45 protein-coding genes and 1 pseudogene (2 of these 46 running past the window's edge) are annotated in these 57,671 nt (G+C 44.9%); 27 read left to right on the top strand and 19 right to left on the bottom strand.

Going from position 1 to position 57,671, the window contains the following annotated elements; all coding sequences use genetic code 11:
- Positions 1 to 262 carry the 5' portion of a catabolite repressor/activator gene (gene cra, locus AB4351_RS11530; RefSeq protein ID WP_017067037.1) on the bottom strand. 743 nt of this gene lie to the left of the window's left edge, so the window shows 262 of its 1,005 coding nt (coding positions 1–262); it begins with the start codon at positions 260 to 262; the stop codon falls past the left edge of the window.
- A gap of 373 nt (positions 263 to 635) precedes the next feature.
- On the opposite strand from cra, the gene fruB reads away from it, so the two are divergent.
- Genes fruB through fruA form a run of 3 tightly spaced genes read left to right on the top strand, consistent with a single transcriptional unit; the run spans position 636 to position 4,514 of the window.
- Positions 636 to 1,769 (top strand): fused PTS fructose transporter subunit IIA/HPr protein, encoded by a 1,134-nt coding sequence (fruB, locus tag AB4351_RS11525; RefSeq protein ID WP_372126046.1) that lies wholly within the window; start codon positions 636 to 638, stop codon positions 1,767 to 1,769.
- A 9-nt stretch (positions 1,770 to 1,778) separates the two neighbouring features.
- The gene (gene pfkB, locus AB4351_RS11520; RefSeq protein WP_372126044.1) at positions 1,779 to 2,756 is read left to right on the top strand and encodes a 1-phosphofructokinase; all 978 of its coding nucleotides are present in this window, start codon (positions 1,779 to 1,781) and stop codon (positions 2,754 to 2,756) included.
- 15 nt (positions 2,757 to 2,771) lie between these two features.
- Positions 2,772 to 4,514 carry a PTS fructose transporter subunit IIBC gene (gene fruA / locus AB4351_RS11515; protein ID WP_017060872.1) on the top strand — a complete coding sequence of 581 codons (1,743 nt, stop codon included), beginning with the start codon at positions 2,772 to 2,774 and terminating at the stop codon, positions 4,512 to 4,514.
- A gap of 165 nt (positions 4,515 to 4,679) precedes the next feature.
- Here the strand turns inward: fruA and AB4351_RS11510 are convergent, their stop codons facing one another.
- From AB4351_RS11510 to yghU, 3 genes are all read right to left on the bottom strand, one after another.
- Positions 4,680 to 5,003 (bottom strand): DOPA 4,5-dioxygenase family protein, encoded by a 324-nt coding sequence (locus tag AB4351_RS11510; RefSeq protein ID WP_017060873.1) that lies wholly within the window; start codon positions 5,001 to 5,003, stop codon positions 4,680 to 4,682.
- Positions 5,004 to 5,207: 204 nt separating this feature from the next.
- Positions 5,208 to 9,695, bottom strand: coding sequence for an SslE/AcfD family lipoprotein zinc metalloprotease (locus tag AB4351_RS11505; RefSeq protein ID WP_372126041.1), 4,488 nt, complete (start codon positions 9,693 to 9,695; stop codon positions 5,208 to 5,210).
- 276 nt (positions 9,696 to 9,971) lie between these two features.
- A complete protein-coding gene (gene yghU, locus AB4351_RS11500) occupies positions 9,972 to 10,829 on the bottom strand; it encodes a glutathione-dependent disulfide-bond oxidoreductase (protein WP_017064768.1) in 858 nt (285 codons plus the stop codon).
- Positions 10,830 to 11,113: 284 nt separating this feature from the next.
- Between yghU and AB4351_RS11495 the strand changes: the two genes are divergently transcribed.
- The gene (locus AB4351_RS11495) at positions 11,114 to 11,458 is read left to right on the top strand and encodes a YajD family HNH nuclease (protein WP_017060876.1); all 345 of its coding nucleotides are present in this window, start codon (positions 11,114 to 11,116) and stop codon (positions 11,456 to 11,458) included.
- A gap of 180 nt (positions 11,459 to 11,638) precedes the next feature.
- On the opposite strand, the gene AB4351_RS11490 is transcribed toward AB4351_RS11495, so the two are convergent.
- Positions 11,639 to 12,019 carry a hypothetical protein gene (locus AB4351_RS11490; protein ID WP_017064770.1) on the bottom strand — a complete coding sequence of 127 codons (381 nt, stop codon included), beginning with the start codon at positions 12,017 to 12,019 and terminating at the stop codon, positions 11,639 to 11,641.
- A gap of 594 nt (positions 12,020 to 12,613) precedes the next feature.
- Here AB4351_RS11490 and AB4351_RS11485 point away from each other — a divergent pair.
- The 3 genes from AB4351_RS11485 (at position 12,614) to AB4351_RS11475 (ending at position 18,158) form a co-directional block, all read left to right on the top strand.
- Positions 12,614 to 13,852, top strand: coding sequence for an OFA family MFS transporter (locus AB4351_RS11485; protein ID WP_372126039.1), 1,239 nt, complete (start codon positions 12,614 to 12,616; stop codon positions 13,850 to 13,852).
- Positions 13,853 to 13,909: 57 nt separating this feature from the next.
- The gene (locus tag AB4351_RS11480) at positions 13,910 to 15,574 is read left to right on the top strand and encodes a VRR-NUC domain-containing protein (protein WP_372126037.1); all 1,665 of its coding nucleotides are present in this window, start codon (positions 13,910 to 13,912) and stop codon (positions 15,572 to 15,574) included.
- Between the two features lie 229 nt (positions 15,575 to 15,803).
- Complete coding sequence (locus AB4351_RS11475) at positions 15,804 to 18,158, top strand: fatty acid cis/trans isomerase (protein ID WP_372123144.1); 2,355 nt, start codon at positions 15,804 to 15,806, stop codon at positions 18,156 to 18,158.
- 101 nt (positions 18,159 to 18,259) lie between these two features.
- Here AB4351_RS11475 and AB4351_RS11470 read toward each other — a convergent pair whose 3' ends face one another.
- A complete protein-coding gene (locus AB4351_RS11470) occupies positions 18,260 to 19,198 on the bottom strand; it encodes a LysR family transcriptional regulator (RefSeq protein ID WP_372103235.1) in 939 nt (312 codons plus the stop codon).
- 93 nt (positions 19,199 to 19,291) lie between these two features.
- On the opposite strand from AB4351_RS11470, the gene AB4351_RS11465 reads away from it, so the two are divergent.
- The 3 genes from AB4351_RS11465 to AB4351_RS11455 are packed head-to-tail and all read left to right on the top strand — an operon-like array spanning position 19,292 to position 23,332.
- Positions 19,292 to 20,617: a cytosine permease gene (locus tag AB4351_RS11465; RefSeq protein ID WP_017064775.1), complete on the top strand. Its 1,326-nt coding sequence runs from the start codon at positions 19,292 to 19,294 to the stop codon at positions 20,615 to 20,617.
- 5 nt (positions 20,618 to 20,622) lie between these two features.
- Positions 20,623 to 21,747, top strand: coding sequence for a DUF917 domain-containing protein (locus AB4351_RS11460; protein WP_229647755.1), 1,125 nt, complete (start codon positions 20,623 to 20,625; stop codon positions 21,745 to 21,747).
- A 4-nt stretch (positions 21,748 to 21,751) separates the two neighbouring features.
- Positions 21,752 to 23,332, top strand: a complete 1,581-nt coding sequence (locus AB4351_RS11455; protein ID WP_372126034.1) for a hydantoinase/oxoprolinase N-terminal domain-containing protein — start codon at positions 21,752 to 21,754, stop codon at positions 23,330 to 23,332.
- Between the two features lie 135 nt (positions 23,333 to 23,467).
- Here the strand turns inward: AB4351_RS11455 and torS are convergent, their stop codons facing one another.
- Positions 23,468 to 26,473: a TMAO reductase system sensor histidine kinase/response regulator TorS gene (gene torS, locus AB4351_RS11450; protein WP_372126033.1), complete on the bottom strand. Its 3,006-nt coding sequence runs from the start codon at positions 26,471 to 26,473 to the stop codon at positions 23,468 to 23,470.
- Between the two features lie 92 nt (positions 26,474 to 26,565).
- On the opposite strand from torS, the gene torT reads away from it, so the two are divergent.
- Both torT and AB4351_RS11440 read left to right on the top strand, forming a co-directional pair.
- On the top strand, positions 26,566 to 27,594 hold the full coding sequence (torT, locus tag AB4351_RS11445; RefSeq protein ID WP_372126031.1) for a TMAO reductase system periplasmic protein TorT: 1,029 nt from the start codon (positions 26,566 to 26,568) through the stop codon (positions 27,592 to 27,594).
- Between the two features lie 60 nt (positions 27,595 to 27,654).
- Positions 27,655 to 28,110, top strand: a complete 456-nt coding sequence (locus AB4351_RS11440; protein ID WP_017060888.1) for a methylglyoxal synthase — start codon at positions 27,655 to 27,657, stop codon at positions 28,108 to 28,110.
- Between the two features lie 120 nt (positions 28,111 to 28,230).
- Here the strand turns inward: AB4351_RS11440 and AB4351_RS11435 are convergent, their stop codons facing one another.
- Together AB4351_RS11435 and helD are read right to left on the bottom strand one after the other, a co-directional pair.
- Complete coding sequence (locus AB4351_RS11435) at positions 28,231 to 28,581, bottom strand: VOC family protein (RefSeq protein WP_017071128.1); 351 nt, start codon at positions 28,579 to 28,581, stop codon at positions 28,231 to 28,233.
- An 87-nt stretch (positions 28,582 to 28,668) separates the two neighbouring features.
- Positions 28,669 to 30,744: a DNA helicase IV gene (helD, locus tag AB4351_RS11430; protein WP_017064779.1), complete on the bottom strand. Its 2,076-nt coding sequence runs from the start codon at positions 30,742 to 30,744 to the stop codon at positions 28,669 to 28,671.
- Positions 30,745 to 30,921: 177 nt separating this feature from the next.
- Here helD and yccS point away from each other — a divergent pair, with 177 nt between their 5' ends.
- The 5 genes from yccS (at position 30,922) to AB4351_RS11405 (ending at position 36,476) form a co-directional block, all read left to right on the top strand.
- The gene (gene yccS / locus AB4351_RS11425) at positions 30,922 to 33,105 is read left to right on the top strand and encodes a YccS family putative transporter (RefSeq protein WP_372083793.1); all 2,184 of its coding nucleotides are present in this window, start codon (positions 30,922 to 30,924) and stop codon (positions 33,103 to 33,105) included.
- Between the two features lie 332 nt (positions 33,106 to 33,437).
- Positions 33,438 to 33,623 carry a hypothetical protein gene (locus tag AB4351_RS11420; protein ID WP_372126062.1) on the top strand — a complete coding sequence of 62 codons (186 nt, stop codon included), beginning with the start codon at positions 33,438 to 33,440 and terminating at the stop codon, positions 33,621 to 33,623.
- Positions 33,624 to 33,744: 121 nt separating this feature from the next.
- On the top strand, positions 33,745 to 34,065 hold the full coding sequence (locus AB4351_RS11415) for a hypothetical protein (protein WP_017060893.1): 321 nt from the start codon (positions 33,745 to 33,747) through the stop codon (positions 34,063 to 34,065).
- 161 nt (positions 34,066 to 34,226) lie between these two features.
- Complete coding sequence (locus tag AB4351_RS11410; RefSeq protein ID WP_029235254.1) at positions 34,227 to 35,489, top strand: hydroxymethylglutaryl-CoA reductase; 1,263 nt, start codon at positions 34,227 to 34,229, stop codon at positions 35,487 to 35,489.
- A 75-nt stretch (positions 35,490 to 35,564) separates the two neighbouring features.
- Complete coding sequence (locus AB4351_RS11405) at positions 35,565 to 36,476, top strand: LysR family transcriptional regulator (protein WP_017060895.1); 912 nt, start codon at positions 35,565 to 35,567, stop codon at positions 36,474 to 36,476.
- 75 nt (positions 36,477 to 36,551) lie between these two features.
- On the opposite strand, the gene AB4351_RS11400 is transcribed toward AB4351_RS11405, so the two are convergent.
- The 3 genes from AB4351_RS11400 to AB4351_RS11390 all read right to left on the bottom strand — a co-directional run bounded on the left by AB4351_RS11400 (position 36,552) and on the right by AB4351_RS11390 (position 40,018).
- Entirely contained in the window at positions 36,552 to 37,466 is a 915-nt protein-coding gene (locus tag AB4351_RS11400; protein ID WP_372126029.1) for a YjjW family glycine radical enzyme activase, read from the bottom strand.
- 56 nt (positions 37,467 to 37,522) lie between these two features.
- A complete protein-coding gene (locus AB4351_RS11395; protein WP_372126026.1) occupies positions 37,523 to 39,088 on the bottom strand; it encodes a YjjI family glycine radical enzyme in 1,566 nt (521 codons plus the stop codon).
- A 330-nt stretch (positions 39,089 to 39,418) separates the two neighbouring features.
- The gene (locus AB4351_RS11390; protein WP_017064785.1) at positions 39,419 to 40,018 is read right to left on the bottom strand and encodes a class I SAM-dependent methyltransferase; all 600 of its coding nucleotides are present in this window, start codon (positions 40,016 to 40,018) and stop codon (positions 39,419 to 39,421) included.
- A gap of 161 nt (positions 40,019 to 40,179) precedes the next feature.
- Between AB4351_RS11390 and AB4351_RS11385 the strand changes: the two genes are divergently transcribed.
- Positions 40,180 to 41,058 carry a LysR family transcriptional regulator gene (locus AB4351_RS11385; RefSeq protein WP_016797108.1) on the top strand — a complete coding sequence of 293 codons (879 nt, stop codon included), beginning with the start codon at positions 40,180 to 40,182 and terminating at the stop codon, positions 41,056 to 41,058.
- A 57-nt stretch (positions 41,059 to 41,115) separates the two neighbouring features.
- Here the strand turns inward: AB4351_RS11385 and AB4351_RS11380 are convergent, their stop codons facing one another.
- Complete coding sequence (locus AB4351_RS11380) at positions 41,116 to 41,466, bottom strand: hypothetical protein (RefSeq protein ID WP_017060899.1); 351 nt, start codon at positions 41,464 to 41,466, stop codon at positions 41,116 to 41,118.
- 300 nt (positions 41,467 to 41,766) lie between these two features.
- Between AB4351_RS11380 and AB4351_RS11375 the strand changes: the two genes are divergently transcribed.
- Positions 41,767 to 42,663 (top strand): cation diffusion facilitator family transporter, encoded by an 897-nt coding sequence (locus AB4351_RS11375; protein WP_017064786.1) that lies wholly within the window; start codon positions 41,767 to 41,769, stop codon positions 42,661 to 42,663.
- 47 nt (positions 42,664 to 42,710) lie between these two features.
- On the opposite strand, the gene yddG is transcribed toward AB4351_RS11375, so the two are convergent.
- Together yddG and yjjG are read right to left on the bottom strand one after the other, a co-directional pair.
- Complete coding sequence (yddG, locus tag AB4351_RS11370; RefSeq protein ID WP_102319833.1) at positions 42,711 to 43,643, bottom strand: aromatic amino acid DMT transporter YddG; 933 nt, start codon at positions 43,641 to 43,643, stop codon at positions 42,711 to 42,713.
- 159 nt (positions 43,644 to 43,802) lie between these two features.
- Positions 43,803 to 44,477 carry a pyrimidine 5'-nucleotidase gene (gene yjjG / locus AB4351_RS11365; protein ID WP_065584585.1) on the bottom strand — a complete coding sequence of 225 codons (675 nt, stop codon included), beginning with the start codon at positions 44,475 to 44,477 and terminating at the stop codon, positions 43,803 to 43,805.
- A 235-nt stretch (positions 44,478 to 44,712) separates the two neighbouring features.
- On the opposite strand from yjjG, the gene AB4351_RS11360 reads away from it, so the two are divergent.
- From AB4351_RS11360 to AB4351_RS11350, 3 genes and pseudogenes are all read left to right on the top strand, one after another.
- A complete protein-coding gene (locus tag AB4351_RS11360; protein ID WP_165905187.1) occupies positions 44,713 to 44,889 on the top strand; it encodes a hypothetical protein in 177 nt (58 codons plus the stop codon).
- Between the two features lie 237 nt (positions 44,890 to 45,126).
- Positions 45,127 to 46,275 carry an L-threonine dehydrogenase gene (gene yiaY / locus AB4351_RS11355; protein ID WP_017066575.1) on the top strand — a complete coding sequence of 383 codons (1,149 nt, stop codon included), beginning with the start codon at positions 45,127 to 45,129 and terminating at the stop codon, positions 46,273 to 46,275.
- A 195-nt stretch (positions 46,276 to 46,470) separates the two neighbouring features.
- Positions 46,471 to 47,393, top strand: a pseudogene (locus AB4351_RS11350) (hypothetical protein).
- A gap of 102 nt (positions 47,394 to 47,495) precedes the next feature.
- On the opposite strand, the gene AB4351_RS11345 reads toward AB4351_RS11350, so the two are convergent.
- A complete protein-coding gene (locus AB4351_RS11345) occupies positions 47,496 to 47,930 on the bottom strand; it encodes a YccF domain-containing protein (protein ID WP_004730224.1) in 435 nt (144 codons plus the stop codon).
- Between the two features lie 247 nt (positions 47,931 to 48,177).
- Here AB4351_RS11345 and AB4351_RS11340 point away from each other — a divergent pair, with 247 nt between their 5' ends.
- Positions 48,178 to 48,303 (top strand): hypothetical protein, encoded by a 126-nt coding sequence (locus AB4351_RS11340; RefSeq protein ID WP_017075772.1) that lies wholly within the window; start codon positions 48,178 to 48,180, stop codon positions 48,301 to 48,303.
- 136 nt (positions 48,304 to 48,439) lie between these two features.
- Here the strand turns inward: AB4351_RS11340 and AB4351_RS11335 are convergent, their stop codons facing one another.
- Positions 48,440 to 49,516, bottom strand: a complete 1,077-nt coding sequence (locus AB4351_RS11335; protein ID WP_372123129.1) for a low specificity L-threonine aldolase — start codon at positions 49,514 to 49,516, stop codon at positions 48,440 to 48,442.
- 303 nt (positions 49,517 to 49,819) lie between these two features.
- Between AB4351_RS11335 and AB4351_RS11330 the strand changes: the two genes are divergently transcribed.
- From AB4351_RS11330 to AB4351_RS11320, 3 genes are all read left to right on the top strand, one after another.
- On the top strand, positions 49,820 to 50,437 hold the full coding sequence (locus AB4351_RS11330; RefSeq protein ID WP_046223961.1) for an NAD(P)H-dependent oxidoreductase: 618 nt from the start codon (positions 49,820 to 49,822) through the stop codon (positions 50,435 to 50,437).
- Entirely contained in the window at positions 50,437 to 52,362 is a 1,926-nt protein-coding gene (locus AB4351_RS11325; protein WP_048608770.1) for a monovalent cation:proton antiporter-2 (CPA2) family protein, read from the top strand. The genes AB4351_RS11330 and AB4351_RS11325 overlap by 1 nt, the downstream gene beginning before the upstream one ends.
- A gap of 541 nt (positions 52,363 to 52,903) precedes the next feature.
- On the top strand, positions 52,904 to 54,130 hold the full coding sequence (locus AB4351_RS11320; protein WP_102397919.1) for a DUF819 domain-containing protein: 1,227 nt from the start codon (positions 52,904 to 52,906) through the stop codon (positions 54,128 to 54,130).
- Between the two features lie 128 nt (positions 54,131 to 54,258).
- Here AB4351_RS11320 and tdh read toward each other — a convergent pair whose 3' ends face one another.
- Positions 54,259 to 55,290, bottom strand: a complete 1,032-nt coding sequence (gene tdh / locus AB4351_RS11315; RefSeq protein ID WP_017059546.1) for an L-threonine 3-dehydrogenase — start codon at positions 55,288 to 55,290, stop codon at positions 54,259 to 54,261.
- Positions 55,291 to 55,400: 110 nt separating this feature from the next.
- Complete coding sequence (locus tag AB4351_RS11310) at positions 55,401 to 56,594, bottom strand: glycine C-acetyltransferase (RefSeq protein ID WP_372126023.1); 1,194 nt, start codon at positions 56,592 to 56,594, stop codon at positions 55,401 to 55,403.
- 455 nt (positions 56,595 to 57,049) lie between these two features.
- Between AB4351_RS11310 and AB4351_RS11305 the strand changes: the two genes are divergently transcribed.
- A protein-coding gene (locus AB4351_RS11305; RefSeq protein ID WP_065584581.1) for a LysR family transcriptional regulator crosses the window boundary here: on the top strand, positions 57,050 to 57,671 show its 5' portion. It continues 311 nt past the right edge of the window; only the first 622 of its 933 coding nucleotides appear in the window; it begins with the start codon at positions 57,050 to 57,052; the stop codon falls past the right edge of the window.

Raw genomic sequence — 57,671 nt, 5'->3', positions numbered from 1 at the left:
GTGAGTTCTGCTCTATCAGTTTTGCTAAACGCGCATAACTGCTGTTTTCCAGATCAGGAATAATCAAACCAAATGAACGGCTATTACCAGCACGCAGCGACGAAGCAGCATGGTCTGGTCGGTAGTTATACTCTTCCACAACCGCCATGACTTTCTGCTGAGTCTTTTCACTGATTCTGTATTTCTGCGCCTTGCCGTTGATGACATAACTGGCCGTGGTTTTCGATACTCCAGCCAATTTAGCAATTTCATCAAGTGTCATATGGGTGACCTGTATTTTGTGCGTAGGATCATATAACCAATGATCTGATCCTCGGATTAGTTGAATTATATGCTGAATCGATTCAGTATAAAAGCTGAAAGGATTCAGCAAAATCTGAAAAGTGACTTCAATCATCCTTTTGTATGGATTGAGCGTCATTTGTTGTGATTCAGCTTCTTGTTGTTAACGAAACTGAAATTACGACACGCAGCAAAACTATTTTGAAAACCAAAATTGGCTTTGCTGAATTTTTTTACACTGAATGCTGAACCGATTCAGCAAGCATAAGACAAAGAGTTAAGCTCCATAAATCTTGCTCTAGACTGAATCGTAGCGATACACAAATTCTCAAGCGATACGCTAAAGAGGCACCATGCTTAAATTATCAAAATCTGACATCACTCTAGGCCAAACTGCCGAAGACAAATTCAAAGCTATCCAAAACATTGCTGGCGACCTAACCGCGAAAGGCTTAGTTGACTCTGGTTACGTTGAAGGAATGTTGAACCGTGAAAACCAGAACTCTACGTTCCTAGGTAACGGCATCGCGATTCCTCACGGCACAACGGACACGCGTGGCCTAGTAAAAGAGACAGGCGTTGCGGTACACCACTTCCCTGAAGGTATTGATTGGGCAGACGGCAACCGTGTTTACGTAGCAATTGGTATTGCAGCGAAATCTGACGAGCATTTAGGCATTCTTAAGCAGCTAACGAAAGTGCTAGCGGCTGACGGCGTTGAAGAGAAATTAAAGCAAGCGAAATCAGAAGACGAAATCATCGCCCTACTTAACGGCGAAGTTCAGCTAGAAGCAGACCTAGACGCTTCTTTAGTTCAGCTACTATTCCCTGCGAGCGACATGGTTCAAATGTCTGCAGTTGCGGGCGGCCTACTTAAAAACACAGGTTGCACAGACAACGCATTCGTTGCTGACCTGGTAACGAAAACACCAACTCACCTAGGCCAAGGCCTGTGGTTGTTGGGCAGCGACAAAGGTGTAACTCGCACTGGCGTATCTTTCGTTTCAACAGCGAACCATTGTGAATACGAAGGCACACCAGTTAAAGCATTGGTAGCATTCGCCGCTTGTAACAGCGCGCACCAATCTATTCTGGCAAACCTAAGCAAGATGGTTTTTGAAGGTAAACAGCAACAACTGCTAGCCGCTGACGCAGCGCAAGTGATTGGCCTTCTGAAAGGTGAAGCGGTTTCTACAGCCTCTCAAGACGATGACAACTGCGCAGTATTCAAAATCAAAAACGCACACGGCCTACACGCTCGTCCGGGTGCAATGCTAGTTGCTGAAGCGAAGAAGTTTGAATCAACGATCCGCGTTTCAAACCTAGATGGCGACGGAAAAGAAGTGAACGCGAAGAGCTTGATGAAAGTCATCGCACTTGGCGTTAAACACGGCCACCATCTTCAGTTTGTTGCTGAAGGTGACGATGCAGCACAAGCACTTGAATCGATTGGCAAAGCTATCGCTTCAGGCCTTGGCGAAGGTTAAGGAGTCGATATGTCTGATAAACAAATCAAAGCCGTTACTGTAACGCTTAACCCTGCTCTAGACCTGACAGGCGCTATCGACGCACTAAATGTAGGTTCAGTTAGCCTAGTAAACAAAGGCTCTCTGCATGCAGCGGGCAAAGGCGTAAACGTCGCAAAAGTGCTTTCAGAGCTTGGCGCGAAAGTGACCGTAACAGGTTTCCTTGGTCGCAATAACGAAGAAGCGTTCTGCCAACTGTTTGAACAGATGGGCGCAACTGACCGCTTCATCCGTGTTGATGGCGCAACTCGCATCAACGTAAAACTGGTTGAAAACTCAGGCCAAGTAAGCGACATCAACTTCCCAGGTGTTCCTGTTGATGCTGACGCGATTAAAGCGTTCGAAGAAACCCTATTAGAACTTGCTGAAACGCACGATTACTTCGTGATTGCAGGCAGCTTGCCACAAGGTATCTCTCCTGAGCTTTGCGCTTCTTGGGTTCAACGCTTACACGATTTAGGCAAGAAGGTGCTATTTGATAGCAGCCGTGACGCACTTAAAGCCGGTATCAATGCACAGCCTTGGTTGATCAAACCAAACGATGAAGAGCTGTCTCAGCTGTTCAACGCTGAACTCACTACACGTGACCAATGCCAACACGCGGGCCAAGCCCTAAATGAAAAAGGTATTGAGAACATCGTGGTGTCACTTGGCGCAGAAGGCGTGATGTGGCTTAACCAAGGTGAATGGTTACATGCTCAACCGCCGCGTATGCAAGTAGTGAGCACAGTAGGTGCAGGCGACACCTTAGTTGCTGGCCTATGTTGGGGTCACATGCAACAGATGCCAAAACCAGAACTTATTAAATTCGCAACCGCCCTATCTGCTCTAGCAGTTTCACAGGTAGGCGTGGGCATCACCAGCCAACAAGAGCTGGATTCAGTACTACAAAATATCCAATTACAGTCGCTTAGTGCTCCAACTAGCCAGTTAGACACAAGCAAATAGGACAAAAGGTTTATTATGAATATTACCATTATCACAGCTTGCCCAAGTGGCGTAGCAAACAGCATCATCGCCGCGGGCTTGTTAGAGCAAGCGACAAAAGCACTAGGTTGGAACGCTGCTATTGAATGTCAATCAAGCGTGTTACCTGATTCAACTGTATCGCAAGACGCTATCGACAGCAGCGACGTTGTAGTTATCGCAACTAACAAAAATGTTGATAAAGCACGTTTTGTTGGTAAGAAAGTGTACCAAGCGGCTATCTCTGAATGCACTGCAGATGCAAAAGCGTTTCTAGAGAAAGCGGTAGCAGAAGCAACGGTATTAGACGCTTCTCAAGCTGAAAGCACTGTTGAAGTGACCGGTACGTCACCTGCTACAGGTAGCAAAAAAATCGTAGCGATTACCGCTTGCCCAACTGGTGTTGCACACACCTTTATGGCAGCTGAAGCGCTTGAAGCAGAAGGCAAACGCCTAGGTCACCAAATCAAAGTGGAAACTCGCGGCTCTGTAGGTGCGAAAAACCAACTGACAGACCAAGAAATCGCAGACGCTGATCTAGTTATCATCGCAGCAGACATCGACGTTCCTCTGGATCGTTTTAACGGCAAAGCGCTGTACAAAACTACAACAAGCCCTGCTTTGAAGAAAACAAAGCAAGAGATGGAAAAAGCATTCGCAGAAGCTAAACCATACCAACACACAGCGTCTTCAAATTCAGCGCCTGCTGACGAGAAGAAAGGCGTGTACAAGCACCTAATGACAGGTGTTTCACACATGCTTCCTGTGGTTGTTGCGGGTGGTTTGATCATCGCACTCTCTTTCGTATTCGGTATCGAAGCGTTTAAAGAAGAAGGCACACTGGCAGCAGCACTGATGACTATCGGTGGTGGTTCTGCATTCGCACTGATGATTCCTGTTCTTGCTGGTTTCATTGCATTCTCGATTGCCGACCGTCCGGGTCTGGCTCCAGGTCTAATTGGCGGTATGCTGGCTAGCTCAACGGGCGCAGGTTTCCTAGGTGGTATCGCGGCAGGTTTCATTGCAGGTTACTCTGCAAAACTCATTGCCGACAAGGTTCAACTTCCACAGTCAATGGAAGCCCTCAAGCCTATCCTGATCATTCCGTTTATCGCGAGTTTGTTCACTGGTCTTGTGATGGTTTACATCGTAGGTGGTCCTGTTTCTGGCGTGATGAGCGCGATGACAACTTTCCTAAACAACATGGGTACGTCTAATGCGATTCTTCTAGGTGTGATTCTAGGCGCAATGATGTGTTTCGACCTTGGTGGTCCGGTAAACAAAGCCGCTTACACATTCGGTGTTGGTCTACTGGCTTCGCAAACTTACGCACCAATGGCGGCTATCATGGCAGCAGGTATGGTTCCAGCTCTAGGTATGGGCCTTGCGACTTTCCTAGTGAAAGACAAGTTTGAAGCAGGCGAGCGTGAAGCAGGTAAAGCATCATTCGTTCTTGGCCTATGTTTCATCTCTGAAGGTGCAATCCCATTCGCAGCGAAAGATCCAATGCGTGTTATCCCAGCTTGTATGGCAGGTGGTGCACTAACAGGTGCTCTATCAATGATGTTTGGTGCACAGCTAATGGCTCCACACGGCGGTCTATTCGTACTACTGATTCCTGGCGCTATCTCTCCAGTACTTATGTACCTAGTAGCGATTGCAGCAGGTACGCTAGTAACAGGCTTTGGCTACGCAGCACTTAAAAAGATGAGCGGCTCTAAAGTAACTGCAGAGGCTTAATCCCCCTACTCTGGTTAACGGTTCAGCCCGATAACCAGAGGCTCTTGATAACCGGTTTCTTGGTAAAACGGCTCCTTAAAACAAAGGCTCCTCATTTGAGGAGCCTTTTTATTGTTCATGTATTTTCCGGTCGGAATGAGTTAAGTGCAATATTGGTATATTTGATTAGCTAGTAAGCGTTTCTTCAAAGACACCCAATTCACGACCAAGCCAGATCGCTCGTACTGTGTGATCCAAAGTTTCTTCACCGCCAGTTACAGGGTGAATAAGCACTGACATATCACCGCGTTCTTGCTCAAGCCATTCAACAATGCCCGACTCTTTGTTCGCAAAGTGAATCTCAAACATTGGCATCTTATGTGGACCAACCAAACGCTGTATTAATGGGAAAACCTCTAATACATCTTTACGTTCCGCTAAAATTTTCTGACGCAGTGTTTCTGCTTGCTCTGCAAATCGCAGAGGGAAATAGATATGACCGTGGTACATGGCACCATCCTTTAGAATTATGATGCGAACAGTTTAACCTGCTTTCTCTAGCAAGGACAGTCAACCAATGGCAGCCGAAGTATTAAACATCATGTAGAAGACTGATCTAGCTGAAATTTCTAGAGCATTCCAACAAAAACGCCACACGTAGTTTCAGTGTGGCGTTTGTTTTTAAGCTATAAAATGCTTTAGCAATAATTAGCGTTAGTAAATTGAATCAACATTCAAAGGACTGTTGTTTGGTTTCTCTAGTTTTAATTGTTCAACCGCACTAAGACCTTTAGAGCTAATTCCGCCACTATAAGACTTCGTGCCATCAGCATTAGTCATGGACGTTTCGCCCACGTTCCAAACTTCAAAGAAGTCACTTAAGTCATAGTTTGAAACATAAGAAGCGCACACCATCATTAGGTCTCCACCAGAAAGCCCAGTCTCGCTAGCACTACAATAGTTCGTATTCGAGTCGCCTTCTCTATCACCTCGAGCTTTACGGTGCATAAGTTTGAACATGTTCCAGCCTTCATCTTCACCATACACATCAGATTGGCTTGCGCCGCGTGTATACCAATCATCAATTGCAAAGTTCGATTTTGCCCAGATTTTTAGCTGACCAAACATAACTAATCGTAAACCTGCATCACCATGTGACCACGCATGTTCATTATTAAGCTCTAGCCATTTAGGTGCTTTCTTAATATCCGATTTAATACGATCCATTTCAGGGTTTGCATTGCGCCCCTCTAACTCCTGCATATACAACGCAAGAAGGTTATTGGTCACTTCTGTACTACCAGCCGCTAGGAAAGGAGCTGATGCTAAGTTATGACCCACCTCATGCCACAACAACCAGTCGTTCACTGGGTTGGTTGGAATGTATGTCCGATTTGCGTTAAAGCTTGAATTCATCACTGGGTAACCAGAGTGAGCAGCACCAATCGAAATCTGCACGTCATTCACAAAACGATGGCGGAACGCCTTCAGTTCTGGGTAAGTGAACCTACGATGTAAACCCGTGCTTTGTTTCTCATCACGCCCGTAGAAGTCACTTGCCGCTTCGGCGAATCGATTCATATCAGTTGCGAATTGGTTCAAATCAGCGGATTCTAGATTCCTGATTGGTGTAGTGTAAATAAATGAACCCGTATCGATTTCTGCAATTGGAGCCTCTGCCGATTGAATAGAGTTAATCCACTCCCCCTCTTTCCACCAAGCCGCTTTTAACGCGCCATTAATGCTAAACGAAACTTCACCAAGCTCTTTTACTTTCGGTTGAATATAAATCAGGCCGCCATAAGGGGCTTTGAAATTTAAGCTCGAACCATTGTAATCGTAGCTGGTTTGCATACGTGGAGGACGTTTCAAGCTCGTTTCGTGATTCGGCTTACCTGTAAGATCATCCGCCATCATCACGGTAATCGTAGCTGCCACTCCGTCTTCAATGGTTACTTCTTGTAATTGAGGAGCCCACAGACCTGTCGATTGATTGTTTCCTGCCGAATACGTCACCGCTTTACCGTTGGTCTGAACCATTACCGTACTTGACGAAGATGCTCCCGAAGTTCGACCAGGATACATTGTCGTGTCGACAACAATATTATGATCCCAGAAAGAGCGTCCCAACATGATACGAGTCAGTGGCTTTTCCATATAGTTCAACGGATAACTAGGGTTTAACTGCCCCACTAAATCGCCTTCACCATAGATCATGTTATTGGCTACCAAAGAAGCTTTAAGATCAACAGGACATTGTGCTTCTTCTGTATCTGTTTGATGTTGGCCGTCTGTATAACAATTTAAGAATTGAACAGCTTGCTTAAAGCCTAACTCATCTTGGATCTCGCTTTCAAAGCGGTAAGCGTTGTCGTTCCACATCCAAACAGATAAGTTGTCGAAAGTTTGATTCAATTCGCTGTTAGACAGACGCTTGCCTTGAGTACCTTTCGTGCGATAGTAAATCTCATGCTCATAAAGCGCCGTAAAGTTACCGCCTAAGTTCGCCGCTTTAACCATACTACCAACAACAGCTTCACTCACTTCATAGCGATCAAAATCTGCACGATGATAAGCACCACGAACTGTAATTCCGTCTCCAGAACGAGTCTCAATACAGTTAAATTCGTATTCATAATCGTTTGTACAAAGATCAGTTCCATCAAATGCAGATTGCAGTTCTTTGATCGCCGCTTCACGCTCTTCTGCCGATTCAACAAAGATACGTGCGGATTTTGTCTCCATTACGGTTACACCAGACGCATCAAGCACTGGCTTCCCTTCAGCGTCTAACTTAGTAACCTCATAAGTCGGGATTTCAAATTTGATTTTGGATTCATCTTCAATCCACTCAACCGTACCATCTTGATTTACCGTGAATGGAGGCTCCCCTTGGTTATCTTGAAAACGCTCAAGAACTACCATTTCCTTTTGGCTCTTCACGTGAAGATTTGGATACGGTGCTTGGCAGTAATAAGAGCTACTGCAGAAAGCTTGGTTTGTCGGCGTAACGTTTTCACCGCCAAGAGATACACCTACGGCATCTGCCAAGCGCCCTATAGGTTCAGGGTTAGTCGTTTGAATCGCATCCATAAACAAGATATTGCCACCGTCATTAACATAGTTAATAAGAGCCGTAATATCGTCTTGGCTTAAATTCGGGTTATCCAAGTCAGCGACAAACTGGTTAGTCATGCCATCTTGAACCAACTTAGGTGGGTATGCCTGAAGGATCAAAATCGGCGTAGTGCTCGCATTCAAACCATCAAAGTCACCTGAACCACGCTTTTCTACTGATGCAAAACCATACTGAGGACTAACAAAAAACGTGTACTGCTTACCCATTGTGGAGTGGTGATAAGCCGAATAAGCTTGGTCAATATTGGTGACTGTATTCATCCCAGCAATAGGCAAACCATTATTGAACCACTCAAACAAGTTCGAGAAAAACAGCCTCATGCTGCCTTGGTCATCATGCAGTAAGTTTTCAAACGTCGAAACAGTGCACTGTTGTTTGTTGCTGTCGATATGTAATGTGCGATTAGCCCAATAATTCTCTGGGCATGACAGAATACTTGGATATAAGCCATTACCCATGAACACGACCTTGCCTTTGCCTATCTCGCCTGCAGTAACGAATGGGAAACCATAAGTCGCGTTGTCTTCAGAGACTAAAGGAATCGGAGGCATCGAGATGCTTGGGTGTTGTGCGATGTAAGGCTTACCTTCACGAGTCCAAGCCTGTTGCTCACCAAAGTAAAGCTCACGGTTTTTATCAGTTCTTGGCATCACCACAGGGAATGCTCTGTTCGATATGTTTAGAGCTCGCATACCACGGGTATACCCAGTCGCACCGTAAAAGCTACCATTGTCATTGAAGACATGGAATGTGGTGACGTTGTGGAAGATTTGCTGCAGAGACTCTGTAACATACTGACCAGAATCCATAGATAAAACGGCAGGTTGACGAACATAATCCATAAACTGAGGCGTTTGGCGCAGCTGCTCATCAATGACTGACGTTAACCCTTGGCTAAACTGACCAACAAACTCATTAGGAAGTTCGAAGTCTGTACCCTCTATCAGCCCCCCATTTGGCAGAGTTAGGTTGATCAACTCATTTATAACGTTAGGGTACTTTGAAAAGGTATCTTGGACTTCTTCAGATATCTCATAATAACTTACATGATCAACCGCGTAGCGCTCTAGTAATGACTGGATATTCGCTTTCTCAACCACATTATTGGTCACATCAGACAATTTATAAGCAATCTGATTACCCGTAATGGAGCCAAACTCAAACGTATCAATACCAAAAACGATTCTGTCGCCCCACAGGTACTCAAAGATTCCCTCTTCATCCGTCACGCCCGTTGCGTTAGCCGAAAAGAAACTGATCCCAGAAATCGGCGTACCATTAGCATCTGTAAGCTTACTGCGAGTTAACACCTTGCCTTCAACACTTGGCTTATAAGCATAGGTAGACTCCGCGTCTGCAGAAACAAAACCAGCGTTAAGGTTATTGTCCGCATTAGGGTCAACCGCAGGAACAACAGTTGTGTCTACGTGTGAACTAGGAGCCTTACCTACTTCATCTGTAGATTCTTCTTCTTTCGAAGAAAAGTACGCATCGACAGCATCTTGATCATCAAGCTGCGAGAACACATCCTCAATATCAAAAGCATCCAGTTCTTTTAAACAGATAGCACTTTCAGTCTCACAAACATCAATTGATTCGAGTACCTTAGTAACGTTGTCTCCATGTAATTCTGTCAACTCAAATGCCGCATGAAGCGTGTCATTTGAAATCGTGCTTTCTGTGACTTCGGGGAAAGGAGCCGTGAAATCACCTAAAGTAAGGTGACCCAAGGTACAACTAAAACTCACGCCTTGTTTTACACTGAACGTTCCGTTTTCAAGATGAATGCCGTCACAGTACACATCTCCAGAAACAAACGCCCCGCTCGACAACAGTGAACCGATGTAAGTTGTTGGGGGAATAATATCTATTGGTGGAATAATGTCAGTCGGCGGAAGAATATCCGTTGGTGGAACAATATCTGTCGGAGGAAGAATGTCCGTTGGTGGTACAATATCTGTTGGAGGAGCCGTATCAGGGCCACCACTATAGCTTAGTGAGTCGTGATTACACCCTAAAAGAGCCGTGGATATGATAGCCAACGCAATTAAGTTTTTTTTCATTGAGCGAAGTTAGTCGTAATTTAAAGTGGACCGTTATCTTATAGATTTACTCCACCTCGATGACTATTGTTTTTTGTCTTAACCACAAAGACCATTACTCATAAGCGATTGAATAAGAAAAACAAAATGATAATTGAGACTCTCATTCCAATTACAAAACCTCTCCCTACCTTAAAACGGAAAAACGCCATATCTCGATTGAGATATGGCGTTTCAATTAGCCATTAACATTAAGACCGATAGGGTATATCTGCCAAAAACACGTTCAAAAAAGAACTAAGGCTTAAGCTTTAAAACTCGGTCAATGTCTTCTGCAGAGTGGCGCTCTGGTACTTGCTCCCACTCTTCGCCAAATGAACGGTTAACCACTCGGCCGCGTTGGAAGCCTTCGCGCGCTTCTAGTTGCTTCGCCCAGCGCACAACGTTGGTGTATGACTCAACTTGTAGAAACTCGGCCGCATCGTAAATTTTGCCTAGCACAAGGTTGCCATACCAAGGCCAAATCGCGATATCAGCGATGCTTAACTCGTCACCCGCCACAAATGTGTTATTTGCGAGCTGTTTGTCTAACACATCTAGTTGACGCTTAGCTTCCATTGCGAAGCGGTTAATTGGGTACTCTTGCTTTTCATCCGCGTAAGCGTAGAAGTGGCCGAAACCACCGCCTAGGAATGGTGCCGAGCCTTGTGCCCAGAACAACCAGTTAATGGTTTGCGTTCTTGCTGCCCCTTCTTTTGGTAAGAAGTGACCAAATTTTTCTGCTAGATGCATCAAGATAGATGCCGATTCGAATACATTCACGTCTTCGTCACCAGACTTGTCGACAAGTGCTGGTATTTTGGAGTTTGGATTCACGCCAACAAAGCCAGAAGAGAACTGATCAGCCTCACCGATGTTGATCAAGTACGCATCATATTCAGCTTCTTTAACACCCGCCGCTAACAACTCTTCCAGCAAGATAGTGACTTTTTGACCGTTAGGTGTGCCAAGAGAATACAATTGAAAAGCATGGTCACCAACAGGAAGCTCTTTATCAAAGCGAGCTCCAGATTCAGGACTATTGATGTTTGCCCACTTGTTACCACCAGCAGTATCGTTAACCCAAACTTTTGGCGGAGTGTATTGTTCTGACATGATATTTCCTTATTAATATAGGGTCTCACAAACTGATATTAGGTCACATGCCTGCGGTTAAAACCCCTGAATACGATTTATTTTCAAACTGTTAAGCATGGCTTATTCCAGAAAGACATAACCCGCTTAAGCGTTAGTGTGTAGAAGGTAAGTCTGTATTCAAACTTCAATCTAATATCGATAAGTCCACTGCATCATTTAGCAATGATTTTACGAACGACATACCGACAGCTTCAAGAAAGCTGTGATAAAATCGGGATATTACAATTGATAAGGATTTGGCAATGTCTTCTGATTTCACAGGTTCGAGTGCAGCGTATGCTCGCCAAGAGAAAGGCTACCGCGAAAAAGCACTAAAACTGTACCCTTGGGTTTGTGGTAAATGTGCGCGCGAATTTGTTTACTCAAACCTCCGAGAGCTTACCGTTCACCACGTGGATCACGACCATACAAACAACCCTGAAGATGGCAGCAACTGGGAGCTACTGTGCCTGTACTGTCACGATCATGAGCATTCAAAATACACTGACCATGAGCGTTATGGTGTGGATGCAAAAGCGAGTTTAGATGATCATCAGTCAGCGACACACAACCCGTTCGCCGATCTCGCTAAGATGATGAAGAAATAACACACCTTCAGAGTAGTCTTTGGTAGATGGTAACTGCTAGATAATAGATACATAACAAGTAACCCCAGTATGTCACCATACTGGGGTTTCTTTTATCTGCCGTCATAACCAAATAATAGAGTTCAGGTAGGCAGGATCAAAAAAGCCTTCCGAAGAAGGCTTTTTAAGAATCAAATCGAATTATGCTGCCGCTTGCTTGCGAGACTCTTCTACCTTCTTAGCGCGTTGTTTTAGCGTCAATTTATCGCGGTATGCAAACCAAACGTAAGACACAACCACTAAGAAGAACAGGTATGACAATGAGAAAATGAACGGCGATTGAATGATATCGTTCGAGATACCCCAAGAAACACCGATAACAGTCACTGCAATTTTCGCAAAAAAGCCACACATCAATAGCACTAATGCCAACTGTGGGAAACGCGTACTGCGAAATGCAAGCCAGTAGCAACTACCAACTGCTAGAGCCGCAACATAGAAGCCGAATAGGAAAGAGTGAATATGGTCAGCTGCCGCTACACCACCAGAAATTGACATCAATAAAATTAAAAACAGTTTCATAATACTCGCCTCACCATAAGTTGGAAACGCATCCTTTCAAATTTGGAATCTCAGTTTGCATACTATTTTCCCACTTTTTACGGACAACACAACCCCTCCAATCGAACAAAATGCAAGCAAAAGTACTAACAAAAATCACCCTTAACAATTGCTTAACATTCTGTTTTTAATAAAACTCCGTTACTCCTTGTCTCATATGAACAAAGCGCTGTTACGATTTATTTTGTTACACAAATTTAACCTTGGAAATTAATTAAAATTATTTGTAACTCTGTGATATCCGCACGCAATACGCGTCTATTCAAAAACCATCACCTCAAAATCCCTGAAATAATAAGAAGACAGAGCGAAAAAGAACAAAATAGAGAGGTGTTAAAAACATTTCAAAAACCAATAAAAAACAACTTATTAACAAATTGAATTTAATTTACCAAAAATGGAAAAAGAGATTCCAATCACATTTTAATTGGTTATAATCCGCGCTCTTTTGCGCTATCTGTTGATAAACGCAAACTAATTTTGAAGAAACAATCACAATAACCCGTCTTTAGTTAAGTGGCTCTCCACTAACCGATGACAAAACTGAGAATAAAAATGAGCAAGATTGATAAAGCAACACGTATCCTGCTAGCAGGCTTCTGTATCAACCTTTGTCTTGGCATCCTGTATGCTTGGAGTGTATTTAACAAAGCGCTAGTAACTGAAGCTGGTTGGAGTGCTGCTGAAGCATCTTCACCTTACGCTATTGCAACTATCACATTCTCTGTTTGTCTTCTTGTTGCGGGCATCCTACAAGACCGTATGGGTCCACGTAAGATCCTTATCCTAGGTACAGCGCTTACAGGCCTAGGTATGATTGCTTCTGGTTTCGCTACAACGCCTATGATGCTGAACATCACGTTCGGTATTATAACAGGTGCAGGTATCGGCTTCGGTTACGCATGTCTGTCTCCATCAGCAATGAAGTGGTTCCACTCTTCTAAGAAAGGTATGGTTAACGGTCTTATCGCAGCAGGCTTCGGTCTTGCGGCTATTTACCTAGCACCAGTAACTTCTGCGCTAATCGACAGCATGGGTATCCAAACTAGCTTTATGATTCTTGGTGTTGGTGTACTTGCAATCGCAGTACCTCTAGCAGCAACAATCAACAACCCACCAACGGATTACACGCCAGCTGAGCCTAAAGTAAAAGCAGGCCAAGCTCCTAAAGCGGTTAAGAAGACTGAAGACCTAACTTGGAAAGTAATGCTGAAGACTCCTCAGTTCTACTCTCTATGGATCATGTACGCATTCGCTGCATCTGTTGGTCTAATGATCATCGGTAACATCACTACAATTGCTAGCGTTCAAGCTAACCTGCCAAACGCAGTTTACCTAGCGTCTATCCTTGCAGTATTCAACTCAGGCGGCCGTGTTGCTGCGGGTATGCTTGCAGATAAAATCGGTGGCGTACGTACTCTACTTCTAGCGTTCATCCTTCAAGGCGCGAACATGGCTCTATTCGCTACGTTCAACTCTGAATTCACGCTAATCATTGGTACGGCTATCGCAGCGGTTGGTTACGGTACGCTTCTAGCAGTATTCCCAACACTAACTGCTGAGTTCTACGGCCTGAAAAACTACGGTACTAACTACGGCGTGCTTTACACTGCATGGGGTATCGGCGGCGCTATCGGTGCAGCAGTTGTTGGCTTCTCAATGTCAAACGGCGAAGGTTACGGCCTAGCTTACACAATCTCTGCAGTTATGATGGCAGTGTGTATTGTTCTAGCAATCATCACTAAACCAATCTCTGAAGCTAAAGTTGCTGAACTAAAAGCATCACAAGCTTAATCAACAGAAAAGATTGAATTTGTTACTGAAGAGCTTAACCTTAGGGTTAGGCTCTTTTTGTATCAAGCGACTTCTCCATTGACGACCGAAACCACTCTTCAGCTCTCCCCCACTTATTATCTCGACAACTTCAATCGACTGGTTGAACACGCTCAAACGCTCTACCCCGATCTTCTGAGTGATGATGAATGTCGTTGGTTGTCCGCATACAAACGTCTTTCTGTTTCAAGCCAATGCCTAATGGTTCGTTTGCTTTCTCGTAAAGGCCGTTGGTTTCGCAGCGATAAACTCAACTATGTTGAGATCCCAGATCTAAAGACCGTACTGCAAGAGCTAAACAGCTCAGGCTTCATTGGGTTGAGTCATCCCGAAGAACAGCATGACCTCGCCATTAGTGAGGTCGAGCTCGGGTTTCACTTGCTCACCAAACCAGAGCTGTTGAGTGTATTCCCCGCCCTTAAGAGCCATAGAAATGCCAAGAAAGACGAGCTGTTGTTACGGCTTGATCAGCAACCTTTTGATCAATTTCAAAACCTCTCTTTCGACTGTATTTACGTCATCGAATCTCAAGTGATTGATGTATTACTGTTGCTGTTCTTTGCCAACACCTATCAAGACTTAAGTCAGTTCGTGTTAAGCGACCTTGGGCTAAACACCTTTGAGAACTACCCATTAAGCAAGCAACACCGCTTCTTCACCTCTAGGGATCAGCTCAATCAATTAATCCAGATGCGCGATATTCAACGCTTGTATTCAGAAGGTGACCGCAAAGATGGCGAGTTTCTGGAACTGCTTTTAAATGCGATTCCTGAAGAATCAGAACACAGAAGTATTGCCAGAAAACGATCGCGTTTGATCAATGATATTGCTCGCGATCTTGAAAGGCTTAATCTAAACGACCAAGCTATCTTTTGGTTCAGACAATCTACACTTCCTCCGAGCAGAGAACGACTTGCACGCATCTATGATAAGCAAGGTACGCTAGACTTAATGTGTGACATTGTCACGCAAATGAAAGCTACTCCATCGGATGTGTCAGAGTTGGAAATCGCTATTAAGCTTGAAGACCGGCTGCTACGGAAACAGGGGCACAAAGTTTCACGAACCATAAAGCCGAGCTGCAAAGAGTTAAAACTGGAATTAGACCTCAGCCAAACTCGAGTCGAGCTTGCGGTAAAGCAGCATTTTGAGAACCAAGGTTGGGACGTCTACTTTTCAGAAAACAGTTTTCTGTGTGGCTTGTTTGGTTTGGCTTTCTGGGATGTCATTTTCGCAGACGTTGAAGGCGCCTTTATCAATCGTTACCAACATCGACCATTGGATCTGTACCATTCAGATTTCGTAGACAAGCGAGCCGAACAGATTGAAGCCGTGTTTCAAACGATATCCAAACATGGGCTGAACCATTTTCTTGATACTTACGATGAAAAGCAAGGTATCGCGAACCCCTTTGTTCATTGGAATTATTTTCCTAAAGCACTCATCGAACACGGCATGGCTTCAATTCCAAATGCCTTGGTTGTAGACCTCTTCAAAGTGATATTGAGTGACTTAAAGCTATTTAGTACTGGGATGCCGGATTTGATTGCGTTCAAGGGCGATGAGTTTCATTGGATTGAAGTCAAAGGCCCTGGCGATAAACTTCAAGACAACCAGTGGCGCTGGATCAAAGAGTTTGAGCGATTGTCTGTCCCCTTCTCTGTTTGTTACGTCAATCAATGAGTCTTAGCTCTTAACTCTTAACTCTTAACTCTTAACTCTTAACTGCTAGCTTTTAGCTCTTGGGACTTAAATCTAGCTAAGTCTAAACTCCAATTTCTGATCACAAGCGAGTAACGCGCATCGACAAGTCACTCGCCCCATCAAGATCTTGTCTACAAAATTGTTAGAACATGAGCATTTTCAATCATTTTCGATATAATTATAGAAAATGCCTAATATTTAAATACGTATGAATTTAAAAAAACTCTTCATTTTAGCTTTTGTTAGCGTCTTCTCAGGTTGTGCCGTCTACGCGGGTTTAAACTTCGACGAACTGTTTGGTGAACAACAAGTACGCGATCGCCAAGCACCTATTCTTTCGGCTCAAGCACAGCACTTCATTGACGAAATAAAGCCCATCATTGATAACCGATGCGTGGTTTGCCACGCTTGTTATGATGCCCCTTGCCAACTCAAAATGTCTTCAGTGGAAGGTATAGACCGAGGCGCGAGCAAGGCACTCGTTTATCAAGGCACCCGCTTAACGGCATCAGCCCCTACTCGCTTGTTTGAAGATGCTTTAACCACGCAAGAGTGGCGCGATGCGGATTTTCATCCTGTCCTCAATGAGCGCATGCAAAACTCAACGGCTAACCTCGATGCTGGTCTTGTTTCTCGTATGTTGATCCAGAAAGAGAATCACCCTCTGCCCGATCAAACCCAGCTTGAAGGTTTCGACTTTTCAATCGATCGCGACCAACAGTGCCCAACCATTGAAGAATACGCTCAATACGAGAGAGATTACCCAACTTGGGGAATGCCTTATGGGATGCCAAACTTAGACAAAACCGAATACGCGACTTTAATGAGTTGGTTGGAAAATGGCGCGTTAATGAACGACCACATTCCATTGACTGATGCAGAACAAGAGCTCGTTAATGTCTACGAAAGCTTTTTAAACAAGAGTGACAATAAGAGTCAACTTTCAGCACGTTACATCTACGAGCACCTGTTTTTATCTCATGTCTATTTTTCTGATTTAGCTCAGCCAACACGCTTCTTCACTGTTGTTCGCTCTGCAACACCACCAGGTGAAGCGGTACAGCGCATCACGACTCGTCGCCCTTATGACGATCCAAAAGTAGACCGTGTTTACTACCGTCTGATTCCAGAACAAGGCACTATCGTCGACAAAACGCACATGCCTTTCGCACTTAATAAAGAGCGTCTACAAAAGTGGAATACCTGGTTTGTCGACGTAAATTACGAAGTAAAACAACTACCTAGTTACGACATCGATGTTTCAGCTAACCCAATGACTTCGTTTGAAGCACTGCCAGTAAACTCGCGCTTCAACTTCATGTTAGATAACGCGCAAAACACCATCATGGCCTATATCAAAGGACCTGTGTGTCGTGGTCAACTTGCCTTGAACGTAATTAACGACCGTTTTTGGGTTTTCTTCATCGACCCAGAGAAAGCCGATGTTCCGGAAATCAACGCCTTCTACGCAAGTCAAAAGAAAAATTTAAAGTTACCTAGCGAACTAAAAAGTAACACCGTACCTGTGACCAACTGGGTAAGATACGCAAAGCAACAAGCGCAATACCTAAACGCGAAATCAGACTTCACTAACCAATGGTTCGAGAGTGGCGTCCACCTAGACACTGGCATCATTTGGGATGGCGATGGCATCAACCCGAATGCTGCTCTCACCGTCTTTAGGCACTTCGATAGCGCCTCTGTTGTACAAGGGTTAGTTGGCACGCAACCTAAGACTGCGTGGATTCTTGATTATGCTCTTCTAGAGCGTATTCATTATCTTCTCGTTGCAGGCTTCGATGTTTACGGCAACTTTGGCCACCAGCTGATTACACGCATGTTCATGGACTTCTTGCGTCTTGAAGGTGAGAGTAACTTCTTAAGCCTTCTTCCTAAAGACGTTCGTCACATTGAACACTCTAGTTGGTACCAGAACCAAAGCGCACAACTGAGTGACTATTTGCAGCGAAACATTGCACCTTTTGATCAGCCGACCAGCGTGGTTTACAAAACGGCGGATCCGAAACACGAACTGCTTGATATGATCAAAGATAAGCTCGCACCTGTTCTCGATAATCGCTTTGAGATTGTTGAAACAGGTTTTGGTAGGAAGAATGAAGCACTGCTTAACCAAGTGAATTTGATAAAGGGCGAAGGCCTGCGTCATGTGCCTCAATTAGTGATGATCATGATTGAAGGCGAAAACGGCGAAGAGCAACTGTTCACCATGATTCACAATAACGCGCACAGCAACATTTCTAGCTTGTTTAATGAAGAAGGTAACCGTGATTACGCCAATGATGACCTAACCCTCGTAAGAGGCGTTGTCGGTAGCTACCCTGCGGCTTACCTATCATTAACCGAGAGCGAGATTCCTACTCTGGTTAAAACGCTGCAAAACTTAAGCACAGAAGAAGACTACGTGGCGCTGCTGGATAAGTTTGCGGTACGACGCAGTTCTAGCGAGTTCTGGCCATTCAGTGATCGCGTGCATCGTTGGTATCAACAAGACCAACCGATCGAGTTCGGATTGTTGGATTACAACCGCTTCGAGAACCGTTAGTTTTCACTCATAAAGCATAAAAGCAAAAATCCTCTGTCTTGGCAGAGGATTTTTTGTATATGAGAAAGTATCTTAAGTGCTATTGAGAAGCGACGAGTTCTCTATATTGAATCCGATGCTTCCGGTTGGTGTAGCTCATCAAAAAACGCACGCGCGGCGGGGGAAAGGGAATCTACAGGTTGCTTCAACACCACATAAAACTGACTCTTAAGGCTCCACTTCTCGGGCTGAAGCGGAATCAAGGCTTGGTCATAATGGCCACGGTCGATTAAATGAGACGGTAAAAAACTCAGGTGTGTGCCCGCCAAGGTTAAAATTACACCCGACTCGACATGCCAGCCATCAAAAGGCTTTACGGAATCGTACTGCTCAATATTCAGTAATCGGAACATCTCATCTTTGGCATAGCCGCCCATGTTGATACGACAGCCATTCAATGAGAAACCCCTGTCCATGATCTTCTCGGCCAGATCTTTGCGCGCATACAGATAACTGTGCTCTTCAAACAGTGGGTATTTATGTTGAAACGCTGATTTTTGATGTGACCCTAGAACCACTATCATCATATCAATCTGGTTCTTTGCTAGCTTCTCATTCAACTGGGTGAAATCGCCGACATCAACACTCACCTCTACACTGTTACTGCGTTGATAAAACGTCTCGATCGCTTTGGGAAGTGGGTTATAAGGCAAAGTGACGGTGTTATCCAAACATCCAATTCGCACATGCCCAGAGAGTTCCGTCTGTACACCTCGTAACTTATAAGCGAAGTCGGTTAAGGTCGATTTTAGTTGGTTCGCATATTTATACACTTGCTCACCTTCATGAGTCAGCTTAAAACCACGTCGACCACGTTGGCATAATGTTAATTCTAAGCTTTTTTCCAAGGCAATAAGCTGATTACTCAGCACTGGTTGACTAATCCCAGTGCTTGCGACCGCCTGATTGATGCCTCCTTGTTCAACAATTTCACAAAAAAGCTCTAATCTACGTAGGTCTCTTTTATCTAACTTATTGTTTGGATTCACTTTGCCACTCACATTTGTTTTTTGTTATGTTTACATCTGATTATATTCATTTATTAACAATAAATACATCAGTATGCTTTATTCACACTTATGGAATAACAATGCATGGATGGCACTATGGCGGCAGAAGCTTACGTGAATAAACCCGAAGCAACACACAGCCACAAAAAGATAGATGACTTCGAGTTGGAACCCGTTCCCGAGAAGGCCAAACGATCTTGGTGGGTCATCAGCCTTATTTGGTTGGCAATCGGCATCGACATTTCGGGACTGTTTCTCGGCTCGATTCTAAGCAGCGGTATTGGTTTTGAAGACGCACTGCTTGCCACGTTTATTGGTTCAGGCTTATTGGCGATCATCGCGATGCTGTGTGCCAACATTGGCTTTCAAGCTGGCGTGTCTACCCCGCTGGTGAGCAGCGCGGTATTTGGCCGTAACGGCGGTAAAATTCTTGGCTTCATCAACGGCATCTCATTAGTCGGCTGGTTCGCATTCCAGGCTGATTTCTTCGCTTTCATCATGGTCGATGCACTGGCGAAATACGACATCATAATTTCACACCTCACCGCTCTTATTGGCGGCAGTGTGTTAATGATGATGACGGCTATCTATGGCGTTCGTGCTTTAGGCAAACTCAGTACCTATTCTGTTCCATTGATGGTGACGTTGATTACCATCGGTTTGTTTATGGCTGCTGATTATCAAGGTGGCGCAGCGCCATCGATTGAAGATCCTTTGACGCTTGGCCAAGCCATCTCTTTTGTTATGTCTATCTGGATTCTAGCTGCGGTTGCTGCACCTGATATTGCTCGCTACGCCAAAACACGCCGTGATGCGATTTTAGGAGCGGGTATCGGTTTCCTCGTCGGCAACAGTGCCATCATTCTTATCGCATTGATCTTGACCAAAATGACAGGCACCGACGACCTAGTCGAAGTCTTCTTCACCCTAGGTTTAGGCATGGCGGCCATTATAGTACTGGTATTCGCACAATGGACCACCAACAGTAGCAACCTAACCTCTGGCGGCTTATGCATGTCGATGGTTCTACCTAAGATTCCGCGCCCTGTTCTGGTTGTGATCATGACCATCGTCGGCATTGGTATCGCTCAACTCGGCATGGTGAACAAGTTTACCGACTTCTTAATGCTACTCAGCGTAACCATTGCGCCTGCTGCGGGTGTCTACATCGTTCAATATTATGTTTTAGATTCGACAAAAATGAGCTTTGAGAACATCCAACAAGTTCCAGCTTGGATGTTTAAAGGCTTGGCTTCTTGGGCATTTGGTACTGCATTCAGCGCTTGTACTGCACCAGAGTTTTTCAACCTGTTTTCGTTCACCAGCATCTCGGCGTTAGACGGCATTCTTGCCGCTGGTGTGATTTACCTCGCCCTAATGAAGCTTTCTCCTTCAAGTGATAAGGAATAGTAGTTGTGATTATTACTGAACAAATGATTGATGATATCGCGCTGGGTGCGACGGTATTAGGTACTGGCGGCGGCGGTGACCCATACAGCGGTGCCTTGATGGCGAAAGTAGCCATTGCAACGGCAAAGCACCCTGTACGCATGATTCCTTTAGAAGACGTGCAAGACGATTGGATGACAGTGCCCTCTTCAATGATTGGCGCACCAACAGTCGCAGTAGAGAAACTCAATTCGAAAGATCAAATGTTGATTGCTTTCGAAGCGATGGAAAAAGCGCTCGGCACTGAAGTGGCGGCAACGTTTCCTATCGAAGTAGGCGGCTTCAATTCATTGATTCCAATTCTCGTTGCAGCACAAAAGAACATTCCTGTGATCGATTGTGATGCGATGGGACGTGCGTTCCCAGAAGCTCAGATGGTGACCTTCTTTCTTGATGGTCTCCCTTCGGCACCGAACACATTGGCCGATGAGCGTGGCAATATCGTCACGCTTTATCCGATTGACGGTATTTGGTCTGAAAAGTTTGCGAGGCCAATTACCGAGCAGATGGGCGGCTCTGCAGCAATGTGCGATTACCCAATGAACGGTAAGAACCTAAAACGCAGCGCACTGCCTGCAACACTGACCCAAGCAATGAAGATTGGTGAAGCGATTAGACTGGCGAACGACAACAATAAAAGTGGCACACAGGCCGTATTAGACATTGTCGGCGGCCATACCATCATCAGTGGCAAGATTGTTGATATTCAACGTGAAACCGATGGTGGTTTTGCAACAGGTGGTGTCGTGATTGAAAAGCTGGCTCAGTTTGAAGATACCGGCGTCGATAACGTGTTTGTGCAGTTCCAAAACGAATTACTTCTCGCGCACAAAGGTACAAGCCGCGCAGACATGAGCCAAGATAACCTGCTGGCATCAACACCGGATCTTATTTCGATCTTGGATCATGAAACCGGCAAGCCAATCACAACCGAACAACTTCGTTACGGGCAGCGCATCGACCTTATCGCCTACCCTTGCGACCCCAAATGGCGCACTGACAAAGGTATTGAAGTCGCGGGCCCGGGTTACTTTGGCTACACCGTCGAGTATCAAACCATTGAACAACTAAAGTCTGCATTGAAGAGGTAGTCGCATGACAAACATTACGCTTGATTACTGCCGTTTGGGCATTGACGTAGGTGGCACCAATACCGACGGTGTGCTGCTCGACGCAGACTTAAATGTGATTGCCAAAGTAAAAACCGCAACCACACATGATGTTTCAACAGGGATCGACAACGCGATTTCTGCGCTATTAAACCAAGCAAACATTGATGGTCAGCAAGTGAAACACGCGATGCTTGGCACGACTCAATGCACCAACGCAATCGTTGAACGAAAAGGTTTAGACAGAGTCGGCATGATTCGCTTAGCGCTTCCCAGTGGTGATAGCGTCCCACCCCTTTGTGGTTGGAGTGAAGCGTGGCAAAACCTGCTTGGTCAGCACTTCTACCAAGCACACGGCGGCTATGAATATGACGGCCAGTTGATTGCCGACATTCAAGAGTCTGAGATCCGCGAGCTTTGCCAGAAAATGAAAGGCCAAGTGGATTCCATTGCTATCTGCGGAGTGTTCTCTCCCGTCAACGGCGACCAGGAGCTTCAAGCAGCAGAGTGGATTCAACAAGAACTTCCGGGCGTGAACCTATCGTTATCCCATAAAGTCGGCAGTTTAGGGCTTTTAGAGCGTGAGAACGCCACTATCCTCAATGCGGCTCTGCAAGGGACAGCAAAACGATTCGTTGACGGCTTTTGCAGTGCACTCATCAATCATGAAATCCACACCACGCCTTATTTCGGTCAGAACGACGGAACACTGATGTCACAGCAGTTCGCATTGATGTACCCGATTCTTACCGTGGCTTGTGGGCCAACAAACTCGATTCGTGGAGCGAGTCACTTAACTAAGTTAAAAGACGCGATTGTGGTCGATGTGGGCGGCACTACGTCTGATATCGGCGTACTGACTCACGGCTACCCAAGAGAATCGAGCTTAGCAGTAGAAATCGGTGAAGTGAGAACCAACTTCCGTATGCCTGATATTTTGGCGTTAGCCATTGGTGGTGGTACCAAGGTTCGCTTTGAACAGCAGCGTATAGAGCTAGGCCCAGAAAGTGTTGGCCATACCTTGACGCAAACGGCGCGTAGCTTTGGTGGTGATGAACTTACGCTCACCGATATTGCACTCAAAACAGGACAAATGCAGTGGCAGGCAGAACATCAACTGAGTGATGAGATTGGTGTTTCAGCCGAACAAGCAAACAAGGTTTATCAACAAATGGTCACGGATGTTGAAGAAGGCATCGATAAGATGAAGACCTCTGCAGCGAGTGTACCCGTAATCATGGTTGGTGGTGGTAGTGCCCTATTCCCAGATCATTTTGAAGGTGTGAGCCAAGTGGTTCGTCCTGAGCACTTTGAAGTGGCTAATGCGATTGGTGTTGCGTTGGGTGAAATATCAGGTCAATTCGATAAGATCGTACCGATTGACCCAGCATCACGTGAAGAGACCTTAAAGGGCTTGGAAGCGCAATCAAAGCAACTGGCGATTGAAGCTGGCGCATGCAGCGATAATGTCGCGATCATTGAACGCAGCGAGATTCCATTAAGCTACCTACAAGGCAATATGGTTCACGTTAAGATCAAAGCTGCTGGACATATCAAGATGGCTTAGAGCCGTTCCTTGAAAGCCTTACTTAGATTCTTATTCGACAATAAAAAAGCAGGTCACTTCTTCATATTAAAACGGAGAAATAGCCTGCTTTTTGTTTTCTGTTCTTATTTTGGGGCTTTCCGCCCAATAGCCACTCTATAGTTGCTCTCGGAGCGCTGCTAACGAGTCTTTCACCAATTCAGGTAATGAGTCTGCATTATCGCGATATTGAAGTAATGGATCCTCGCTCGCTTCAATGCTCTGGCATAAAGCAAACAGTGCAGATAATCCTAGGCTGCCGGCAGACCCTTTCAGTTTATGAGCTAAAGACTTAATTTCACGAGCGTTGTCAGCGGCACTTGCCACAATCAGTTCATCGAGAGTGACTTGGCTGCTTTGGTCAAACAACCCAACAATCTGCACTATTTTTTCTCGACCGAGAATGGCCAAGTCGTCTTTGATAATCTTAGGGTTAATCATCTGCACAATCGGTTCTCCTTGATTATGTTCCGCGTCTTGGTTTGCTCGTTGTGTCGAGCTTGCAAATGCCAATGCTGATAAGTCTAGCTCGGTTTCCTGAGGTTTAGAGTTTAGCTGACAGCAAACAGCATCTGACGGATCCGGCTGAGGCAGCAACAGCGTGTGACCGTCCAACTGCTCAACAATCAATTCCGATAATGCTTCCTTCTCTAACGGCTTAGGTAAGAATCCATCAAAGCCAGACGACAAATAGCTTTCCACTTCTTCGTTAAACACATGAGCCGATACTGCGATCATTGGGGGTACTTTTCGAATTACGTCTTCTTCACTTTTATGCTGAAGCGCATCGTCTTTGAGTTGTTGAATTAACTCGACGCCATCGCAGTCGGGTAAGTTAATGTCCACCAGCGCAATATCGAACTCTTGCTCACTGAATATGGCTCTCGCTTCTTGTCCGGTTGTCGCAATCACAACCTCGTGCCCCAAGTTATGCAAGAAGCCTTCAGCAACGATGCAGTTTACGGGGTTATCTTCAATCAGAAGTACTTTAGCTCGAATACACGCTTCAATGACCGGTACTTTCGTTTCTATCTTCTCACCGGCTTCAAGTGGCAGTGAGAACCAAAACTGGCTACCCTCGCCTTCTTCAGAATGAACGCCAATATCCCCGTTCATTGCCAACATGATGCTTTTACTGATCGCTAATCCAAGCCCTGTGCCGCCGGTTTTGTTGCGACCGCTATCGGTTTGGGTAAAGGCATCAAACAGACAAGCTTGTTCGCTAGCATCAATACCGACACCTGTATCTGACACTTCAAACATCACTCGATTTTCATCTTCGATATCTAAGCTGATAAAGATATCGACCGAGCCACTTTCCGTAAACTTAATCGCGTTACCGACCAAATTATTCAAGATTTGGCTGATTCGCGTTACGTCACCACGCCAATAGCGTTGCACATCACTTTCAATATGGAAATCAAAGTTCAGCTTCTTCTCAGCGGCACGCCCTTCCATCAATTGGTAGGTATCTTGAACCATCTGATGAAGATCAAACGAAGCAGTGCGGATTTCTAAATGCCCTGCTTCAATCTTTGAGTAATCCAACACGTCATTCAAAATCGCGAGTAGGTTCTTACCGCTGCGGTTAATGATGTCTGCATAGCCGGATTGCAGCGGGTCTAACCCGGTATCTTTGAGCAATCTTGCAGTACCTAATACACCGTTCATCGGCGTTCGTATTTCATGACTCATCGTCGCAAGGAAAGCGGATTTTGCGCGGCTTGCTTGTTCTGCGGCGTTACGAGCCTTAGCGTGGTTCCCTACCTCGATGTTCAGCTTCTCATTGGTCTTTTGCAGCTGGTAGGTTCGGTCTGTGACCAACTCTTCTAAGTGTTCTTTGTGCTCTTCAAGTTCGCGTTTCGCCTTTGCTTCACCCACCGCAACCACTTGTAGCGCCTGCGCGGTGTTTCTGGCAGTGATGATCGCCTCGCCCATATGAGCCAGCTCATCATTACCCTTTACCGAGATATCAATATTCAGGCGACCTTGTGCGATAGACATCAAGGCCGATGAGTATTCAGTAAGACGTTTAACAACCGAGATATACACCACTCGCCACACGATAAATGCAACGATAACCAAACCAATAACCGAAATCACAGACAGTGACCATTGAGCCAAATTCAACGTGCTGGTCAGCTCATCAACCGCTTTTTTGGTACTGCGGTTTGAATCATCAACCAGTTGGTTAACCGTTGTATTCAGCTGAGAGAACAGCTCCAACGTATTTTGCATCAGAAACTCTGACTTTTTGGTGTTCTCATATTGTTCTAATGAAATATCGAACACGACTTGGCGTTTTCTGAGCTCTTCTAGAAGCTGAGACATCTGCGCTGAACGAGTAGGATCTTCGACCGCTTTAACGCGGCGCGCCATGATTCTTAGGTTGGATTCAAATTCTGATTGGATTTGATGAATACGCTCTACGTTGGTAACGGTTTGCGTTTCTTCAATTTGGTTAAGCATTTTGAACGCCAGCAAATGCAATTCGTGTAGGCGCTCAGACAAATCAAGGTCAACCTCTACAAGCGCATCTAAGGCTTGGTAGGCTTTATCCGTTTCTTTGGTTTCTAGCAGGTCATAGATATGCGTGACGTTAGCAACCGCAATGGTAGCCGTGTTCAAAACTTGGGTTCGCGTCAACTGCTCTAGCTCTTCGGCCAATAGGCGCATCTCTTCGACACGAGACGACAACTCTTTGCTTAACCAAAGCTTACGCTCAACCGACACACCCAAGTCAGCCAGTGTGTTAATAACGCTTTGAACATTGTTTTCGAGTTTATTGAGGAGCTGAGAATCGAAACTGTCGACACCAAGCTCTTTGATATGTTGAAGAAGCGACTCAAGTTGGTCAAACAGTACGGTGCCAGCCTCTTTTCTTTCGGCCTCGTTTCTCGCATTAGAAAGTGTTTGTACTGACGAAATAATACGGTTACTCAACTCAGAAACCTGACGAGCTTCGATCATGGCAGGAAGCGCCGAATCAACGACGTTTCTTTCCGTTTTGGCTACAAAGCTAAAACCAGAAACACCGATCAATGCAGACAATAGAACCAACAGTGCCATCACTAAGAATGAGGCCAGCAGCTTGCGTCCAATACTCGCTGAAGCTAACAACATAAACTCTAAACCTTAAAACGTTCTTCTTTACCCATGCAGAATACGCTATATTTTGCAGTGTTTCTTATCTAAAACCAATAAAACGGCAATTCATGCTATCTAGACCTTTCGCTTCAATAATTCTTCTCTCACTACTGGCCTCAGTGACTACTGTCGCAGGTGCTAGTGAGCCTTTGAGCCCAATAAAACCCGCCAATGCCACATCACAAAAAGAGAAAATCTGTGCCATTTATCCGCACCTCAAAGACTCATACTGGTTGTCTGTGAACTATGGAATGATCTCTGAAGCAGAAAAGCAGCAAGTTGAGCTAAGAGTATTGGAAGCTGGCGGTTACCCCAACGTGGCCAAACAAGCCTCGCAACTGGTGCTTTGCACGCAATGGGGAGCCGATGCCATTATTTTAGGTACGGTTTCACCCGATGCGTATCATGACAATCTCAGCGATTGGGTTGGCTCGACGCCTGTGTTTGCTACGGTAAATGAGTTAACCGTCAATGAAGAACAACAGAAGGTATTAAAAGGTACGGTCGGTGTCGATTGGTACCAAATGGGATACCAAGTCGGAGATTTTTTGTCGAAACGACACCCGAAAGGATCAGGCGAAACACCTATCGCCCTGTTACTTGGCCCGCAAGCGAGTGGCGGCACTAAGCCTGTAGCACTGGGGTTTTATGATGCGATCAAGTCGAGTGATATCAAAATCGCGATCAGCTGTTGGGCAGATAACGATAAAGAACTGCAAAGAAACCTAGTACAACAGGTGATCGAGGAGCCGGATATCCAATATATAGTCGGAAGTGCCGTCGCGATTGAAGCAGCGATCAGTGAGCTACGAGCGGCCGATAAAACCGAAGAGATTGGGTTAATTTCGAGTTACTTAAGTCACGGAACCTACCGTGGTTTACTTCGTAACAAGGTACTTTTTGCGCCAACCGATAAAATGGTTGAGCAAGGTCGCTTGTCGGTAAAACAAGCCACGAGTTACTTACGCGGTCAACCTTACGAGCAACACAGCGCACCGATTATCGAAGCGCTGACACCTGCAACTCTCAAAGATCAAATTATCGCCGACTCATTGTCACCTTCTGAGTTTCGTCCGGTATTCAGTGTGAATCCTTAGTGCTATATTGGCTGAAGAACTCAAAACAATAAAAACGAAACAACAATTTAGGGAACATTCATGCAAAAAACGACGCGTACTATGCCAACACATAAGCATATCGCTTTGGTCGCTCATGACCACTTCAAACCTGAGCTACTAAGATGGGTCAAAGAGAACAAAGAAAAACTACAAAAGCACTTCCTTTACGCAACGGGCACGACTGGTTCTTTACTAAGTAAAGAGACAGACTTAGCAATCAAGAGCATGATCAGCGGCCCTATGGGCGGTGACCAACAACTTGGCGCGCTTATCTCTGAAGGCAAGATCGATATGCTGATTTTCTTCTGGGATCCACTTAATGCTGTACCACATGACCCAGACGTAAAAGCACTGCTTCGTATCGCAAGTGTTTGGAACATTCCTGTGGCCACTAACCGCGCTACCGCTAATTTCTTGTTTAACTCTTCACTGCTTGAAGAAGAAGTAATCATCGAGATCCCAGACTACGAAGCGTACCTAGCTGAGCGCACGTAATCGCACGTTAAATGTGCTCTCTACTGAACAGACTAAAAAGCCTGCATTTTATCGCAGGCTTTTTTATGTCTCGTTTTCAGACATTAAACAGTTCAATCATAAAACAGTGCGAGAGTCTCTCTATTTATCGCTCCACACTGCCATCTCGTTGCCACTTGGCTCTCTGAAATGGAAACGTCTGCCGCCGGGAAAGCTAAAGATCTCACGGTTTATCTGACCACCAGCATCAATTACATCGCGCTCGGTTTGCTCAAGATCTTGGCTATAAAAAACCATCAGCGCCGCGCCATTATCCGTATTCGACGCCAGATCCGCCAAATAGAAGCCGCCCATTAAGCCTTTGCCTTCAAACGCAGAATACTCAGGGCCATAGTCTTCAAAGCTCCAACCAAACACTTGACTGAAAAATGCCTTAGTTGCGGCGATGTCTTTCGCAGCAAATTCAATGTAGTTAATAGAGCCGTGTTCCATAGCAAATTCCTTATGCTTTATGCGTCTGCCTTGTGATATTAGGGCAGGGATTGAAGATCTAATCTTAGACAATCAAGTCAAGTAACATCACTTTTTACGAACAACTGGGTAATCAGAACCATGCAGCTCCTGCACAAAGCCAGAGCCGTCGCCACTGTGCGTGATCCATACTTTCTCTTTTGCCCGCGTCATTGCTACATAGAATAAACGACGCTCTTCAGCATAAGGGAACGCGTCTGATGATTCAGTCAATGCGCCATCAATATGCAGCTGTTTCTTCTTGGTCGGGAACTGTCCTTCGTCAACACAAAGAATAATGACAAAGTCCGCCTCTTTACCTTTACTGCCGTGGCAAGTCATGAACTTGATATCAATGGAAGTGAAGATCTTCTTCCAATCTTCCAACAACTCTGGCTTGTGGTAATGATTACGTCCAAGTAGCAGCACCGATTTATTGGTTTTGCCTTTGGATTGACGGTTCAGTTGATCAAGAATCTTCTCAACTTCTTTACTTGGCGCACTGTACACCGCCTTCTGCTTCTGTTGCTTGAAGCTGTTCAGTTCTTTCGGAATCTGAATTGGGTTTTCTTGTACAAAGCGATTAGCCACCGCACCTAACTGATTGTTAAAGCGGTAAGTGGTATCTAGGTGATGAATGGTCGAGCTTTCAAAACGATCCTTAAAGCCCGTGGTCAAATCCACATCCGCACCTGCAAACTGGTAAATCGACTGCCAGTCATCGCCTACTGCAAAAATAGAGGCTTGATGCTCGGCTTTAGACTGATTACACAGTGCTTCAACCAAGGCAAGACGATCAGGTGAGATATCTTGGTATTCATCGATCATGATGAACTTCCAAGGTGAGATAAACTTGCCCTTCTCGACATACTGAGTCGCTCGGCTGATCATGATTGAGAAGTCGATATGATTCTGTTCTTTCAACTCCTTTTGCCACGCGGTTACACATGGCCAACACAGTGAAAGCTCGCTGTTGAGGCGCGTATAGTCTCGGTGATCAATCAGCTGTTGCTGTACTTCTTTTTTGGTTAAACCCGACGCATTCAACTGTTCTAGCTGCTTTTCAAGCCAACCGATCAATTTGAGGTTTGAAACGTGGCTACCAAGCTCATCGTCACCGGTTAAATAAGCGATTGGCCATTTAGACAAATGCTTTTGCCAACGTTTAAAGTTGGTCGGTGTCATCCAGTGCTTCTTCAACCAATCAATGCACCATGCTTGGCGTTGGTTGTCATCGAGCGCTAAAGGAGAAATAACCACACGTTCGGGTTCAACTTGATTCAGTATCTTTAAACCCAACTGGTGGAAAGTGCTGACTTGCACCTTCTCTGCTGATAAACCAATTTTGCTGTCGAGACGTTGCTTCATCTCTTCTGCCGCTTCACGACCAAAAGCGAGCAATAGCAACTCTTCAGCTTGAGCTTGATGGCTTTGCAGTAAATACGCGACGCGAGCCGTTAGAACACTGGTTTTACCCGAGCCTGCACCCGCTAAAATAAGGTTGTGATCATCATTCATCAACACCGCATATTGCTGCGATAAGTTCAGTGGTGACGACTCACATTGCGCAAACAACACTTCCCAGTTTTTTCGCTCGGTCTCTAGCCATTGCTGGTTTCTTTCAGCTTGCTTGATTTCCGTTTCAGATAACCATGGCTGCATTCTTGCGATGCGGTTTGGCATGCGTTGTGCGGCCTCTTCTAGCGTCATTGTCATACTCTCTAAGCCTGAGTTGACCATATCAACCCAAGTGTTGACCTTAGAATGCGGTAGAAAGGCTGGTAATTGCTCAAGACGTGTTAATTCAGCTTCCCACTGAGGTACGTGTTCAGCCAATTGTTCACATTGAGTGTCGTGCCACTTCTGATAAGCACTAACTGACGCGCGTGCAAATTGACGGCATTGATCCCAAGGTAAGCCTTGTACTAACCAACTGCGCTGTGTTCCATCTTGTTGATTAGCAAAAAATTGTAGCGATCCCCAGAACAATCCGCGCTTTATCGCGATCTTGCCACTCCAAATAGTAAATGGGATACGCTCTTCACTGCCTACTGAAGATAACAGCAAGCGTGGACCATCAAGTTCAACCTGATGATATTCATTTTGAATAAAAAACTGTGCAGTCTTGTTAGCGCTTAGCTGCATTGGAGTGTGCTCTTAATTGGGAATATTGAATTTATATCATGATGCAATGAGAATTAATAATATCTCATATCTTATCGACGCTTTCATGACCACCTACGGGCAATTATGGATAAGTATCAAATTCTTGTGCTTGATTTCTGTTAGGATTATGGTTTTTAGTGTGTCAAGTGAGCGACTGTGGACTTTTCAGCCAAATTACGCCTCTATTGGGCGAATAAAACCATAAATTACAGCGTATTAATTCTCATCACTCTGCTCGGCGTGGTGGTGCCTGCTTGGTATTATGGACAAAACACACTGATCACGCCTTTGATCTTAGGCGTTATTGCTGCGGCTCTTGCGGAAAGTGATGACAGCTTTACCGGGCGCTTGAAAGCACTCACGCTGACCTTTATCTGTTTCGCCGTTGCGGCTTTCTCTATTGAGCTTCTCTTCGATACGCCTTGGCTGTTCGCGATAGGGCTTTTTGTTTCAACCTTCTCTTTTATCATTCTCGGGGCAATTGGCCCTAAATACGCGAGTATCGCGTTTGGTTCTCTCTTGGTTGCCATCTATACCATGCTTGGTGCACACGAGAGCACCAACCTTTGGTTTCAACCGCTTCTACTGTTAACTGGCGCCGCTTGGTACTACTTCATGTCGATGATTTGGCAGATAGTGTGGCCAATGCAACCCGTGCAGCAAAACTTAGCCACGGTATTCGATCAAATCGGTAACTACATCGATTCAAAAGCGGAACTCTTCTACCCCGTTTCTGACTTGATTCCCCAGCCACACCGAATCATTGAAGCCAAACTCAACGCGAGTACCGTTAACGCACTCAACATGTGTAAAGCGACGCTGCTTAATCGCTCTAAGCGCGGACACATTGACGGCCCTAGTGACCGATTTCTTAACACCTACTTCATCGCACAAGATATTCATGAACGCGTCAGCTCTAGCCACTATCGCTATCAAGAGCTAGCAAAACACTTTGAGCGCTCTGACGTGTTGTTTAGATTTAAGTATCTACTGGAAGCGCAGGCCACTGCGTGTAAAGAAGTGGCGAGCTCGTTGAAAGTTGGCGCTGAATACCAGCATGGTGACAAGTCTGTATTGGCACTCGATGAGCTGATGTCTTCGCTCAATCATCTGCACCAACAGAATAATCCTAAATGGAAATCACTGCTGAACCAGTTGGATTACTTATTCAATAACCTAGCAACCGTTGAAAAACAGCTCTCGAATATCAGCAACCCAGATGCAGAGAAGATTGAAGAAGGTGTATTGAACGATACCAACCCTCATACTTTGACGGCAATGTGGCACAAGATCAAAGCTAACTTGCACACCGATTCTATGCTATTCCGCCACGCGATTCGCATGGCGATCACTTTGACGCTGGGCTACGGGATTATCCAGGGTTTTGATATCGAACGAGGTTATTGGATTCTACTGACGACACTGTTTGTGTGTCAGCCAAACTACAGTGCAACCCGTCAAAAACTGACGGCGCGTGTCATTGGCACGGTCGCAGGCTTATTGATCGGAGTACCGTTACTGACTTTCTTCCCGTCGCAAGAGAGCCAATTAGTGTTCATTGTGATCAGTGGCGTGATGTTCTTTGCGTTTCGAATCAATAACTACGGGTTTGCGACCGGCTTTATCACACTGCTTGTGCTCTTCTGCTTTAACCAATTAGGTGAAGGCTACGCGGTAGTATTGCCAAGGTTAGCGGATACCTTTATTGGTTGTGCTCTCGCCGTGCTTGCTGTCATTTATGTGTTACCTGATTGGCAGTCGAAGCGACTGCACAAAGTGATGGCGAATGCGCTCGATTCCAATAAGAACTATCTCGCTCAGATCATCGGCCAATACCGTGTCGGTAAGAAAGATAGCCTAAACTATCGTATCGCTCGACGTAGTGCGCATAATAATGATGCAAACCTGACTGCCGCGATCAGTAGCATGTTGGTTGAACCGGGTAAGTACCGCACCTCTGAAGATGAGAGCTTCCGATTCTTAACACTCAATCATGCTCTACTTAGCTATATCTCGGCTCTGGGTGCTCACAGAACGCGTATTGATGATGAAGCGACACACAAACTGGTGCTAGATGCGCACAGAGTAATCCACCAGCATCTCGACGCTCTAAATGATCAACTCTATTCTCATAAAGAGCATTGTGAAGTGAAAAACGCTTATGACCCGGAGCTGGATAAACGTTTGAGTGAATGGCGAGAAGAAGATGAGAATTCTGTCAAAATGGTTCTACAACAGCTCCATTTGATCTATCGAATGCTTCCAGAACTGCATACCTTAGCGACCAAGTTTGCAGTTAAGGTTAAGATCGACAAGTCGTTTGAAACAGAAGCTTCTTGAGCAACAAACAAAATACCGTAAAAACAAAAAGATAACGCCAATTGCTTATCTTTTGATCATCACAAATATTTATACATTGCTTTACCCATACCCCTAATTGGGTAGAGAAATTACTTACCTACCCTTGTGCCACAAGGGTTGAAGGCGTTTTTACATTGTAGGAATTTTCTGACTTTGATTGACCAAGCCTTAACTTTTCCTAACATTTCTCGGACAAAAAACGACCACAGGAATTTATAGTTGTCTTAGTTTCAAGAAACTTCAAACATCATTTAAAATTCACTTAATCTTGTTTGATTTCCTGAATCAGTAGACTATGCTCTAAAGAGCATATTGATTTGAACAAAGGTCACACTATGAATACACAGCAATTTGAAGCATTTAAGCAGCAAATACAGCTTCTTAACCCACAACAATTAAAAGCACTTCAGGGTGAGATCGACGGCAACCTTGAAACAGAGAAGCCTTCTTTGCTTACTGATGAAGAATTAAACGCGCTAAATGACCTGTTCAGTTAATAGACAGACATCACTATTTTAGCTTAAGTTCACATTTTCACCGTAAATTTCATCTGTTCACCATTGCGCTCAAAATATCGTCCGCCTAGACTCATTTCATACGTCAATAAAAGGTTCTGATATGTCGATATCTGGTATTCAATCTGGTTACGCCATTATTCAGCAATCCACCAACATGGCTGAAGAAGCCGCAATCGAGCTCAACCAAGCCTCCAAACACGCTCTAGAATCCGACGACACTTTCGAAGCTAGCGATCTCAGCTTTAATCAAATAGAGCCTGAACAAGCCATTTCCTTTAAAGACAAAGAACCTGAACCTGCTTCATCTTCAACCGATTCCCTGATTAAACTGACACAAAGCGCAAGTTATAACCGCGTTGGTGCAAGTGTGGTTGATCGTCAAAACGAAGCCATCGGTAGCCTTCTCGACATTCATATCTAAATTTCGCTCAAATACAGCCTATATTTCGCGAAACTTCGCTGCTTTTTGCTTCAACAACCACACAAACTGTAACTCATTATATCAGGCGCTTGTTTCTGGTTTATTACTCGGTAGAATCAGCGCAAACCAATTTGCTGCACAAACTTTACTTCATACTATTTATGCCAAAACTAAATCTGCATCGCCGTGACTATGTTTCTATTTTAGGAGGCGACATCTCCGCAGACGAATTAGAAAAAAAGCTTCAGCCTCATTTTGAAAAGCCAGTAAATAAGCTGACACCTAGCCCCTACCTGACAGAAAAGAATCTCACACGTCGCTGGACAGCGCTCGATAATGCAGATTCACAGCAAGAACTGCTCGACCCTCATACACAAAGTCAGTTCCAAGCTTATGAGAAAAACATTGAGCACTTTATTGGCACCGTTAAAGTCCCTGTGGGAATATCTGGCCCTTTAAGAGTCAATGGCCTATTTGCTACGGGCGATTACCTCGTACCACTCGCGACCACAGAAGCTGCGCTTGTCGCGTCTTATAACCGTGGTTCTAAGCTGATTACGGCTTGTGGTGGCGCAAGTGCTATGTTGCTCAATGAAGGCGTAACACGTACTCCTGGCTTTGCATTTCAAGGATTAGTTGAAGCCGGACAGTTTGTGGCTTGGGCTGTGACACAGTATGACCAGTTCAAGATCTTGGCAGAATCAACAACATCACACGGCAAGCTGACCGACATTAATATCAACATCGAAGGTAACCATGTTTACTTGGTGTTCGAATTTCTAACCGGAGACGCTTCTGGTCAGAATATGGTGACCATCGCAACCAATGCCGTGTTTGAGTACATCATCGAAAATACGCCAGTTAAGCCTGACCACGCTTTCCTTGATGGCAACTTGTCAGGCGATAAGAAAGCCAATACCCAAACCTTGCGCAGCGTTCGTGGCAAAAAGGTAACTGCTGAGGTTAATATCCCTGCAGAGCTTGTCGCGAAGTACCTACACACGACACCAGAGAAGATGGTCCAGTTTGGCCAAATGACCACAGTCGGTGGCGCTTTGAGCGGCACTATCGGTATCAACGCCCATTATGCGAATGCACTGGCGGCACTTTACATCGCTTGTGGCCAAGACGCGGCCTGTGTCGCCGAGTCAGCGATTGGTATGACGCGTATGGAACTCAACAAAGAAGGCGGTTTATACGCTAGCGTGACACTGCCTAACCTAATGGTGGGGACTGTCGGCGGTGGTACTGGCTTGCCAAGTCAAAAAGCCTGTTTAGATTTACTTGGGCTGCATGGTAACGGTAAATCACAAGCCCTAGCTGAAGTTTGTGCTGCACTGTGTTTAGCGGGTGAACTATCGATTGTGGGCGCATTTTGCGCAGGCCACTTTTCACGAGCGCACCATAAGCTAGCTCGTAAATAACCTTTATCCAATTTGGCTTGTTCGATTTTGTCGTTCATGCAAAATCACAAGCCAATCTGAATGCGTGAGTCATAAATGGATTACTTACACTTATCTAGGGTGAGCCTTAAGCACCTCACTGCGCTTCATATTATGCTGAACACCCACAGCGTCACTCAGACCTCAGAGCAACTCTGTGTCAGCCCTTCGAGTGTAAGCAAAACCCTGTCTCAGTTGCGTGACATCCTGAATGATGAGCTTTTCTATCGAGATGGTACCAAGCTTATCCCGACTCCCTTTGCTCTGAAGATAGCGCCCACTGTTCACGCAATTCTTTCAAGCATGAATGGACTGCTTCATCAAAAGAGTTTTACCCCTCAAGAGTACCAAGGCAGTTTTTCACTTTCGATGCGTGAAAGTACCTTCGAAGTATTTGCCTCTAAGATAAGTAAAATCACTACTGAACTGGCGCCAAACGCGAAGCTCAACATCTATTCGAAACAACAGCTCGGCTTCGATGCTTTACTCAGTGGCAAGGTCAATTTGATCTTGTTGCCTCATGATATATCTCAGCCGCCGACCGATAACAAAGAGCTGGTTTGGGAAACAATTCTTCCAGATGAAATGGTTTGTTTGATGGGCGCACACCACCCTCTCGCTCAGCAAGAACTGACGGTAGAAGGCTACTTAGATTACAAGCACATTGGGATTTTAGATAACGAACTGTCTCAGCCTTACTTTGAACAAAACTTGGTTCAATGCCACCAACCAAGAGAGATGGCAATATCGGTCGCGGACTTCGGCGCTGCGGCTGTGTTGTGTCACCACACACCTTTCCTGTTCACTTGCTCTAAACAGTGGGCTGAGCATGCTAAACAAGCTCAGGGCTTAGTGAGCAAGCCCTTGCCTTTTGATTACGGTAAGGTGGCGTACAGCTTGGTGTGGAATAAACCCAACATGAATGATCAAGCGATCAAATGGTTGTGTGACCTGTTTTTAGAAGCTTAATATTTTTAGAGACTTAATATCTTTAGAAAGTTAACGTTCTTAGAAGCCTGATTGACCGCCTAAGAAATCTAAAGACTAGGTATAAACCTCAGGAGTTTGCATCGGTCTTTGAACTATGGTGTAGAGCTTATCGTGAAAGCTCTGCATCTGTTTTTCGGTGCATTTCGGCCAATCTAACGCGTCGCCAATGACACCATGATGCTGAAACGCATTCAGCCGAATTCGAATATCACTTGGTAGAGTCTTCAAGTAACGCCCCACTTGTTCAATTTCGTCCTCAAGATCGCTTTTATTTGGGATATGTAGCAACCTAACTTCGTGCAGTTTTCCTTTATCTGCTAAGTAGTTAATGGTTTCAAACACCCTATGATTACCTCTAGCCACTAACCATTGATGTGTTTCCGATTGCCATGATTTTAGGTCAATCATCGCGCCATCAAGATAAGGCAACACCTTGTCCCACCCTTGAAGTGACAGCGAACCATTACTATCAATAAAACACGTGAGATGCGCTAACTGTGGATCACGTTTAATCGCTTGAAACAGCTCTATGATAAACGGCAACTGCATGGTCGCTTCACCGCCAGAAACGGTAATGCCACTCAAGAAAAACTGATTATGCCTGACAAGCTCCAGAACCTCTGAGACCGTCATTGTGGTAATTTTCGGGCTCGACTTATGGTCGCAGATATCGACGCACTGATCGCAGTTGGTACACGCGACCGGATCCCACTTCACCTTACCATCTACAGAGCTTAATGCGCCGCTTGGACACCCACTTATGCAGACTCCGCAATGGTTACAGTGATTAATAGTGTGTGGGTTATGGCAGGTTATACAATCGAAATTGCACCCTTGTAGAAACAGCACTAGGCGATTTCCCGGTCCATCAACACAAGAAAAGGTCAGCACACGGCTGACCTTCGCTTGTTTTTCTGTCTTATTATTTTTAACCCTAGCCATTTGAGTTGTTAGATCAGAAATTTTCATAATTCACATTGTTCGTATTCGAAACGCATCACACACATAACGCACGCACGTTAAAGCTATTCGTATGTCGGCGACATCTCTAAGCTCGCCACGCGTGGTTTACGCTCTAATATGCCCGTGTTCTTCGCAGCTTCAGCACCTAAGAAGGTGGTATTGGTGCGTGAGCCTTGCTCATCGTATCTCGCAATATCAGACAGTTTGATCATGTAACCCGTTACACGAACCAAATCGTTTGATGCAACGTTAGCCGTGAACTCACGGTAACCCGCCTGAATCGCGCCTTTACACAGGTTAAACATCGCTTCAGGATTTGATTTCACTGTTTCGTCGATGGTCAGAATGTCACTGATACCCGAGGTGTAGAACTTATGATGACCCGCGGTAGCACGAACGTAAGATACTGGGTCCGGTTCGGTGCCATAAGGAATACGGACACCCGGAGTCACATCTTCATCTAAACTAATACCGCCTTGAGCGTGCAACAGAGCCTTACCTTCCAGCCCATATTTCACTTCAGAGTTTTCGACGATCTCAGCCAGCTTTTCAGAGATACGGTGACCGAGTTGATTAGCCTGTTCATCGTGACCATAGCGCCCTGCTTGGCCCTCTTTCTCCATCAAGATGTTGACGGCTTCCGCCATGCCATAAATACCAAACATTGGCGCAAAGCGATCTTCTTCGATAAGACCTTCTTTGGTAAGGAAGCCGTCAAAAAAGTTAGACTCTTCATGCAAGAAGCGGCTACGAGCGTTCATCAATTCAACCATGATGCCACTGTAATTCGGCAATACTTGTTGTAAGAAATCAGCACTGTCCTCAGACTTCAACGCCACTTGCTTAAGGTTCATACGCACCAAGGTGTTTGAACCACCCGCTAACGGCAGAGAGTTGTAGCAGCTCACAATACCAAAACGCTTATCGCCGTAAGCCTCGGCATGCGCTGGATAGTTTGCAATATGTGGTTTACTGCATTCACAGATGTTGCTCGCCGCATGACGAAGTAGATCATCAGGTGTCACGGCTGGGTCGTACATAAAGGTTAAGTTTGGCGCGATCTGCTTCAATTCAGCGTCTACACGTAAAATCGTACGGCAGATAATGTTGTCTGTCGGGCCGATATTCACATGCATAAAGGCGTCTGGCAGTGTGCGATCCAACATGATCCAGAACAGCTTAATCTTTTGGTATACCTGCTCTTCTGTTAAGTCGCCCACGAAAGGCATCAACACATCATCCAACTGACCTAGGTAAACCGGAATTGAAGTGACAGACGGAACATGGTGGTAAAGGATGGTAAGCATGTTCAATGCTTCATCGAAGTTGGTTGCCGCGCTAAGCTCTAAATACTCTGAGCCTTGATGTAAGTATTTAGAATAATCTGGAAGTACATAGCGCGGCTTAAATGGGGCGTGCCCTTCAAACATGTCACACAGCACACCTTGTTGTAAGGCTTGCTCTACTTCTTTGCTTACCGGCATATACGGTAAGCTGGCTTCAGCTTCTAAGGCAAGATAGCTCGACTTCTGTTTTGGTGACAGGTTGGCATCTGAAATGATATTGCTAAAGCGTTGTTGTTGCTCTGAAAGTGGTGAAGAAGTAGATGACGCAGATTGGTGGCTCATGATTAAACCCTTAGTGTTGTTATGGGCTTATTTTATATCTCACCGTTATATTTCCACTAATGAAATGTATGCAAGACTACATTTCCAAAATGGAAATAAATAATTTGTAAATTAGCGGTGTTGAGTTTTCTATGAGCGAGATGAGAAACAGAGAAATAGAGAAATAGAGAAACCAGAGTTAGTAGTGAAGAAATGAGAAAGCGCTAATTCGTTCTGTTTAAAACGATAGCGCCAAAAAGAGAAAACCCACATAACTGACGTTAGAGTCGTTAATGTGGGTTTAGTAGTTTAAATGAGCATTCTGAATGCTAGCTCAAGGCATACACACGATTACAGATCTGGAAGCGCTTGTTTACGTCCAACACCCATTAATACCTTTAACTCTCCTTGTGGAGTGTCAATCGAGAACGGTGTAGAGACTTCAACTACTGCAAAGCCCGCTGCACTCAATACATTTTCTGAGCGCTGTTGGCTTACACCGTAGTCTTCACTGTCGCTTTCCAAGTACCAATCCCAGTGTACAAACGTACCGTCGTTTTCAAGCAGCGTGTAAATCAGACTGACTGTGTCTTGTAGGTTCGGGATAAAACCACACACCGAAGAGGCTACCACTAGGTCAAACTGGTTTCTGAATGCTGGATGCTGCGCTGCAAGTCCGCGCGATAAAATATCAACTACCGGTTCAACGTTAGGTAACTCTTTCTTATCTAACTCTTCAATCATCCCTTCAGAGATATCAAGTGCGATGATCTCTTTTGCTAAAGGAGATATTTTCTGGCTGAGTAGTCCTGTACCACAACCAAAATCAAGGACACGGGTTCCGTTTAAATCAACGAGCTGTGTTAACTGGTCAAATACGGATTGTGCGAATACTGCAGTTGCGGGATCTTTATCCCAATCAACGGCGTATTCGTCCCATTGTTTCGCCATCATGGCCTCCATCTTTACTTCTTGTAGGTTCGGAACTTCCCCAGAGTAAACCAAATTAGTCAATTCGTCATAGAGTTATCATGCAAAGATGGACTATTTCTAAGATAGTCAGCACAATATTCAGATAATATGCACCGACCCCCGCTCAATATGGAAATGAAATGAACCTTTCTCAAGTCCAAGCCTTTTGTTCCGTTGCTGATTTAGGATCAGTTTCTGAAGCTGCACGCCAGTTAGAATGCAACCGAACCAAACTCAGCATGTCGATTAAAGCCTTGGAAAAAGAGTTAGATGTCGAGCTGTTCGTCCGCAGCGGAAACCACGTTGAGCTTTCAGAAGCGGGTAAAGCGATTTACAAAGATTGCGAAGGCATGTTGGTGACAGCCGCGCGTATTAAACAAACCTGCTTGCATGTTTCGGGCGAATTCAACGCAGAAATTTGGATAGCACGAGATGACTCCCTACCCGATGAAATGTGGCAGGACTTATCTCACGCCTTAAATAACAAGTACCCTTCTACCTCATTCAACTTCGTTCTCGCATCGAGCGGTGACTTAGCTAACCTAGTTGAAACTCAGCAAGTCGACTTCGCATTTGGTGTCGATTACGAACGCGTCGATGACCCAAGAATTATCTACAACCCGCTTGGTAAGATTCGAATGATGTCTGTATGTAAGAAAGGACATGATTTGAGTGCGATGCGACGAGTGTCTGATGAAGTACTGAGAAATTCGATGCAAGCAACCATGGTTTATCTTAATGAAAAGGATAATCCTGAGCTTGAGCCCTTCTCGCGTCGTTACATTGGCTTCTCTAGCTTCGACTTTATGTTGGATACGATTCTACGTGAAGAAGCATGGGGCGTAATGCCTGAGCCATTGATTCGCCATTTACTGCGTGAACAAGAGCTTGCCGTGATCAAACACACCTACGGTTTAACACAAGAAGACTACTGTATGTTTACCGCGGCTGGCATGGCAGAGCACCCAGGAATGAATTGGTTGGCCGACCAGCTTAGTGATTATTTGTTTGATTTCTAGCTCGCGCTTATTGCTTATCGTCGATAACAAAGGGAAAAACCACAAACAGCACTACTCCTAAAAGACCATCACGTGATCCACTAAATAGCGTCCGTCTTCTTCAACCAATACCATTTCAGCGACAAACTCACCTTTGGCGATGGTGTACGCTTGTTTCCACACAAAGGCGATGGAGTCTGAACGTCTAAATAAAGCAACTTGCTCACGCTCAGCAAAAAAGCCATTACTGTGCTGATAATGGTGACACACCTTTTCTAAATATTCTGGCGTAACAATGTCTTTCATCCTTTGAGTAAAATCTCGACAGTGCTGTTCATGATCAACCTTAGTTGAACCATCCATCAGATTATCCATGATCGGGTTAGCAATCGCCCACAACTCATTATCACTGATATCGTCAAACTTCATATTGATTCACTCCTTGTCCATCGCAGTCGCAGTCGCAGTCGCAGTCAAATCTAGAAGACCAATAAGACCTTAGCGACTAATGTGTTTTATTAATCATAAACGATCCTATTTCAGTTGCACACCATCACCAAAAAACACTCAACGTCAACTTTATTGACACCACACCCTGATCTTAAGTCACTGAATTTTATTGATTTATATGTTCGAATTAAATAAGACATATAAACATCATCAGATAAAGTTTGTAAAGTTAGCTCATTATTAGAACAATGAAGTTATCAAAAACATCTGGAAAATATTATGTGTGACAGGAAAAGCCAAAACGAAAATCGAGTACTATTGTTCTCAGCCCTTTTAGCATCAGGCTTCGCAATTGGCGGATTGGTGTTGGGTCTTCTCGTTGGCTCTCTGGTCATAGTATTTGACGGTGTCTATTCTCTTATCAGCTTACTGTTAACTTTATTGTCACTAGCTGCCTCGAAATACATCAATCGCCCTTCGGACACTGAGTTCCCGTTTGGTCGAGCTATCATCGAGCCGATTGTGATTGCGATTAAAGCCGTTGTGATTCTTCTTGTGGTTGGTTATTCACTTTACTCTGCGATTGGTGCCCTAATGACGGGTGGCCGTGAAGTTGATGCTTCTATCGCAACTCTGTTTGGTATTTTCAACGTACTGGGTTGTGGTTACGCTTGGTGGTACATCGCGAATAAGAGTAAACGTATTTCTTCAGGTCTGATTCAGGCTGAGTCTAAACAGTGGCAAATGGATACGCTACTGAGTGTAGCGGTAACCGCGGGTTTCGTAGCGGCTTGGTTAATTACTTTTTCTCCGCTTGCAGAATACGCAGTGTATGCCGACCCAATGATGATGTTGCTAATGTCTTTCTACTTCATCAAAGTGCCTTTCGACATGTTACGTGAGGCGATGCGCGAACTGCTTATGATGTCGGCAAACAAAGATATTTGTGATGCGGTAGATAAGAACGTTGTCGCGGTAGACAAAGAAGCGGAGCAAGATTTGGAGCTGATGGGTGTGACTAAGGTTGGTCCAGAATTACGAATCAATGTTGATATTCATACCAACGACCAACAAGCGATTGCGGTCGATGATATTGAACGTACGCGCCGCCAACTTAAGCGACGCTTATCGAAGATGCCTTATGAGCTTCAATTGAATCTCAATATCGCGAGTTAAGAGTCGAGAGTTAAGAACCAAGAGCTAACCAATCAATCTCTCGCTGACTAAGACTCTGATTGAACCTTTTTAGAAGCCGACGCCGTAACCGTCGGCTTTTTGTCTCTGGTTACCCACCAGCAAGCTAAAGAGCCAATCGTTACCATACAAACGCCCTGCCAAAACGTCATGCTCAATGACAAACCCAAAATAATAGAAGACAGTAAGGTCGCAAAAATAGGCGTGAAATACGACATGGTCGCCAAGAAGACCATATTGCCGCCAAGTATCGCTGTATTCCAAAGCGCGTAACCTGCGCCCATACACACGCCTGCCAACACTAAGTCAATCGCAGCACTGGTTGTCATCACCATGCCGGTTTCGTTACTCAATGCGTATTTGATCCACAAGGTGATTGCCGTTGCGATAAAGAACAACACAATCGCATTCTGCCCTTTCGCCACTTTCTGAGTGTAATTACAGTAAACCGCCCAAATAATCGCGCCGAAAAACGCCATTGAATAAGTTTTTGGGTTAGTAGCAACATTGGCAGCGATTTGTTCAACAGAAAGCCCCTGATCGCCGCTGATGCTCCAAGCGACGCCAAAGAAGGCCAAGAAGATACTTGGGTAAACCAACCAGTTAATTTTCTTGTCGCTCAGCAGCACCGCAAATAACACCGTCAGTGCTGGCCATAAGTAGTTGATGACAGCCATTTCCAAGGCTTGATGTCTATTGTTTGCCATTCCCAACGCCAAAGCCAAGAAGATCTCATAACAAACGAACAAGGCGCCGCCAATCAGCAAGTAAGACTTAGAAAAGCGTGACAGCTTTGGTAGACCCATAACACAGATCAACAACAGCGCACTCACCGTGTAAAGGCTGGCCGCACCACCGATTGGGCCCAGTTGTTCAGATACGCTTCGAGACAGCGCGATTAAGCAGCTCCAAAGTAGAATGGCAGCAATGCCGTAGCAGCTATGGCGATGAGATTTAAACACACCTCTTCCTTTTCTTTATTGTCATTGGGTAATCAAAGCGAGCTTAAAGCAAAGATAGACTTAAGCACCACTATCGATAACTTACAGTAGGTAAAAATAAGTAGCCGAGCACATAACTGCACTCGGCTATCAATCATTCACTCAAAAATCTAAAAGCAATTATGCCAATAACAGAGCTTGCAGGTCAGCTAAAGACTTAACTTGATAATGAGGGTTAATACCTGCTGGTGCTGCTTTCTCTTGGCTGTTCAACCAACACGTCTCAATACCAAAATCCAAGCCGCCTAAAATATCTGAATGCGGGTTATCTCCGACCATCAATACGCGTTGTTTTGCTGGTAAGCCAACAAGCTTGTGTGCATGTTCAAAGATTTCAGCGTCTGGTTTCGCGACACCGACTTCTTCAGAGATGATCACATGGTCAAAGTAATCTGTCATGCCTGTGCGTTCTAAACGTATAGATTGCAGCTCGGTAAACCCATTCGTGATGATACCCATGTTCACTTTGCCTTTTAAAGACTCCATCAACTCTTTTGCACCAGGAAGCAGCGAACAGATGTCTGCCATTGCGGTCAAAAATGCACTGTTTAGTTCTGCTGTTGTTGTCTCTAGCTTTGTTGCCCAGCTTTCAAAACGCGCGTGCTTCAGTTGAGCTGCCGTAATGCGCCCATCTTGGTAATCTACCCAAAGTGGTAAATTCACCTCTTGGTAAACCGAATAATCCTGTTCACTAAAGTCCACACCAAAACGGGAGAACATCAGCTTCATTCCTTGAAAAGCATCAAAGTGGAACAAGGTTTCATCCGCATCAAAGAATATCCAATCGTACTTCATTTTCTGTCCTGTTATTCGCGCTGTTGAGCAATGCTGTGTCTGTTTTTATCGTAGTTTTGCTTAATTTTTCTTTTCGCCTTGTAGGCTGGCAATCGCTTTACTCGTAAATCTGTGAGCCTGTATATAAATCTAATAATTTATATAAAACAAGCCACAAGTCATGATGTATCGCAAATTTTGCCACATATTAAACCCATACCATACAAGAAATACACATTAGGTACCGGGAGGTATTATGAAGCACTTTTTACCGTCATCTGTCATGCTCACCCCTTTTCTTGTCAAATACTATGATGAGGAACCAGAAGACACCCCTAACACTGAAGAGTCACAAGCTCCTCAAATTGAATGCAGTGATAACTCAGAGAAAAGCTCAATCCTGGCTGAAATTGAACCGACTTTCAGTGAATAAGCTTATTTTTCATTGTTATAGAGCGCAATTCTGTTTCTGATCGAGTCAATTTATCACTATCCACTACTGACAAAGAACACACCAGAAAACCATAAAAACGATTGCTATATGAGCCCTATCACAACGACTAACCAGAAAGTGTTAGTTCGAAATCAAAGTTGTTCCAGATCAATGGTCGACCACTTGAATGCCGACAACATGTAGGAAATTAAAAATCATAATTAACGGAGTTTTCCAATGTCTACTGCATTTTACATCCCTACAATCAACTTCATGGGCACTGGCTGTTTGAAAGATGCTGCTGATAGCATCCAGTCTCAAGGCTTTAAAAAAGGTCTGATCGTTACAGATAAGATCCTGAATCAAATTGGTGTAGTTAAGCAGGTACAAGACCTTCTTAGCCAGCGCGGCGTAGACGCAGTTGTATTCGATGGCACTCAACCAAACCCAACCATCACTAACGTGAACGATGGTCTAGAATTGCTGACTGACAACGATTGTGATTTTGTTGTTTCTCTAGGTGGTGGTTCTCCACACGACTGCGCAAAAGGTATCGCATTAGTTGCTTCTAACGGCGGCAAGATTGCTGATTACGAAGGCGTAGACCAGTCTGAAAAGCCAATGATGCCATTGATCGCTATCAACACCACGGCTGGTACGGCATCTGAGATGACTCGTTTCTGCATCATTACTGACGAAGCTCGTCACATTAAGATGGCTATCGTTGATAAGCACACAACACCGCTTATCTCAGTAAACGATCCTGAGTTGATGCTTGCTAAACCTGCATCATTAACTGCTGCAACTGGTATGGATGCGTTAACGCACGCAATCGAAGCTTACGTTTCAATCGCAGCAACGCCAATTACCGACGCTGTAGCAATCAAAGCAATCGAGCTTGTGCAAGCACACCTAAGAACAGCGGTTACGCACGGCGAAGACATTGAAGCTCGTGAGCAAATGGCTTACGCACAGTTCATGGCGGGTATGGCGTTCAACAACGCGTCACTAGGTTATGTTCATGCGATGGCGCATCAGCTAGGCGGCTTCTACGATCTTCCACACGGTGTGTGTAATGCTATCTTGCTACCACACGTTCAACGCTACAACGCGCAAGTTTGTCCTGAGCGTCTACGTGATGTTGCAAAAGCAATGGGCGTTAACGTTGAAGGTATGTCACCAGAGCAAGGTGCAGAAGCTGCGATCGAAGCAATTGTTCAACTAGCAAATGACGTGAACATCCCAACAGGTATCGCGCAACTTGGTGCGAAGCTAGAAGATATCCCTACTCTGTCTGACAACGCACTGAAAGACGCATGTGGTTTTACTAATCCTAAACAAGCGACCCACGAAGAAATCTCTGCGATTTTCGAAGCGGCAATGTAATCTGCCATTAAGTCACTTATAAACTTATCGACAAACGGGCTCACCTACTGAGCCCGTTTTCTTTACCTGCCATATGTTATTCAAGTCTCTGTTTTGAATAGCCACTGATTAAGATAAATCTCTTTAAAAGTCGCATTGTCATAACTGCTTAGTTATAGTCAAACTATTGATACATAGAATGACAAACAGGTTCCATTGAGTCGTAGGATAGCTAGCACCTCATTATTGGCGTCAATCATTTCATACTCAGTTCAGGCAGAGGAACAAAATGAGTGCCACAGCCAACCGTTAGAAGACACGCGCGTCGAAAAAGCTTACCACTACCTAAACAGCAAGTTTTGTCAGCCCGCAATATGGTTCGATAACTTCTTTGTGGATGACCGTATTACCGAGGACGCCAGAGCCGGAACCTCTGTACGTTGGTATAATGATTTCATCTATTCTGAGGGCGGTGACGTGGATTATTCCACCAAGCTCAACGCACGCCTGCATTTACCCTTTGTCAGCAAAAGGCTTAAGCTAATCTACGAGTCTGTTGGCGATGAAGAATTCTTAGACTTCTTCCCACAAGATTCTGAAGAGTTAGAAAATGCACTTGGCCTTCGTTATGACGCCTATGCCAAGGGTTACAGTAGTTTCAATATCAAAGCGACATTACGCCCAAGAATAGAGGCTCGCTATCGTTTACCTACCCGCTCACCACAGATGCAGTATTCCGGCTAACCCAACGTGTGTATCAAGAGAAGAAAGAGACGGGAGAGATCACTGATATCGATTTTGACCTCTCTTTGAGTGACGATTTCTTAGCGCGTTGGTCTAACTTTGCTGGCTATAACGATGACCTCAAAGGCTGGGAGTATGGTACGGGCATTACCTTGTACCATTACCTTTCTCAAGACCAAGCTCTGTAATACAGCGCCACGATAACCGCGACCAGCGAACCGTATAACCACAACGAATATTCGCAAGTGTCGGTAACGTATAGAGAAAATGTATGGAAGGAATGGCTGTTTTACGAGGTCACCCCGCGTTACCAGTGGGAACGAGAGCCTTACGAGAAACACACGGAAGAAGCCAACATCACCCTTAGGCTTGAAGTCTTGTTCAACAATGTCTAGTGAGTGTTTGTGAGATTGGGGCATCGTTAGATAGAAAACGAGGCACAAAAAAGCACATCATGCGATGTGCTTTTTCAGTTCAATCAGGCTGAAAGTGTAATCTCAACCTTTGTAATTTCTTACTCGCGCCGCTTCTGCTTCACGTTTGTCGACAACGGTTTTACCGATTGGCGCCAATGAGATAACCGCGAGCTTAAGGTGCTGAATCGCAAACGGAATACCTATAATAGTAATGAAACACGCCACAGCTGACATGATGTGACCAATCGCAAGCCAGATCCCCGCAAATAAGAACCAAATAACGTTACCAATCACACCTAGCGGGCTCGTGCCGATGTCCATTTCATTGGTTAGCTCGTCACGCGAAATCGCTTCCTGACCAAATGGGAAGAATGAGAAGTTACCCATAACGAAACACGCTCTACCCCATGGAATACCAACGATGGTTAGGAATGCGAGCAGTCCGAAGAACCACCAAGCTAGTCCCATAAATACGCCACCGAACAGAAACCAAATGATGTTTCCTATTGTTTTCATTCTGTATTCTCCAAATCTTTAAATGCTGTTTATTTGATATGCCGAGTAAGGCAATGCTTGTTCTAATAGGTTCATTATTGTTGAACCTTTATGAACCGTTTATGAATCACTTACATTTTATGTGATTGATTCACGCCACGATTCTCTAAATCCACTTAGGGCTAAACCCATTTATTTGATACCATGCACTTAGATTTTTAGTACCAAAAAGCTAAACAGACTCAACAACGAATTTAAGGCCGAATTTATGAATAACACTGAGCAACCTAAAAAGAAAATCAAAAACTGGGTGCCAATCGTCTTCTTCGGACTTCTCAGCACGGTTCCAGTGTTCATGTTCTTAGTTGATGTGTACATCAACCAGTATATGTAACAGAGCCTGTCATCCTAGCTGCATAAATGGATACCGGACCGATTTCTTGTATCCATTTCCATTAGCTCCGCTCTTCTGCAGTCCGTTCTTCTGTAATCAACTCAACTCTTCCGCAATCAAATTAACCCTTAGTTAATCAAATCAGCTCTTCGTTAATAAAATCAAGAATGTCGATCAGCTCATGATCAGGCAGATTCAGTAAGTTATCCCCTACATACCATTCAATCTTACATTGGTTTGGCAGTTCGCTGATCGCTGGGTTTCCTATCCAAACCTTGTGTTTCTTCGCTATGTTATCCCTCACAATAATGCCGTCTTCGTAGCTCACAGGTAAATAGAGGTGAAGCATGTTGACCTGCGGTTGCTGCGGGTTAACCGTAAACTGAGGGTAATCTTGTAGGATTTGATAAACCTGTTTGGTGCGTTCGTATAAAGCAGGCATCAGTTCTAATCGCTCATCAAACTGCATTGCTGCTGAAACCACATAAGGCGTTCGGTGATAAACATTACCACCTTGGCGCTTCATCCACGCCGATGCTTTCGCGACAAAGGCTTTATCACCCAGTAATAACGAACCACCCAGCCCATTGAGACCTTTGTACAGCGAAACATAAGCACTATCGAAGCCCTGAGCAATCTCGCTGTATGGCTTTTTATAATACGCGCCACATTCCCACAAACGTGCACCGTCCATATGAAGGTGAATCGATTGTTCTTTGCAGTATTGCTTGATCGCTTCAAGCTCATCCCATTCTGGCAATTGGCCGCCAATTTCACGCATCGGTAATTCATACAGAGCGGCTGCAATCTCATCAGGCCATGCCTTTAAGTCATCAACATTCCAAGTGCGAAATACATTGCCGACCGGAAGCACGTTGAAACGATTTTGGAGCTGATACCCTTGGCGTTCATGGCGAATGATATGACTCGACTCATGCATCGCTACTACCGGGTTTCTTTTCTCTTGGCACGCAATTTCTAATGCTGTGGGTTGATTCATGGTGCCGGTAATAACAAATACGGCGGCTTCATAACCAAGCAGCTCTGCGACCTTGTTTTCAAAGCTCTCGATAAACTCGCCATCACCGTAGCTATCATGGCTCACATTGTGTGTTTCACACCATTCAGCCATCTGAGCGAATGTTTGTGCTGGTGTCGGTTCTAGATGACCAGAAAGCAACAAATCACATTGTTGACGCAAGTCCATGCTCATAGTTTTTTCCTTTATTCATTATCGTTCTATGTAGGGTTATTGGATTATTTACGTTACCCACCAACGGTGACATAAAATGCCCACATTCGCTTTTACTATTCGTGAATAATTAGTTTTACTCAGTCATCGGCTACTTGTGCCTGAAAGACACAAAATGACTGGTGTCTTATATAATTAAACGCAGAAAGCACACGTATCTAAACAAAGAAGTATGGGCTAATTCGTTGTTGTTCAACCATTCTTCTATTATTGTATAACTATAATTCCAATAAATATTATTCGTTAATGGACAAAGAGGGCTATATGTCGAAAAATCGAGTCTTGGTGCTATTCGCCCACCCTTCTCAACATCGTTCTGAAGCAAACAAACCCTTATTTGAACAAGCCAAACGCGTTGACGGTGTTACCTGTGTCGATCTCTATGCCGAGTATCCGACATTTAAAATCAACATCGACCGTGAACAGAAACGCCTGTTAGACCATGACATCATCATTTTTCAGTTTCCTTTGTATTGGTACTCAACACCGGCAATTCTTAAAGAGTGGCAAGACCTTGTTCTTGAATACGGCTTCGCCTACGGCGCCGATGGCAATGAACTACAGGGTAAGAACTTATTATGTAGCATTACTGCAGGTGGTAAAAAAGATGCCTACCAAAGTGATGGTTACAACCATTTCACTATTCGAGAGCTGCTTCACCCAATCGAACAAACTGCTTCTCTGTGTGGGATGAACTATCTCGCGCCCTTTGCGTTATTTGGCTCGCGTACCGCGTTGGAAGAAAACCGCATTCAAGAGCATGTCGATAGCTATAAAGTGCTGTTAGAGGCGTTGGTTGCCGGCAAGATCAATATTAAGAAAGCCAGCAAAGCAGAAAAACTCAACCACTACGTAGAAGAACTAATGGCAGAGGTTAAATAATGACGGGATATTTTCTACAAGCGTTTATCTACTTAGTCGCAGCAGTTATTGCCGTGCCTATTGCCAAAAGACTTGGTCTTGGTTCTGTATTAGGTTACCTCATTGCTGGTGTTGTGATTGGCCCAATCATCGGCTTAGTGGGTGAAGAGACCACAACCATCCAACACTTTGCCGAGTTCGGCGTGGTTATGATGCTGTTCTTGGTCGGCCTTGAACTTGAGCCTAAGATGCTTTGGGCAATGAGAAACCGACTGATGGGGCTGGGTGGCCTGCAAGTTGGTGGCACTACCGCGATTGTAATGGGTATCGCCCTTTTCTTCGGACAACCTTGGACCATTGCGCTGACTATCGGTTTGATCTTCGCACTGTCATCTACCGCGATTGTACTCCAAACCTTTAACGAAAAAGGGCTATCCAAAACAGAAGGCGGCAAGAACGCTTTTTCAGTCCTACTGTTCCAAGATATTGCCGTCATCCCTATGTTGGCGTTCATTCCTCTATTAGCGTTGCCAGAATTAATTGAAGCTGCACAAAGCGCGGTCGCTTCGGCCTCTGATCATCATGAAGAGTTAAGTCTTGTTGCTGGCCTACCCGGTTGGGCTTATGGCCTTGTGATCACAGCATCTATTGCGATTGTTGTGGTCGGCGGACACTTCTTGAGTCGTCCACTGTTCCGCTTCGTGGCAAGCTCAGGCCTGCGTGAAATCTTTACTGCAACCGCACTGATGTTGGTGATTGGTATTGCTGCACTGATGAGCCTAGTCGGCCTATCACCGGCTTTGGGTACCTTCCTTGCGGGTGTGGTTTTAGCGAACAGTGAATTCCGCCACGAGCTTGAGTCTAATATTGACCCGTTTAAAGGGCTGCTACTTGGCTTGTTCTTCATTACCGTTGGTGCTGGCATCAACTTTGATGTTCTATTCAACGACTTTGGTTTGATCATTGGCCTCACTCTTGGCGTTATGCTTCTTAAAGCCTTGGTGCTATTTACGTTGGCATTGATCTTCAAAATCAAAAACAGTGACCGTTGGCTGTTTACACTGAGCTTGGCGCAAGCCGGTGAGTTTGGTTTTGTACTACTAAGCTTCTCAGCTCAAAACCACGTATTACCTGCTGACATCGTTCAAACATTGTCGCTGGTTGTGGCACTTTCAATGTTCCTAACACCAGGGCTGTTCATTCTATTTGATAAAGTGATTCTTCCTCGTTACGAACAAAAATCTAACGACCGCGAAGAAGATACCATCGAAGAGAAAGGTACCGTTATCATTGCGGGCATTGGTCGATTCGGTCAAATCGTTAACCGCTTGCTGGTGTCGAACGATGTCAATACGGTGGTTCTGGATCACCAAGCGAACCAAGTAGACTTGCTGCGCTCTATCAATATCAAATCTTACTTTGGTGATGCGACTCGTCACGACTTATTGCATACCGCCGGAATCGAAGAAGCCGCGATGCTAGTAGTGGCAATCGACAACCAAGACTCAAGCGTTGAATTAGTGAAATACGTTAAACACACCTACCCTAAAGTGAAAATCTTAGCCCGCGCATTCGACCGTGGTCATAGTTATCGCCTAAGAGAAGCGGGGGCAGACTTTGTTGAATCAGAGACCTACCATTCTGCTCTTGAAATGGGCGCTGAAGCCTTGCGTTCTTTGGGTCATCACCCATTCTTCGTCGAGCAGCAAAAATCGACTTATCAACGTGTTGAGAGCCGTAAGTCTGAAAAGCTTTACCAAGCTTGGTCTGAAGCGGAAGAGAACCCACGCTACGACAACAACTACCGACAAATCTTCATTCACCTTGAAGAAGCAATGAAAGAAGATATGAAAAAAGACCGTTCAGACAAACACTCTCGTTCTGAACGTGGTTGGACACCGCCACCGAAAGGCTATGCAGATGGCTTTGAGGAAGAAGAGTCCTAAGCAGAACTCTAAATAACGGCGCTAGATAACCATACTAGGCAACCATCAAAAGCGGCTATTTAGGCCGCTTTTTCTTTCATTGACTCCCTACAAAACGTCAAATGAGCATAAGTATCAGGTGCTAGAACTCGTAATCCGAAAGATTTATGTGATCTAGCTAAAATTTTTAATTTCTGACCACATGGCAAAAGTGAATTCACTTTTTACATTATTGAAACATTCCAACCTCGCATAAACCACACCGTAAACATGGCTATATATGCACTCATTTAAGTCATTCAATCATCGCCCCAATTCATAGCGACCACCCTCTAAGGCTTGAGTTACATTGCATATATCTAAATACGCCGCACAAGCTCCAACTTAACCATTCACCATGCAAATAAGTAGCGTACTGTATTCACAAATTTAACCCGTTAAAATTAACATAAACATTTCAAAGCATGTCTATCGTTACAATTTGTAACGAATAGCGGTTATCGGTATAGTCCTGCAATTCAAAAAGTGAGACCTTTGCGCTCACCTTAAAGGAGATATAATAATGATTACTAATGATGCTGTAATAATGGGCATGTTAGCTGTTATTCTTGGCGGTGTTTTTATCACGGAAAGTAGCCAAAATAGCGCACTGAAAAAATTCTACTCGTTCGTTCCGGGTCTATTGCTCTGTTACTTTGTTCCTTCTCTACTGAACAGTTTAGGCATCATCGACGCATCAAACTCTAAGTTATACTTCGTTGCAAGTCGCTACCTATTACCAAGCGCACTCGTTCTACTGATCATCTCAGCAGACCTACGTAAAATCTTTGGCCTTGGTTCAAAAGCCGTCATCATGTTCCTAACCGGTACTGTCGGCATTATCATCGGTGGCCCGCTGGCTATCTTGATCATCGACCAAATCAACCCTGACCTCGTATCTGGCGACGTATGGCGCGGCCTTACAACCGTTGCTGGTTCTTGGATTGGCGGCGGTGCAAACCAAGCAGCAATGAAAGAAGTGTTCGAGGTTGATGACCAACTCTTCTCTGCAATGATTACGGTTGATGTTATCTGTGCAAACATTTGGATGGCCGTGTTACTTATCATGGCAGGTCGTCAGAAGAAGATTGATGCATGGTTAAAAGCGGATACCTCATCTATTGAAGAGCTAAAAGAAACCGTTTCTAAATACCAAGAAGAGAACGCTCGCCCAACAACCACAACCGATCTCATGAAGATCACGGGGATTGCGTTCGGTCTTACCGGCCTAGCTCACTTTTTCAGTGACATGATTGCACCGTGGATCTCAACCAACGCTCCAGAACTTGCGAAATACAGCCTAACATCTGGTTTCTTCTGGTTAATCGTAATGGTGACAACGTTCGCGCTCATCGCTTCATGCTTCAAATCAACACGCAGTCTTGAGCACAGTGGCGCATCAAAAGTAGGTTCAGCGTTCATCTACATCCTAGTTGCAACGATTGGTATGCAAATGGATGTGACGGCTATCTTAGACAACCCAGGTTACTTCTTCATTGGTATCACATGGCTAACTATCCATGCCATTCTAATGATTGTGATGGCGAAGCTTATCCGTGCACCATTGTTCTTTATGGCTGTCGGTAGCCAAGCTAACGTTGGCGGCGCAGCATCGGCTCCTATCGTAGCAGCAGCATTCCACCCAGCATTGGCTCCAGTAGGTATTCTAATGGCTGTACTTGGTTACGCACTCGGTACATACGGCGCTTACATCTGTGGCCTAATCATGCAGGCTGCTGCATTGGGTTAACAACTCATTGCTGTAAAAAATGGGCAACTTAACCTTGATCATATCGCCCATTTTCTTGAGTTCCGAGATGTAAAAAAGGCGACAGTAAAAACTGTCGCCTTTCTAATATCTTGTTACTCAGCTAAAGCTTATTCCCAATCAAGAATTACTTTACCTGACATACCAGAGCGCATCATGTCGAAGCCTTTCTGGAAGTCGTCCACTTTGTAGTGGTGAGTAATGATTGGTGTTAGATCTAGGCCAGATTGGATCAATGAAGCCATCTTGTACCAAGTTTCGAACATCTCACGACCGTAGATACCTTTGATAACCAAGCCTTTAAAGATTACTTGGTTCCAGTCTACCGCCATGTCTGATGGTGGAATACCTAGTAGAGAGATCTTACCGCCGTGGTTCATGTTAGTTAGCATGCTATTGAACGCAGATGGGTTACCAGACATTTCTAGGCCTACATCGAAGCCTTCTGTCATGCCAAGATCAGACATTACGTCTTCAAGCTTCTCTTCCATCACGTTTACTGCGCGAGTCACACCCATTTTCTTAGCAAGATCTAGGCGGTACTCGTTTACATCAGTGATTACAACGTGACGAGCACCAACGTGCTTAGCAACAGCTGCAGCCATGATACCGATTGGGCCAGCACCAGTAATTAGCACGTCTTCGCCAACTAGGTCGAAAGAAAGTGCTGTGTGTACTGCGTTACCAAACGGGTCAAAGATTGAAGCTAGATCGTCAGAGATTTCTGCAGGGATCTTAAATGCGTTGAACGCAGGAATCACAAGGAACTCAGAGAACGCACCAGTGCGGTTAACACCAACACCTGTTGTGTTACGACAAAGGTGAGTACGGCCGCCACGACAGTTACGACAGTGACCACATGTGATGTGACCTTCGCCAGATACACGGTCGCCGATTTCAAAACCACGAACTTCTTGGCCAATGCCAACAACTTCACCCACGTATTCGTGACCTACTACCATAGGTACTGGGATTGTGTTTTGTGACCACTCATCCCAGTTGTAGATATGTACGTCAGTACCACAAATTGCGGTTTTCTTAATACGAATAAGAAGATCATTATGACCCATTTCAGGTTTTTCAACCTCGGTCATCCAAATGCCTTCTTCAGGCTTTAGCTTAGAAAGTGCTTTAATTTTCATAATGTTACCTAGTTCATCTCGCCTAACTGTAAGGCGAGAATCAAAAATCTATATATTCTACTGGGTGTTGCTCTATCTAATTAAAGGATGCTCGTGGCATCCCTTTAAAATTAGATGATACCCATGTCTTTACCAACTTGAATGAACGCATCGATTGCGCGGTCTAGTTGCTCACGAGAGTGTGCAGCAGACATTTGCGTACGGATACGAGCTTGACCTTTTGGTACTACAGGGAAAGAGAAACCTACAACGTAGATGCCTTTCTCTAGTGCGCGCTCTGCGAACTCAGCCGCTACTTTTGCATCACCCAGCATGATTGGGATGATTGCATGGTCAGCACCACCCATAGTGAAGCCCGCTTCTTCCATGCGAGTACGGAAGTGAGCAGAGTTTTCCCATAGTTGAGTACGTAGGTCGCCAGATTCCGCTAGAAGATCTAAAACGCGGATAGACGCAGATACGATTGCAGGTGCAACAGAGTTAGAGAATAGGTATGGACGAGAACGCTGACGTAGCCAGTCGATCACTTCTTTCTTACCAGAAGTGTAACCGCCTGAAGCGCCACCCATTGCTTTACCTAGCGTGCCAGTGATGATATCGATACGGTGTACAACGTTGTGGAACTCGTGAGTGCCCGCGCCGTTTTCGCCCATGAAGCCCACTGCGTGAGAGTCATCAACCATAACTAGTGCGCCGTACTTGTCAGCAAGGTCACAGATAGCAGGAAGGTTAGCCACTACGCCGTCCATTGAGAACACACCGTCAGTTACGATTAGTGTGTGACGAGCGCCAGCTTCTTTAGCAGCGATAAGTTGCTGCTCTAGCTCTTCCATGTTGTTGTTCGAGTAACGGAAACGCATTGCTTTACACAGACGAACGCCATCGATAATAGATGCGTGGTTTAGTGCGTCAGAGATGATTGCGTCTTCTTTACCTAGAATTGTTTCGAACAAACCAGCGTTTGCATCAAAACAAGATGTGTAAAGGATAGTGTCTTCTTTACCTAGGAACGTAGAAAGCTTTTGCTCTAGTTCTTTGTGAGAATCTTGAGTACCACAAATGAAACGTACTGAAGCCATACCAAAACCGTGCTGATCCATACCATCTTTAGCTGCTTCGATAAGAGCTGGGTGGTTAGCAAGACCTAAGTAGTTGTTTGCACAGAAGTTTAGTACTTCTTCACCAGTCGAGATAGAAACCGCTGCTTTTTGTGCAGAAGTAATAATGCGCTCAGACTTGTAAAGACCTTCTTCTTTAACTTCTTCGATTTGAGTTTGAATCTGTTGGTAAAATGCAGAAGACATTGTCTCATTCCTTCCTAGTTATTATTTAGCAGCATCGCGCGCCGCTTTATGTAGGGATGTAAACGATCTCAACACGATCATTTACACTGTAAAACTTATGCCTATATTCTAGTTGAACATCCCCGTTCCGATTATCCCTTTAGTTGGAAAAACATTAATGAATCACAGGCACTAATAATAGTTCATCCCAGTGACATAGGGCACATTAACGCCCTTCACCTGCTTTTTTAAACGCCAAATTAGCTATAATTTCCGTCTAATTTCGCTTTCATATCAAATCTCAATTTTTCATCTCAGAATGCGCAGCAGCAACGCCGCTATACAGATGAGCTTCAAACACAACAACCTATCAGAGCAATCACGTCAATCAATTAATGAAATTGATTCACAAATCAAAGTAAATCGCTCACAATTACCATTAAGTTCATCGTTGAAACTAGCTTAACTGGATACTTATGATTAACCCAAAACTCATCGCCCTGCTTCCGGATCTCGCCTCGTTCATTTTGGTGGTTAACGAAGGTAGTTTTACGGCTGCAGCAAAACAGTTAGGCGTGACACCATCAGCCTTGAGTAAGCTCATCACCCGCTTGGAAAAAGCGCTATCGGTGAAACTGTTTGAGCGTACCACTCGTACCCTTATCATTACGCAAGCGGGTCAATTGGTTTATGATCAGAGTGTGGTGATGATCAACGCAGCGCAACAAGCCGTTGAACTGTCTACCTCCGACCATACCGAACCTGCAGGCTCGATAACGGTAGCGGCGCCTGAAGCCTTCTTGAATTCGGTATTGCAGCCTTTCGTTGTTCCATTCTTAAATCAGTATCCAGAAATCCAACTTAAATTGAGAGCGGCTGACGGCGACATCGATATTTTACGTCAAGGCATCGACATTGCTTTCCGCCTGACTGATAAGCCCGACGAAAGCTTAGTATTGAAAGAGTTAGGAAAAACAAACCTCGTGTTGTGTGCAAGCCCTGACTATTTAGATGCCAAGGGGATTCCTCACCACCCTACCGAGCTGTCTGAACACGACTGTTTGTATCTTGCAGAGACAGACAAAGATCACATTTGGG

The sequence above is a fragment of the Vibrio sp. 10N.261.51.F11 genome (genome assembly GCF_041471665.1).
In the GTDB taxonomy this organism is placed as follows: domain Bacteria; phylum Pseudomonadota; class Gammaproteobacteria; order Enterobacterales; family Vibrionaceae; genus Vibrio; species Vibrio crassostreae_C.
Note: the sequence above shows the minus strand (reverse complement) of the source record. Positions and strands in the feature narration are given on the sequence as shown.

Excerpts from the sequence above, each read along its gene's own strand:
- fruB (WP_372126046.1), top strand. The coding sequence starts at position 636 with ATGCTTAAATTATCAAAATCTGACATCACTCTAGGCCAAACTGCCGAA.
- pfkB (WP_372126044.1), top strand. The coding sequence starts at position 1,779 with ATGTCTGATAAACAAATCAAAGCCGTTACTGTAACGCTTAACCCTGCT.
- fruA (WP_017060872.1), top strand. The coding sequence starts at position 2,772 with ATGAATATTACCATTATCACAGCTTGCCCAAGTGGCGTAGCAAACAGC.
- AB4351_RS11510 (WP_017060873.1), bottom strand. The coding sequence starts at position 5,003 with ATGTACCACGGTCATATCTATTTCCCTCTGCGATTTGCAGAGCAAGCA.
- AB4351_RS11505 (WP_372126041.1), bottom strand. The coding sequence starts at position 9,695 with ATGAAAAAAAACTTAATTGCGTTGGCTATCATATCCACGGCTCTTTTA.
- yghU (WP_017064768.1), bottom strand. The coding sequence starts at position 10,829 with ATGTCAGAACAATACACTCCGCCAAAAGTTTGGGTTAACGATACTGCT.
- AB4351_RS11495 (WP_017060876.1), top strand. The coding sequence starts at position 11,114 with ATGTCTTCTGATTTCACAGGTTCGAGTGCAGCGTATGCTCGCCAAGAG.
- AB4351_RS11490 (WP_017064770.1), bottom strand. The coding sequence starts at position 12,019 with ATGAAACTGTTTTTAATTTTATTGATGTCAATTTCTGGTGGTGTAGCG.
- AB4351_RS11485 (WP_372126039.1), top strand. The coding sequence starts at position 12,614 with ATGAGCAAGATTGATAAAGCAACACGTATCCTGCTAGCAGGCTTCTGT.
- AB4351_RS11475 (WP_372123144.1), top strand. The coding sequence starts at position 15,804 with ATGAATTTAAAAAAACTCTTCATTTTAGCTTTTGTTAGCGTCTTCTCA.
- AB4351_RS11465 (WP_017064775.1), top strand. The coding sequence starts at position 19,292 with ATGGATGGCACTATGGCGGCAGAAGCTTACGTGAATAAACCCGAAGCA.
- AB4351_RS11455 (WP_372126034.1), top strand. The coding sequence starts at position 21,752 with ATGACAAACATTACGCTTGATTACTGCCGTTTGGGCATTGACGTAGGT.
- torS (WP_372126033.1), bottom strand. The coding sequence starts at position 26,473 with ATGTTGTTAGCTTCAGCGAGTATTGGACGCAAGCTGCTGGCCTCATTC.
- torT (WP_372126031.1), top strand. The coding sequence starts at position 26,566 with ATGCTATCTAGACCTTTCGCTTCAATAATTCTTCTCTCACTACTGGCC.
- AB4351_RS11440 (WP_017060888.1), top strand. The coding sequence starts at position 27,655 with ATGCAAAAAACGACGCGTACTATGCCAACACATAAGCATATCGCTTTG.
- AB4351_RS11435 (WP_017071128.1), bottom strand. The coding sequence starts at position 28,581 with ATGGAACACGGCTCTATTAACTACATTGAATTTGCTGCGAAAGACATC.
- helD (WP_017064779.1), bottom strand. The coding sequence starts at position 30,744 with ATGCAGCTAAGCGCTAACAAGACTGCACAGTTTTTTATTCAAAATGAA.
- AB4351_RS11415 (WP_017060893.1), top strand. The coding sequence starts at position 33,745 with ATGTCGATATCTGGTATTCAATCTGGTTACGCCATTATTCAGCAATCC.
- AB4351_RS11410 (WP_029235254.1), top strand. The coding sequence starts at position 34,227 with ATGCCAAAACTAAATCTGCATCGCCGTGACTATGTTTCTATTTTAGGA.
- AB4351_RS11405 (WP_017060895.1), top strand. The coding sequence starts at position 35,565 with ATGGATTACTTACACTTATCTAGGGTGAGCCTTAAGCACCTCACTGCG.
- AB4351_RS11400 (WP_372126029.1), bottom strand. The coding sequence starts at position 37,466 with ATGAAAATTTCTGATCTAACAACTCAAATGGCTAGGGTTAAAAATAAT.
- AB4351_RS11395 (WP_372126026.1), bottom strand. The coding sequence starts at position 39,088 with ATGAGCCACCAATCTGCGTCATCTACTTCTTCACCACTTTCAGAGCAA.
- AB4351_RS11390 (WP_017064785.1), bottom strand. The coding sequence starts at position 40,018 with ATGGCGAAACAATGGGACGAATACGCCGTTGATTGGGATAAAGATCCC.
- AB4351_RS11385 (WP_016797108.1), top strand. The coding sequence starts at position 40,180 with ATGAACCTTTCTCAAGTCCAAGCCTTTTGTTCCGTTGCTGATTTAGGA.
- AB4351_RS11380 (WP_017060899.1), bottom strand. The coding sequence starts at position 41,466 with ATGAAGTTTGACGATATCAGTGATAATGAGTTGTGGGCGATTGCTAAC.
- AB4351_RS11375 (WP_017064786.1), top strand. The coding sequence starts at position 41,767 with ATGTGTGACAGGAAAAGCCAAAACGAAAATCGAGTACTATTGTTCTCA.
- yjjG (WP_065584585.1), bottom strand. The coding sequence starts at position 44,477 with ATGAAGTACGATTGGATATTCTTTGATGCGGATGAAACCTTGTTCCAC.
- AB4351_RS11360 (WP_165905187.1), top strand. The coding sequence starts at position 44,713 with ATGAAGCACTTTTTACCGTCATCTGTCATGCTCACCCCTTTTCTTGTC.
- yiaY (WP_017066575.1), top strand. The coding sequence starts at position 45,127 with ATGTCTACTGCATTTTACATCCCTACAATCAACTTCATGGGCACTGGC.
- AB4351_RS11345 (WP_004730224.1), bottom strand. The coding sequence starts at position 47,930 with ATGAAAACAATAGGAAACATCATTTGGTTTCTGTTCGGTGGCGTATTT.
- AB4351_RS11340 (WP_017075772.1), top strand. The coding sequence starts at position 48,178 with ATGAATAACACTGAGCAACCTAAAAAGAAAATCAAAAACTGGGTGCCA.
- AB4351_RS11335 (WP_372123129.1), bottom strand. The coding sequence starts at position 49,516 with ATGAGCATGGACTTGCGTCAACAATGTGATTTGTTGCTTTCTGGTCAT.
- AB4351_RS11330 (WP_046223961.1), top strand. The coding sequence starts at position 49,820 with ATGTCGAAAAATCGAGTCTTGGTGCTATTCGCCCACCCTTCTCAACAT.
- AB4351_RS11325 (WP_048608770.1), top strand. The coding sequence starts at position 50,437 with ATGACGGGATATTTTCTACAAGCGTTTATCTACTTAGTCGCAGCAGTT.
- AB4351_RS11320 (WP_102397919.1), top strand. The coding sequence starts at position 52,904 with ATGATTACTAATGATGCTGTAATAATGGGCATGTTAGCTGTTATTCTT.
- tdh (WP_017059546.1), bottom strand. The coding sequence starts at position 55,290 with ATGAAAATTAAAGCACTTTCTAAGCTAAAGCCTGAAGAAGGCATTTGG.
- AB4351_RS11310 (WP_372126023.1), bottom strand. The coding sequence starts at position 56,594 with ATGTCTTCTGCATTTTACCAACAGATTCAAACTCAAATCGAAGAAGTT.